At 50.7% G+C, this 57,671-nt stretch carries 59 protein-coding genes and 2 riboswitches (1 of these 61 running past the window's edge); of the genes, 9 read left to right on the top strand and 50 right to left on the bottom strand.

What is annotated here, in order from left to right:
* The first annotated feature begins 87 nt into the window (after positions 1–87).
* The gene (locus F4Y39_15800) at positions 88–351 is read left to right on the top strand and encodes a hypothetical protein (protein ID MYC15186.1); all 264 of its coding nucleotides are present in this window, start codon (positions 88–90) and stop codon (positions 349–351) included.
* Positions 352–359: 8 nt separating this feature from the next.
* Here the strand turns inward: F4Y39_15800 and thiE are convergent, their stop codons facing one another.
* From thiE to thiO, 6 genes are read right to left on the bottom strand one after another with little or no spacing between them, the layout of a single operon-like run.
* Entirely contained in the window at positions 360–977 is a 618-nt protein-coding gene (gene thiE, locus F4Y39_15805) for a thiamine phosphate synthase (protein ID MYC15187.1), read from the bottom strand.
* Between the two features lies 1 nt (position 978).
* Positions 979–1,773: a bifunctional hydroxymethylpyrimidine kinase/phosphomethylpyrimidine kinase gene (gene thiD, locus F4Y39_15810; protein ID MYC15188.1), complete on the bottom strand. Its 795-nt coding sequence runs from the start codon at positions 1,771–1,773 to the stop codon at positions 979–981.
* A complete protein-coding gene (locus F4Y39_15815; protein MYC15189.1) occupies positions 1,770–2,384 on the bottom strand; it encodes a thiamine phosphate synthase in 615 nt (204 codons plus the stop codon). The genes thiD and F4Y39_15815 overlap by 4 nt, the downstream gene beginning before the upstream one ends.
* Entirely contained in the window at positions 2,381–3,157 is a 777-nt protein-coding gene (locus F4Y39_15820) for a thiazole synthase (GenBank protein MYC15190.1), read from the bottom strand. The genes F4Y39_15815 and F4Y39_15820 overlap by 4 nt, the downstream gene beginning before the upstream one ends.
* 22 nt (positions 3,158–3,179) lie before the next feature.
* On the bottom strand, positions 3,180–3,386 hold the full coding sequence (thiS, locus tag F4Y39_15825; protein MYC15191.1) for a sulfur carrier protein ThiS: 207 nt from the start codon (positions 3,384–3,386) through the stop codon (positions 3,180–3,182).
* A 4-nt stretch (positions 3,387–3,390) separates the two neighbouring features.
* Positions 3,391–4,527, bottom strand: a complete 1,137-nt coding sequence (thiO, locus tag F4Y39_15830) for a glycine oxidase ThiO (protein MYC15192.1) — start codon at positions 4,525–4,527, stop codon at positions 3,391–3,393.
* A gap of 55 nt (positions 4,528–4,582) precedes the next feature.
* Positions 4,583–4,678: riboswitch (TPP riboswitch) on the bottom strand.
* Between the two features lie 97 nt (positions 4,679–4,775).
* Positions 4,776–4,865: riboswitch (TPP riboswitch) on the top strand.
* A 60-nt stretch (positions 4,866–4,925) separates the two neighbouring features.
* Here thiO and thiC point away from each other — a divergent pair.
* Positions 4,926–6,608 (top strand): phosphomethylpyrimidine synthase ThiC, encoded by a 1,683-nt coding sequence (gene thiC / locus F4Y39_15835; protein ID MYC15193.1) that lies wholly within the window; start codon positions 4,926–4,928, stop codon positions 6,606–6,608.
* Between the two features lie 82 nt (positions 6,609–6,690).
* Here the strand turns inward: thiC and mltF are convergent, their stop codons facing one another.
* From mltF to F4Y39_15950, 23 genes are all read right to left on the bottom strand, one after another.
* Complete coding sequence (mltF, locus tag F4Y39_15840; GenBank protein MYC15194.1) at positions 6,691–8,814, bottom strand: membrane-bound lytic murein transglycosylase MltF; 2,124 nt, start codon at positions 8,812–8,814, stop codon at positions 6,691–6,693.
* Positions 8,815–8,963: 149 nt separating this feature from the next.
* Entirely contained in the window at positions 8,964–9,404 is a 441-nt protein-coding gene (locus F4Y39_15845) for an STAS domain-containing protein (GenBank protein MYC15195.1), read from the bottom strand.
* Positions 9,397–9,747, bottom strand: a complete 351-nt coding sequence (locus tag F4Y39_15850; protein MYC15196.1) for an STAS domain-containing protein — start codon at positions 9,745–9,747, stop codon at positions 9,397–9,399. Before F4Y39_15850 ends, F4Y39_15845 begins: the two co-directional genes overlap by 8 nt.
* A gap of 187 nt (positions 9,748–9,934) precedes the next feature.
* Positions 9,935–10,423, bottom strand: coding sequence for a CinA family protein (locus F4Y39_15855; GenBank protein ID MYC15197.1), 489 nt, complete (start codon positions 10,421–10,423; stop codon positions 9,935–9,937).
* A 15-nt stretch (positions 10,424–10,438) separates the two neighbouring features.
* Positions 10,439–11,545, bottom strand: coding sequence for a Gfo/Idh/MocA family oxidoreductase (locus F4Y39_15860; GenBank protein ID MYC15198.1), 1,107 nt, complete (start codon positions 11,543–11,545; stop codon positions 10,439–10,441).
* A complete protein-coding gene (locus F4Y39_15865; protein MYC15199.1) occupies positions 11,439–14,135 on the bottom strand; it encodes a valine--tRNA ligase in 2,697 nt (898 codons plus the stop codon). The genes F4Y39_15860 and F4Y39_15865 overlap by 107 nt, the downstream gene beginning before the upstream one ends.
* A gap of 39 nt (positions 14,136–14,174) precedes the next feature.
* On the bottom strand, positions 14,175–15,713 hold the full coding sequence (locus F4Y39_15870) for an AI-2E family transporter (GenBank protein ID MYC15200.1): 1,539 nt from the start codon (positions 15,711–15,713) through the stop codon (positions 14,175–14,177).
* On the bottom strand, positions 15,710–16,240 hold the full coding sequence (locus F4Y39_15875) for a cyclic nucleotide-binding domain-containing protein (GenBank protein MYC15201.1): 531 nt from the start codon (positions 16,238–16,240) through the stop codon (positions 15,710–15,712). Before F4Y39_15875 ends, F4Y39_15870 begins: the two co-directional genes overlap by 4 nt.
* A gap of 8 nt (positions 16,241–16,248) precedes the next feature.
* A complete protein-coding gene (recO, locus tag F4Y39_15880; GenBank protein ID MYC15202.1) occupies positions 16,249–17,034 on the bottom strand; it encodes a DNA repair protein RecO in 786 nt (261 codons plus the stop codon).
* Positions 17,031–17,399: a septum formation initiator family protein gene (locus F4Y39_15885; GenBank protein MYC15203.1), complete on the bottom strand. Its 369-nt coding sequence runs from the start codon at positions 17,397–17,399 to the stop codon at positions 17,031–17,033. Before F4Y39_15885 ends, recO begins: the two co-directional genes overlap by 4 nt.
* A 32-nt stretch (positions 17,400–17,431) precedes the next feature.
* Positions 17,432–18,589, bottom strand: coding sequence for a glutamate 5-kinase (gene proB, locus F4Y39_15890; GenBank protein ID MYC15204.1), 1,158 nt, complete (start codon positions 18,587–18,589; stop codon positions 17,432–17,434).
* A complete protein-coding gene (gene hisF, locus F4Y39_15895) occupies positions 18,586–19,383 on the bottom strand; it encodes an imidazole glycerol phosphate synthase subunit HisF (protein MYC15205.1) in 798 nt (265 codons plus the stop codon). Before hisF ends, proB begins: the two co-directional genes overlap by 4 nt.
* 1 nt (position 19,384) lies before the next feature.
* A complete protein-coding gene (hisH, locus tag F4Y39_15900) occupies positions 19,385–19,987 on the bottom strand; it encodes an imidazole glycerol phosphate synthase subunit HisH (protein ID MYC15206.1) in 603 nt (200 codons plus the stop codon).
* Position 19,988: 1 nt separating this feature from the next.
* The gene (gene proC / locus F4Y39_15905; protein MYC15207.1) at positions 19,989–20,795 is read right to left on the bottom strand and encodes a pyrroline-5-carboxylate reductase; all 807 of its coding nucleotides are present in this window, start codon (positions 20,793–20,795) and stop codon (positions 19,989–19,991) included.
* 25 nt (positions 20,796–20,820) lie between these two features.
* Positions 20,821–21,741, bottom strand: coding sequence for a branched-chain amino acid transaminase (locus tag F4Y39_15910; GenBank protein ID MYC15208.1), 921 nt, complete (start codon positions 21,739–21,741; stop codon positions 20,821–20,823).
* A 154-nt stretch (positions 21,742–21,895) separates the two neighbouring features.
* On the bottom strand, positions 21,896–22,735 hold the full coding sequence (gene rsmA, locus F4Y39_15915) for a ribosomal RNA small subunit methyltransferase A (protein MYC15209.1): 840 nt from the start codon (positions 22,733–22,735) through the stop codon (positions 21,896–21,898).
* Positions 22,681–23,451, bottom strand: coding sequence for a TatD family deoxyribonuclease (locus F4Y39_15920; protein ID MYC15210.1), 771 nt, complete (start codon positions 23,449–23,451; stop codon positions 22,681–22,683). The genes rsmA and F4Y39_15920 overlap by 55 nt, the downstream gene beginning before the upstream one ends.
* A 35-nt stretch (positions 23,452–23,486) precedes the next feature.
* A complete protein-coding gene (locus F4Y39_15925; protein ID MYC15211.1) occupies positions 23,487–23,723 on the bottom strand; it encodes a hypothetical protein in 237 nt (78 codons plus the stop codon).
* 127 nt (positions 23,724–23,850) lie between these two features.
* A complete protein-coding gene (locus F4Y39_15930) occupies positions 23,851–24,042 on the bottom strand; it encodes an addiction module toxin, HicA family (protein ID MYC15212.1) in 192 nt (63 codons plus the stop codon).
* A complete protein-coding gene (locus F4Y39_15935) occupies positions 24,039–24,251 on the bottom strand; it encodes a type II toxin-antitoxin system HicB family antitoxin (protein MYC15213.1) in 213 nt (70 codons plus the stop codon). Before F4Y39_15935 ends, F4Y39_15930 begins: the two co-directional genes overlap by 4 nt.
* A gap of 47 nt (positions 24,252–24,298) precedes the next feature.
* Positions 24,299–24,871, bottom strand: a complete 573-nt coding sequence (locus F4Y39_15940) for a GNAT family N-acetyltransferase (GenBank protein MYC15214.1) — start codon at positions 24,869–24,871, stop codon at positions 24,299–24,301.
* Complete coding sequence (gene metG, locus F4Y39_15945; protein ID MYC15215.1) at positions 24,837–26,723, bottom strand: methionine--tRNA ligase; 1,887 nt, start codon at positions 26,721–26,723, stop codon at positions 24,837–24,839. The genes F4Y39_15940 and metG overlap by 35 nt, the downstream gene beginning before the upstream one ends.
* A 14-nt stretch (positions 26,724–26,737) precedes the next feature.
* Positions 26,738–27,826 carry a hypothetical protein gene (locus tag F4Y39_15950; protein MYC15216.1) on the bottom strand — a complete coding sequence of 363 codons (1,089 nt, stop codon included), beginning with the start codon at positions 27,824–27,826 and terminating at the stop codon, positions 26,738–26,740.
* Positions 27,827–28,142: 316 nt separating this feature from the next.
* On the opposite strand from F4Y39_15950, the gene F4Y39_15955 reads away from it, so the two are divergent.
* Positions 28,143–28,562: a co-chaperone GroES gene (locus F4Y39_15955; GenBank protein MYC15217.1), complete on the top strand. Its 420-nt coding sequence runs from the start codon at positions 28,143–28,145 to the stop codon at positions 28,560–28,562.
* 56 nt (positions 28,563–28,618) lie between these two features.
* Here F4Y39_15955 and F4Y39_15960 read toward each other — a convergent pair whose 3' ends face one another.
* The 5 genes from F4Y39_15960 to F4Y39_15980 form a co-directional block, all read right to left on the bottom strand.
* Complete coding sequence (locus F4Y39_15960; GenBank protein ID MYC15218.1) at positions 28,619–29,557, bottom strand: formylglycine-generating enzyme family protein; 939 nt, start codon at positions 29,555–29,557, stop codon at positions 28,619–28,621.
* A gap of 165 nt (positions 29,558–29,722) precedes the next feature.
* On the bottom strand, positions 29,723–30,040 hold the full coding sequence (locus F4Y39_15965; GenBank protein ID MYC15219.1) for a DNA-binding protein: 318 nt from the start codon (positions 30,038–30,040) through the stop codon (positions 29,723–29,725).
* A 152-nt stretch (positions 30,041–30,192) separates the two neighbouring features.
* The gene (locus F4Y39_15970; protein ID MYC15220.1) at positions 30,193–31,176 is read right to left on the bottom strand and encodes an aldo/keto reductase; all 984 of its coding nucleotides are present in this window, start codon (positions 31,174–31,176) and stop codon (positions 30,193–30,195) included.
* 28 nt (positions 31,177–31,204) lie between these two features.
* Entirely contained in the window at positions 31,205–31,966 is a 762-nt protein-coding gene (locus F4Y39_15975; GenBank protein ID MYC15221.1) for an SDR family oxidoreductase, read from the bottom strand.
* 119 nt (positions 31,967–32,085) lie between these two features.
* Positions 32,086–33,102 carry an alcohol dehydrogenase catalytic domain-containing protein gene (locus F4Y39_15980; GenBank protein MYC15222.1) on the bottom strand — a complete coding sequence of 339 codons (1,017 nt, stop codon included), beginning with the start codon at positions 33,100–33,102 and terminating at the stop codon, positions 32,086–32,088.
* Between the two features lie 161 nt (positions 33,103–33,263).
* On the opposite strand from F4Y39_15980, the gene F4Y39_15985 reads away from it, so the two are divergent.
* The 6 genes from F4Y39_15985 to F4Y39_16010 all read left to right on the top strand — a co-directional run bounded on the left by F4Y39_15985 (position 33,264) and on the right by F4Y39_16010 (position 43,210).
* Complete coding sequence (locus tag F4Y39_15985; protein MYC15223.1) at positions 33,264–36,113, top strand: hypothetical protein; 2,850 nt, start codon at positions 33,264–33,266, stop codon at positions 36,111–36,113.
* Positions 36,110–37,531 (top strand): bifunctional (p)ppGpp synthetase/guanosine-3',5'-bis(diphosphate) 3'-pyrophosphohydrolase, encoded by a 1,422-nt coding sequence (locus tag F4Y39_15990; GenBank protein ID MYC15224.1) that lies wholly within the window; start codon positions 36,110–36,112, stop codon positions 37,529–37,531. The genes F4Y39_15985 and F4Y39_15990 overlap by 4 nt, the downstream gene beginning before the upstream one ends.
* A 71-nt stretch (positions 37,532–37,602) precedes the next feature.
* Entirely contained in the window at positions 37,603–37,920 is a 318-nt protein-coding gene (locus F4Y39_15995) for a hypothetical protein (GenBank protein ID MYC15225.1), read from the top strand.
* Positions 37,921–38,046: 126 nt separating this feature from the next.
* Positions 38,047–39,519 (top strand): DUF1800 domain-containing protein, encoded by a 1,473-nt coding sequence (locus F4Y39_16000; protein ID MYC15226.1) that lies wholly within the window; start codon positions 38,047–38,049, stop codon positions 39,517–39,519.
* A gap of 39 nt (positions 39,520–39,558) precedes the next feature.
* Positions 39,559–40,983 carry a DUF1501 domain-containing protein gene (locus F4Y39_16005; GenBank protein ID MYC15227.1) on the top strand — a complete coding sequence of 475 codons (1,425 nt, stop codon included), beginning with the start codon at positions 39,559–39,561 and terminating at the stop codon, positions 40,981–40,983.
* An 82-nt stretch (positions 40,984–41,065) separates the two neighbouring features.
* Positions 41,066–43,210, top strand: coding sequence for an RNB domain-containing ribonuclease (locus tag F4Y39_16010; GenBank protein MYC15228.1), 2,145 nt, complete (start codon positions 41,066–41,068; stop codon positions 43,208–43,210).
* On the opposite strand, the gene F4Y39_16015 is transcribed toward F4Y39_16010, so the two are convergent.
* The 16 genes from F4Y39_16015 to F4Y39_16090 form a co-directional block, all read right to left on the bottom strand.
* Positions 43,207–43,803, bottom strand: coding sequence for a UbiX family flavin prenyltransferase (locus F4Y39_16015; protein MYC15229.1), 597 nt, complete (start codon positions 43,801–43,803; stop codon positions 43,207–43,209). The two genes, F4Y39_16010 and F4Y39_16015, sit on opposite strands and share 4 nt — an antisense overlap.
* Positions 43,804–43,834: 31 nt before the next feature.
* On the bottom strand, positions 43,835–44,689 hold the full coding sequence (locus F4Y39_16020) for a 4-hydroxybenzoate octaprenyltransferase (GenBank protein MYC15230.1): 855 nt from the start codon (positions 44,687–44,689) through the stop codon (positions 43,835–43,837).
* A gap of 7 nt (positions 44,690–44,696) precedes the next feature.
* Positions 44,697–45,554, bottom strand: coding sequence for a hypothetical protein (locus F4Y39_16025; protein ID MYC15231.1), 858 nt, complete (start codon positions 45,552–45,554; stop codon positions 44,697–44,699).
* 122 nt (positions 45,555–45,676) lie between these two features.
* The gene (locus tag F4Y39_16030) at positions 45,677–48,289 is read right to left on the bottom strand and encodes a beta-propeller fold lactonase family protein (GenBank protein ID MYC15232.1); all 2,613 of its coding nucleotides are present in this window, start codon (positions 48,287–48,289) and stop codon (positions 45,677–45,679) included.
* Entirely contained in the window at positions 48,183–48,572 is a 390-nt protein-coding gene (locus F4Y39_16035; protein MYC15233.1) for a hypothetical protein, read from the bottom strand. Before F4Y39_16035 ends, F4Y39_16030 begins: the two co-directional genes overlap by 107 nt.
* Positions 48,572–50,311: a hypothetical protein gene (locus tag F4Y39_16040; GenBank protein ID MYC15234.1), complete on the bottom strand. Its 1,740-nt coding sequence runs from the start codon at positions 50,309–50,311 to the stop codon at positions 48,572–48,574. Before F4Y39_16040 ends, F4Y39_16035 begins: the two co-directional genes overlap by 1 nt.
* Entirely contained in the window at positions 50,280–50,528 is a 249-nt protein-coding gene (locus F4Y39_16045; GenBank protein MYC15235.1) for a hypothetical protein, read from the bottom strand. The genes F4Y39_16040 and F4Y39_16045 overlap by 32 nt, the downstream gene beginning before the upstream one ends.
* 70 nt (positions 50,529–50,598) lie before the next feature.
* On the bottom strand, positions 50,599–51,486 hold the full coding sequence (locus F4Y39_16050; protein MYC15236.1) for a tyrosine recombinase XerC: 888 nt from the start codon (positions 51,484–51,486) through the stop codon (positions 50,599–50,601).
* A gap of 176 nt (positions 51,487–51,662) precedes the next feature.
* Positions 51,663–51,911 (bottom strand): HigA family addiction module antidote protein, encoded by a 249-nt coding sequence (locus F4Y39_16055; protein MYC15237.1) that lies wholly within the window; start codon positions 51,909–51,911, stop codon positions 51,663–51,665.
* A 42-nt stretch (positions 51,912–51,953) separates the two neighbouring features.
* Entirely contained in the window at positions 51,954–52,556 is a 603-nt protein-coding gene (locus F4Y39_16060) for a hypothetical protein (protein ID MYC15238.1), read from the bottom strand.
* A gap of 14 nt (positions 52,557–52,570) precedes the next feature.
* On the bottom strand, positions 52,571–52,951 hold the full coding sequence (locus tag F4Y39_16065) for a DUF2513 domain-containing protein (GenBank protein MYC15239.1): 381 nt from the start codon (positions 52,949–52,951) through the stop codon (positions 52,571–52,573).
* 36 nt (positions 52,952–52,987) lie between these two features.
* A complete protein-coding gene (locus F4Y39_16070) occupies positions 52,988–53,287 on the bottom strand; it encodes a type II toxin-antitoxin system Phd/YefM family antitoxin (protein ID MYC15240.1) in 300 nt (99 codons plus the stop codon).
* 27 nt (positions 53,288–53,314) lie between these two features.
* Positions 53,315–53,971, bottom strand: a complete 657-nt coding sequence (locus tag F4Y39_16075) for a DUF2290 domain-containing protein (GenBank protein ID MYC15241.1) — start codon at positions 53,969–53,971, stop codon at positions 53,315–53,317.
* Positions 53,972–53,976: 5 nt separating this feature from the next.
* Positions 53,977–56,118, bottom strand: a complete 2,142-nt coding sequence (locus tag F4Y39_16080; protein MYC15242.1) for a helicase — start codon at positions 56,116–56,118, stop codon at positions 53,977–53,979.
* A gap of 67 nt (positions 56,119–56,185) precedes the next feature.
* Entirely contained in the window at positions 56,186–56,893 is a 708-nt protein-coding gene (locus F4Y39_16085; GenBank protein ID MYC15243.1) for a hypothetical protein, read from the bottom strand.
* A 32-nt stretch (positions 56,894–56,925) separates the two neighbouring features.
* Positions 56,926–57,671: the 3' portion of a transcriptional regulator gene (locus F4Y39_16090; GenBank protein MYC15244.1), read on the bottom strand. 439 nt of this gene lie beyond the right edge of the window; only the last 746 of its 1,185 coding nucleotides appear in the window; its start codon lies beyond the right edge, outside the window; the stop codon is at positions 56,926–56,928.

Genomic DNA, 57,671 nt, shown 5'->3' on the forward strand with positions numbered 1-57,671 from the left:
TTCCACGGCCATCCGCGTTTCACCAAAGATATTGACATCTTCTATGCGCGAACGCAAGAAAATATCGACAAATTGCGAAAATCATTATTGGCGTTTGGATTTTCTGAACCTGAAATACCCCTAAGCCTCTTTGAAAAAACAGGCAACATCATTCAATTTGGTGTTGCTCCTGTACAAATTGATCTCCTGAATGAAATTGATGGCGTGACTTTTGAAGAAGCTGAAAACTATCAGATACGCGGTCGCTATGGAGCGCATGAGGTAAATTTTATTGGCAGAGAGGATCTGATTCGCAACAAAAAAGCATCTGGTCGCACGCAAGATAAAGCAGATGTTGAACACCTGGAATAAATTTTATTTTATTTTTGAATTTGATCCATCAGCCTTTGGGTCGCCTCAGTGGGATCGGGTTGACAACACACGGCTGAAATCACCGCAATGCCATGCGCTCCTGCGCGCATCACCTCGTCGGCATTCTCTATTCCAATACCCCCAATGGCAACAATTGGAACACTGACCACATTGACCATCTCGCGTAAGCCCTCCAGACCTTTCACCAGGCCCGCATCGGCCTTTGAACCCGTTGCATAAATCGGTCCAAAACCGATGTAATCCGCACCTTCGGCAATGCACTGCTGCGCCTGTAAAAGCGTCTTTGCCGTACCGCCAATCACAGCATCTTCCCCAAGCAAATCGCGTGCCTTTTCAATGGGAAAATCATCTTGTCCCAAATGCACTCCATCTGCCTCTGCAGCAATCGCCACATCAACCCGGTCATTCACAATCAAAGGCACATCACCACACGCATTCTTCACGGCAATAGCCGTCTCAATCAACGCACGCGTCGAACCCTCTTTCTGTCGAAACTGAATGGTATCCGCTCCACCGTCAACAGCCATTTGTGTCAGCGCACTGTGTGAAAAGCGGTCTTGCAAAACAACATCGGTTATGACGTGCAGCTTGCCAATTTTTTTCATGTTAGCGTTTAGCACAGTCTAAAAAATAAAAATGATTCGTAGGACCGTTACCTTTGCCAATATTTAAGCCATGCCGGATAGCTTCTGTAACATACTTTTTTGCCCGATCTATCGCATCGCACAACCCGTATCCCAGCGCAAAATTGGCCGCTATCGCCGATGCCAGTGTACAACCCGTCCCATGTGTATTCCCGGTATCTATGCGTTCACTTTCAAAAATCGTTTCACACGCCCCATCCCACAACACATCCACCGCAGCGCCCTCCAAATGCCCCCCCTTCACCAGCACAGCGCACGCGCCCAAATCGGCAATTTTTCGCGCAGCAAACCCGGCATCTTCTCGCGTCTTTATCTTTTTTTTACTCAACAATTCTGCTTCAGAGGAATTCGGCGTCGCCAATGTAGCCAGCGGCAACAAACGATCTTTGATGCATTGTATCGCATCGCCCTTAAGCAACGGAAATCCACTCGTCGAAATCATCACCGGATCAACCACGAGCGGTTGCCCATTGCGAGTTGTCAGTTCATCGGCCACAGCCTCTAAAATCTCACGCGAAGACAACATCCCCGTCTTCACCGCAGCAATTTCAAAATCGTCAAACACGGCACTTATCTGAGCGCGGACAATCTCTTCGGGCAAATCACAAGCTGCACGCACCTCTTGCGTATTTTGAGCAGTAACCGATGTAATCACAGACAGGCCAAACACGCCATGGGCGTGAAATGTTTTCAAATCCGCCTGAATGCCCGCGCCACCACCGGAATCCGAACCCGCAATTGTCAGGGTTTGTTTCATTCCCATCCCTTCAAAAATTCACATACCGCCCTGGCCGGATCTCTCGCTGCCAAAATACCCGACATCACCGCAACGCCCGCACATCCCGTCGTGCGACATTTGGCCGCACGAGAAGGTGTAATTCCACCCAGAGCGTAAACGGGTAAGCGAGAATGCGCCACCGCATTTGCCAACCCCGCCAACCCTGCTTCCACACCATCATACCCGGGTTTGGAGCCCGGTGTAAAAATGGGGCTATAAGTCACAAAATCTGCCCCATCAGCGCAATCTAATTCCGCACAGGTATGTGTGGAATAGCCGATTAAAAATGACGGTCCGATCCGATCTCGGACCGCCCGCGGCAATGCACCACCTGGCAAATGCACACCCTGAGCGCCGATCTGCACGGCAATATCTGCTGCTGAGTTAATCAACAGCATCGCATCATAACGCGCTGTCAACGACAACACCTGCTCAGCCAGAGCCTCTAATACATCTCTATCCAGGTTTTTTTCCCGCAACTGCACCAGCCGCACCCCCGCATCCAGCGCACGCGCGAGCACATCCAGCATTGGTCGATCACCGCACGTTGCCCGATCGGCAATCAGATAGAGAGGCGGCAATGAATTCACACTTCCACCCGTCCTTCCATCGCCGTCGAAGCCGTCGCGTACAGCTTTCTGGGAATCCGCCCTGCTTCAAAAGCATACCGCCCTGCTTCAACCCCCTTTTTCATAGCCATCGCCATCTTCACCGGATGCCGAGCACCTGCTACTGCCGTATTCAACAACACGCCATCGCAACCCAATTCCATCGCCAGAGCAGCATCCGATGCAGTTCCCACCCCCGCATCGACAATAACCGGCACATTGACCGAATCCAGAATAATCTGAATATTGTACGGATTGCGAATCCCCATTCCCGAACCAATGGGCGCACCCAGAGGCATCACAGCGGCGCACCCCAAATCTTCCAACTTCTTACAGGTAATTGGATCATCATTGCAATAGGGCAACACAGTAAACCTATCATTCACCAGGGTCTCTGCTGCTTGTAGCAACCCCACCACATCCGGAAACAACGTGCGTTCATCCCCAATCACCTCTAACTTAATCAGATCGGTTTCCAGCGCTTCGCGGGCCAATCGCGCAGTAAGCACCGCATCTTGAGCAGTAAAACATCCGGCAGTATTTGGCAAAATGGTATATCGCGATCGATTGAGCAAATCGAGAACACCCTCGCCAGATTCGTCATTCATATTGAGCCGTCGAATGCCCACCGTTACAATCTCTGCGCCACTGGCTTCCACGGACTTCAGCATCACCTGCATATTGGGATAATGCGCAGTGCCTATCAACAGCCGTGAACGATATGTTACGCCTGCCATCTTAAAATCGCCTGTCATAATATCCTCACTGTTATTCCCACTACCCCCCCTGAACCGCGTGAATAATATCCACCCGATCACCATTGCGCAACCGCATATCTGCCCAAATCGCCCGCGCTATGACCTCGGCATTTACAGCCACGGCAATACCTTTTTGTTCGGCTTTAAAATTCATCTCAATCAGCAAATCGAGTAGCGTTGACGCATCATCCACTGATTGCTCTTGACCATTCACTATAAGTTGCATGAGTTTATAATCCAAATCGGTCAATCCCAAAAGGCCTGATAAGTGCCGGGGTACGCCGCTCCAAAATCAATTCGGCAATAGATAGCGCAGTCAACGGCGCCAGCAAAATACCTTTCCGATAATGACCAGTTGCCATAATTAAACCCTCAATAGGCGTCTTGCCCAAAATAGGTGCGTCATCCCGGCTACCTGGACGCAATCCCGCTGCGGACTCGACCAGAGGCAAATCGTAAACCCCCGGCACCACCTCCCACGCGGCGCGCAACAACTCAAACATCCCTCCCGCGGTCACATCTTCATCAAACCCCATCTCTTCTGACGTAGCCCCCAAAACGAGATGCCCATTATCCTTGGGCACGAGATACGCCACCGTAGAAGTCGCCACCCGCGAATACCAGACCATTGTACTGAGCGCGAAGTCCTCCATCATAGCCAGGCGCATAATCTGCCCGCGCACGGGACGCACCGGAGGCCTGGCACAATCGGGCAAACCCGGTATCAGACGCGACCAGCATCCCGAAGCCAACACCACTGTATCGCCCTCAAAAACTTCTTCGCCAACCCGCACCCCGCGCACCCGCGCCCCATCTATCAAAAGCTCATCTACCCCCATCTCTTCAAACACGTCACCACCCGCCGCTACAAGCCCCTGCATCAGTGCCACCACCAGACGCCGATTATCCACTTGATGATCGCCCGGACACCACACAGCAGCACTCACCTGAGCCGACAAATGCGGCTCCCTTTCCCTCGCCTCATCACCTGAGAGGTAGGTAACAGACAACCCCAAATCGCGCTGATAGCGATACCGAAATTTTAAGTACTCCAGATCGTCTTGCGTAATACCCACCAGCAGCACGCCATCGCGGCGATAGCCCACACAACATCCTGTCTCAGCCTCCAACTCACCGACAAATTCGGGATAAACCGCCAGCCCCTTCAGGCCGAGATGCAACAGGTCTTCCTCTTCGAATTGCACCTCTGACAGCGGCGACAACATACCCGCTGAAGCCCAGCTCGCCGAGTGCCCAACGCGACCTCGATCAAACAGAGCCGTAGCACACCCCGCACGCGCCAACCGCCAGCCAATCGCCAGACCAATCGCCCCGCCACCCACAATGAGCACGCGCTTTTGTGCCATCACAACCTCAAGGTAAAAAAAACCACCCTTCGCATAGAGTCGAAAAGTGGTCTCACCATCAGTTCAACAAACTCCCTACGCCGGCACGATCCGGATCAGGTACAAAGGGTATAATCTCAGCTCACAGCAGCAAGCACCCCTGTCTTTTTTTAGTTTTGCAAAGATACCATTTTAACATCTTCAGGTCAAGACGTTCCCCTTATCACTTGACAGACACCAATATATTCCTTACGTTGTTCAAAACAACGCTGACCGTACAGGGGTGCCGAAAGGCTGAGAACACACCCTACGAACCTGCTCTGGGTAATGCCAGCGAAGGGAACACGGCGCATTATGGAAATACAAACCGCCGATGCCTTCGCACACATCGTCGGTTATTTTTTTCTAAGGAGAAAGCCATGAGTAACCAGAATGGCAACAATGCTACAAAAATTTATCTCAAAGGCAAACACGGAATTCGCGTTCCTGCCCGCAAAATATCTCTGACAAATGGTGAAGATCCTGTTTACGTCTATGACACCAGCGGACCACAAGGTGGGGATGTGCGAAATGGTCTGCCCCCTTTGCGCGAACCGTGGATACGGGCGCGGGGCGATGTCGAGGATGTCGCACCAACTTATGTCCCGCAGTCAGATGCGCCGGAAATTCCGGAAAATCTTCGCCGCAAAACCGTTCTTCGCGGCACGGGCAACGTCACGCAGATGCACTATGCCAAACGCGGTGAAATCACGCCCGAAATGGAATTCATCGCCATCAGGGAAAATGTCGATCCCGAATTTGTGCGCTCAGAAGTTGCGCGAGGCCGCGCCATCATCCCGGCAAATATCAACCACCCCGAAAGCGAACCCATGATCATTGGGCGCAATTTCCTTGTCAAAGTCAATTCCAATATTGGCAACTCGGTGGTCACTTCCTCTATAGAAGAAGAAGTCGAAAAGATGCAGTGGTCCACCCAATGGGGTGCCGACACGGTGATGGACCTATCTACGGGCAAAGACATCCACGAAACCCGCGAGTGGATCATCCGCAACTCTCCCGTACCCATTGGCACAGTGCCGATCTATCAGGCTTTGGAAAAAGTGGGTGGCATTGCCGAAGACCTCACCTTTGACATCTTTATAGACACCATCATCGAACAGGCCGAACAAGGTGTCGATTACTTCACCGTGCATGCCGGCGTACTGCTCCGTTATGTCCCCCTCACCGCCAAACGGGTCACGGGCATCGTATCTCGCGGCGGCTCCATCATGGCCAAATGGTGTCTCGCCCATCACCAGGAGAGTTTTCTCTACACCCGTTTCCGCGACATATGCGAAGTAATGAAACAATACGATATTTCATTCTCTCTCGGCGACGGGTTGCGCCCAGGATCCATTGCCGATGCCAATGATGCGGCGCAGTTTGCCGAATTGCAAACGCAGGGCGAACTCACCAAAATCGCATGGGAATACGATATTCAAGTCATGAACGAAGGCCCCGGGCACATCCCGATGCACCTCATCAAAGAGAATGTCGATAAACAAATGGAGTGGTGTCACGAAGCCCCCTTCTATACCCTGGGACCGCTCACCACAGACATTGCGCCAGGCTATGATCACATCACCTCGGCCATTGGTGCAGCTATGATCGGATGGTATGGCACGGCTATGCTTTGCTATGTCACCCCCAAAGAACACCTCGGCTTGCCGAACAAGCAAGATGTAAAAGACGGCCTGATCGCGTACAAAATTGCCGCTCACGCCGCCGACCTCGCCAAAGGGCACAAAGGCGCGCAAGACTGGGACGATGCCCTGTCAAAAGCGCGCTTTGAATTCCGATGGGAAGATCAATTCAACCTCTCGCTCGATCCCGATACAGCCCGTTCTTATCACGACGAAACACTACCTGCTCAGGGCGCCAAAATCGCACACTTCTGCAGCATGTGCGGTCCCAATTTCTGCAGCATGAAAATCACGCAAGACGTGCGTGCCTATGCCGAAGAAAAAGGCATAGAATCAGCCGAAGCCCTCGAAATTGGCATGGCTGAAAAAGCGCGAGAATTCAAAGAAAAAGGGTCTGAGATTTATCAGATCGCGGATTGAGGCAGAAATATAAAACCGAGGAAGGGAATCAGGTATTGCTCTATTTTTTTAGAGCAATACCTGATTAAAAAAGGATGGAGACTCAGCGACGGTCTTCTGTAGCGGGCGGAGGTCCGACGAAGCCCGAGCTAAGTGGTTGTGTCACCTTCGCAGGTATTGTCGTATTCAGTATTTCGACATAAGCATCGTAGAAATTCTGAATATTTTCGACATAGTGTACGGGTTGACCGCCGCGACAAAAACCGTATCGCGCCCGCTCGTAATAGTCAGGTTGGGACAGCAAGCGCATCGCCTTTTCCACATTGCCAAACCAGCGGTTGGAATCCCATCCCATTTCCCGCGCCAGACGGCGGGCGTCGAGCACATGGCCGTATCCGGCATTATAAGAAGCCAGAGCAAAGCGAATCCGCTCTTCCATCGGGAGATTGTGATCAAACCGGTTGATAAGCTGACGCATATACTTGACCCCTGCGTGAATGCTCTCCTGGGGGTCATGAAGATCGGTAAATCCCAACTGCTCTCCCGTGCTCGGCATCACCTGCATCAGCCCCTGCGCGCCGACCCAGCTAACAGCCTCTGGATCGAATCTGGATTCCTGGTACATCTGTGCGGTAATCAGACGCCAATCCTGCCCGTATAGAGAGGCGTATTTTTTTGTCAGGGCATCATAAGGCGACAACTGACCGCTCAAACCGACCCGCATTGAATCTTTGGCTCTGGCAACAGCGCGCGTACTCTTAAAATACCTCTTTTTCATCATATTAAAAAACAAGCCGCCTTTTTCTTCTTTTATGTATTGGTTGAGTGTTGTCAGCAACTCTGAATTGTCCTTGCGAACCGCCCAGCCCAGTGCCGTGGGCTTAATACTCAAGGCGGCTTTGAGACGGCGGCCATATGCGCGTTCTATATCGAACAAATGGGAATCGCACATCGTAAGATCATAAATACCCTCTTCAACTCCAGCTAAAATATCTTCGGTTTCTACGTCATCGGGCACTATGGCAATCTCGAGACCTTTGACGGAATCCTGCAACGCCATCAGCGTCGTATAAAACGAAGAACTCCCGCGCACATGTATCGTCCGTCCAGCCAGATCCTGAAGGCTGGCAATCGAATCGTCATCCGCATGCACCACCACCAGTTCACTCACTTCCTTATAGGGTTGCGTAAACGCGGCCTGCTCTTGCCGTTCCTCAGTAATAGTCATTGCCGAAGCCACGACATCGCCCTTGCCTTCGTTCAAATACGACAACAGTTCGGCGTGACTATTCGGAATGACAATTTCGAGACGCAGGTCGTGCTGCGAGGCAAATCGCTTTATAAGCTCGTATTCGAACCCTATCTGCTGCCCCCGGTAAATAAAATAAGTCATCGCATTATTGCGCGTGATCATGCGCAACCGGCGGCGTTCTTTCAGGCCAGGTAAATCATCTGTAAATATCTGCTGGCGCTGCCGCGTAAATTGATGCGCCAGCAAATACTCATCCACCACGAACTTGAGCTTTGTATCATTTGGTCGCATCATCAAGGCGAGCGGACGCTCTTCGGCCACAACGAGCGGCGCGACGAGGTTATCGTAATAATTGGCAATAGCATGCCATAAATGCGCGTCGCACAAGGTCGCTTTGTATTCGCCTTGAGCAATGCCTTTGACCAGCCCCTCGGTGCTGAGCGTATCTGACACAGTGTGGATGCGTAAAGACGGCACCTCCTTCTGAACATCAATCAAGGTCTGATAATACGAACTGGACTGCCGCACGCTGATCTCCATACCGGCGAGATCAGCCACTGTCTGGGGCAGGCTATCTGCACGCGCTGTAATCAAATATTCATCGACGTATAAATACGGAACTGAAAACGCTGCTATCTTTTCTCGATCTGGCGTAACCGTCAAGCTGGAGGCGATAATATCGCCCTCGCCTTCGAGTAGTTTTTCCAACATCTGAACATAATTATCGGCCTTTACAAGCTCCAACTTCAGCTTGAGTGCATCGGCCAGACTACGGGCGATATCGTAGTCCAGGGTCACCGGCTCCGCCTGCCGGGGTATATAGGTGATCGGCTCCTCGCTAACTATCACCCGCAATACGCCGCGATCCTGCAATTGCGGAAGATCGCCGATGTATTTTGGCACGGGTTGTTTTTCGCTGCACTGTACAAAAGCACATAGAAGAATCAGTGCTGAGGGAATCATACGATGCAACACAGATATATCTCCTTTCAATGATATAGCCTCAACGCCGGGCCGATGGGGCTAAAATACTTTGAGGTATTTTCTTCCCAAAAGAAGAAGGGATTGCGATATAATCGCACCCCTTTTTTATGAACGAAATACAGATGATAGTTTGGGGCGATTTATGTTTCCCGTCTCCCCGGCGGGTCGGATACAAAGCTTTCGATAGCCGCGTCAACGGATTCTAACGTTCGAAAATGCGACGACAACTTTCCGACCATCATCAAACTCTCCATCCGGTTTGCAATGCCGGCCAACCTGAGATCACCTCCAGCATTTCTCAACATCTCCAGGCTGACCGCCAATACTCCTAACATCGTACTGCCAAACCACTTCACCTTGGAAAAATCGACCACGACATTTGTAATGCCATCGGCCATGACCTCTTCGACATAGTGCTGAAAAGGAACAACCGTAGGACCACTCATAAGGGTACCCGACACAGTCAGAACCGCAACGTGATCGCGAATGTCAACTTTGACTCTCATCAATTTGGCGAACAGCTCTTCAAAAATTGGACGATTTGCGCCATCCATTGTCAGCTTACAAAAATCTCTATGCATCCTGATCTGCAAAACTTTCCACCGCCCGATCTACAGTATCCAGGGTCGTAAAAATATTTGCCAACTGCGTAACCATTAAAATACTTTCAATCTTTCTGGTAACGCCCGTCAATCTCAAATCCCCGCCTTCACCGCGCAACGTCGTCAAACTCGCCGTTAGCACGCCTAACATAGCACTGCCAAACCATCTCACCCTGGAAAAATCAACCACTACCTTTTTTATATCCTCACTTGCAAGTTTTTTAATATGATCTTGGAATGGGGCAACCTCGGGGCCGCTCATCAATTCACCCGACAGAGTTAAGACAGCGACATCGCCGCGGATCTTTTCCGAAATTTTCATACAAACCTCCAGGACCAGAACTTACTGAACATCGCGCAGGGCACTGAAAATACGGCTGAACAAGAAAAAAATCAAGCTTATCAGTTGATATTATGCAGCGACTCTATATCTTGTGATTTACTTGAAATGAGATATACAAGATATTGTGGCAAAATAAAGCTTTTTTCGATAAACTGCGTGACATCCGTTATCGGTTATCAATTGTTTTTTTTGCCTCAATCACCATTTTCAAGGCAGCATCTGCTATCGCATCGCGAATCGCATCGCGATCCCCATCAAACTGAAAGACCTCACAAATTACACCTTCTGCACCGGCAACTGCGATATACGTCGTTCCTATGGGCTTGGGCGACCGTCCGCGAATGGGACCAGCGATCCCGGTCTCGGCCAGGCCCAAATCTGCACCACTCACTTTTCGCACGCCTTTGGCCATCTCGCACGCGGCTTCTGCGCTCACTGCACCATACGTATCCATCACCTGCACATCTATCCCCAGCATCTCGCGTTTAGACAGCGCGCTATACGCAATAACCCCCCGCTCGTAATAAGCCGAACTGCCCGGAACCGAAACAATGCGGGCGCTGATCAATCCCCCTGTTGTGGTTTCTGCAACTGCAATGGTCCAGTCTCGTTCTCGAAGCAATTTGCCGAGCTTTACTTCCAACTGTTCAGACATATTTGAAACCGCATATTACCGCTGATCAATAACCACAGGAGAACCCGATTTTGAAGACGCATAAGCTGCGCAAAAGAGCTCAACAGACTTTCGGCCCTCTTCACCCGACACCACAGGTATCGTGCCTTTGGTGATAGCAGAAACCATATCCTCTGCAATATCGGCAGGCGCATCGGGCACTTCAAAACGGCTCAAATCTACCAATTCCTCATCCTTTGTCATCACTTCTATACCGCCGCGTTGATCCCACCGCACAGTGCCTTCCGTGCCACTGATCTCCACTTGTGTCCCCAAATTTGGATAACTTGATGTCGTGGTCGTAATCAGCCCCCACGCGCCGCTTTGAAATGTCAACTGTGCAATTGTAATATCTTCCGTTTCAATATCGTGTGTCATGGTTGCACTGCGCCCATAAACTTCCTTTACCGGGCCGAGCAACCAGCAAATGAGATCGACAAAATGCACACCCTGATTGGCTATCGAGCCGCCCTCTGTCTCTTTGCGGCTACGCCACCCCATGGGAAAGCCCCCATTGTAATAGCTCTGCTCACGCCACCACTTCATCTTCACATCACCCAAAAAAATCTGTCCAATGATCCCCTGATCAATGGCGGCCTTCAATTGCTGGTTTGCTTTAGAATAGCGATTCCCAAAATCCACTGCCAGAACCTTCCCCGCATCTTTTGCCGCCTGAATCGCCGCATCGCACTTTTCTACGAGAATATCCATCGGCTTGGTGACAAATGCATGTTTGCCTGCTTCTATCGCTTCAATGGCGTAATCGCAATGCGTACCACTGGACGTATAGATACCGATCGCATCGATATCATCACGCGCAAACATCGCCTTGTAATTCGTCGTCCAGTCACATCCATACATTTCGGCCTGCTCCACGGCCTTGTCTTCCTGTAAATCGCACACGCAAACCAACGCACTGCCCTCTGCTGCTGCCATCTGTTTTGCTGCTCCGCGGCCACGCCCCAATCCCATAATACCAAATCTAACGCTCGACATTTTAATCTCCCTCTGAAAGCACCGCAAAATTTTCCCGCAACTTCGACAGTGTATCCCGATACTCGCGCTCGCGCTCGCGCTCTTTTGCCACGACCTCTGCGGGGGCATTATTCAAAAAACCCGCATTGCTCAACTTCTTCTCCAATCCGCTCAACGCCTTTTCCAATCCGCCAATCTCCTTCTCCAACCTCTGACGTTCCACAGTGAGATCAATCACGCCGGCCAAAGGCACAAAAATTTCCACATCACCAACCACAGCACTCGCAGACGCTGCCGGGCGTTCTAAAGCCGCGCCAAGGGTCAAATTTTCAACGCGCCCCAACGCCTTCATATAGCCCTTAACAGACGTCAAAATCGCACGTGCCTCCTCTGAATCCGTCTTACACACCACATCCACGAGCTTGCCCGGCGGAATACGCATTGTACCTCGAATATGGCGCACAGCACCCACCACATCCCGCATCAAAGCCATTTCTCGCTCCGCCGCTTTATCAAATTGCGTTTTGTCGCATTTGGGCCAGGGCGCGGCAATAAGAGCCTCGCCTTCTCGTGGAAAGGTCTGCCACAACGCCTCTGAAATAAAAGGCGCAACGGGATGCAACAGGCGCAGCGTGCCTTCAAACACGACACACAAAACCGACTGCGCGGTTTGACGGGCGCTTTGATCATCGCCATACAGGCGCACTTTCGCCATCTCCACATACCAATCGCAATACGCGCTCCACACAAAATCGTACAACGCGCGCGCCGCCTCGTCAAAGCGATACGCCTCCAAAGCCTCTGTAACCTGTAACACCGTGCGATTGTACAAACTCAAAATCCACCGATCAGAAAGGTCCGTAATCGGCTCGGGGACCGTCTGCAATGCCACATCGCGTATGTCGCGATCGTCCAGATTCATTTGTACAAACCGCGCGGCATTCCAAATTTTGTTGCAAAAATTGCGGCACATTTCCGCAATGGGCGAATCTTGCAACTTATTGTCCTTCACATCGGCATCAAACCGAATATCCTGCGAACTGCCGCATTGGTACAAAAGCGATAGGCGCGTGGCATCTGCGCCATAGCGGTCAATCAATTCGCGCGGATCAATCCCCGTACCCAACGACTTGCTCATGCGCTTGCCATCGCGCGTTTGCACCGTGGGATGAACCAGCACCGTCCGAAACGGAATCTCGCCCACAAATTCAACAGCTGTCATAATCATCCGAATCACCCACAGATACAAAATATCCCGTCCCGTAATCATCAAATCCGTCGGATGAAACAGCTTCAAATCCTCCGTATCTTCGGGCCAACCCAGCGTTGCAAAAGGCCACAGCGCCGAGGAAAACCACGTATCGAGCACATCTGGGTCTTGCGTCAACTGCTGACTACCACACTTTGTACACAATTCGGGCGGCTCTGCATTCACAATCACCGCACTACAATTTTCACACGTCCACACCGGAATGCGGTGTCCCCACCACAATTGCCTCGAAATACACCAGTCGCGGATATTCTCCAGCCATTCAATCGAATATTCTCGAAACCGATCCGGCACATAATCGATCTTTTTTTCTCGCATCAGGGGCAAAATTAAATCGGCCAAATCGCGCATCGCCACAAACCACTGCTCCATAGGCATCGGCTCAATCACCGTGCCACAGCGGTCGTGATGGGGCACCGCGTGGGTATAATCCTCAATTTTTTCCATCAACCCCAGCTCGTCGAGTGCCTCAACCACCGCCTTGCGACACGCATACCGGTCCTGCCCAACATAAGCACCCGCATTCTCCGTCATCTCGCCATTCAGACCAATAACCGCAATTTCGGGCAAATCGTGACGCTGCCCTATCTCATAATCATTGGGATCGTGTCCCGGCGTCACCTTCACCGCACCACTCCCCATTTCCGGATCGGCATAGTCATCTGCCACAATGGAAATGGGGCGGTCCATAAGCGGCAACATCACCATTTTACCCACGGCATTGCGCCATCGCGCATCGGATGGATGTACCGCCACCCCGGTATCACCCAGCATGGTTTCTGGACGCGTTGTCGCCACAACCACATCGGGCGCGTCATCTATTCCTTTGTACCGAATATGCCACAGGTGGCTATGGACCTCTCTTTCTTCCACCTCGAGATCGGAAATCACAGTGCCACACTGCGGGCACCAGTTCACCATGCGTTTGCCCCGATAAATCCAGCCCTTCTCGTAAAAACGCACAAATGTTTCCAACACTGCCCGCACGTACTCCTCATCCATTGTAAATCGCTCGCGCGACCAGTCATAACTACAGCCCAACTCGCGCAATTGTCGCAAAATTGTGCTGCCGTATTTTTCCCGCCAGGCCCATATCCGTCTCAACAAGTCTCTGCGCCCAATTTCGCGGCGCGTCTTTTTTTCGTTCTCCCAGATCTCTTGCTCCACCTTCATCTGCGTGCCAATACCCGCGTGATCTGTACCGGGCAAACACAGCGTGCGAAATCCCCGCATCCGCTTATACCGAATCACCGCGTCGTGAATCGCGTGCTGTAGCGCGTGTCCCATGTGCAACTCCCCCGTCACATTGGGCGGAGGAATCGTCACCGTATAGGCAGGACCTGTCGCGCGAAACTCCGGGCGAAAATATCCCTTCCTGTGCCAAAAATCATACCACGTCTTTTCAATATCTTTTGGATCGTAGGCACGCTCCAAAGCTTTATTCTTCATCGTCTCCATTCTCCTTAAATAGCGGTCACCGCCCCTTTTTTACACCGAATAACTCCGCCACCCCTCATAAATCGTCCGCACAGATACTTTAATCACCGCTGTTGTGGGCACGGCCAATAACATGCCAACTGCGCCAAACAACTCGCTGCCAACGAACACCGCAAAAATGACGAGCAGAGGATGCAAATTAACACTGCGCCCAACCACCATAGGAGCGACAAAAACATTATCTACGAGCTGAACGATCGCAAACACTATAATCACTGGAATAACCACACCAAAACTCAGCGCAGAATATTGCAATACAGCGGCAACAACACCGGCAATAATCCCAATCGCAGGTCCCATATAGGGAATTACATTGGCCAAACCAGCGAGAAGACCAATCACCAAAAAATGTTCCAGACCAATGATATAAAGTCCGGTGCTTGACAGAATCGAAACAATTATTACAGATAACACCATACCGCGCATATAGCTCCCCAATTGCCTGTCAATGCGATGCAACAGATTTAATATCAGTTCAAAATATCGATTTGGCACCTGCTCGATAATCGCACGCTTGATCGTTCTGCCCTCTGCTAAAAAAAAGAATAAAGCAAAAGGCACAATGATGAACAAGGTAAGCCCCGATAGCAATTGCCCGACCAATCCGGGAGTTTCCTTAAGCAAAATTGTCACGACGTTTTGCAGGTACTGATTCGCGGCCTGTATCCAATCGCGGCCCTTGAGCATTGGTAAAATTTCTTCCTCCCAATCGCGGCCCTTGAGCATTGGCAAAATTTCTTCGAGATAGGTCTGAGCTGATTTCAGCCACGGCAGGAATGAAGTTTCATAAACTGACTTGAATGCCATCAAAGAACTGGGCTTGTATTTGCCAAACGCATGTTTTGTCGCCGAGATTAAAATTTTAGATGTGCCAAATTGAACCGAAGCCATTGTATCCGAAACCGATGACACATCCTCCATATTCCCTCTAAGCGTCAACACAATAGAATCTTCCCGGCTGCCAGACGAACCGTACAACCTCAAAGACGCCTGGCGCAGTTCATCCGCTTGTGGAGAAAATACCACGCGCAGTGTGTCTCGCCCACCGACCACTTTTGGGTTGGCCTGTGGGACAGCGGATTCTGCGTCTCCCCCACCGGGTGTCAATTCCAGGGGCAAGCCATCGACCTTAAAATCTTCTAGTTCGCTCTCAAACCGATCAATCTTCACCACATCATCGCCCGTATTTTCCACCACACAGTACCATGTGCCCTGCTCACCAATAATGCTCTTGACCATATCCTCTGTACCGCGCACAATCATAGGCGCGACCACAATAAGCGGAATGACCACAATTGCAAAAACAGCCAGCAAGACGACAACCACGGCGATAAGACGATTTAAGCGGTGCGATTCGAGAAAATCAACCACGGGCATGAGAAAATACGACAGCACAAATGCAATAAAAAAAGGGACCAGCGTACTTCGAATAGTATATAGCAACCAGACCATCACAACGATGAGGCCCAAAAAAATCACAATACGCAAAATCTGAGCAGTGCCCAGGCCGCCAGAAGAGGGTTCATTCATGACTCGTCTTCTCCGTCCTCTTTTTGTTTTGCCGCCAGTTCATCTCGGGCCACCTGCAAACTGTGATTGGTTTGCCGCAATCGCTCCGCGACAATCCGCGAAAGTTGAATGGCAATTTTTACCCCCAGATGCGGTCGCTGTTCCGCCAACTGGTGCAGTGCGTCTCGTGAGAAAAGTGCCAATTTGGTATCTTCTGTCGCCACTGCTGTCGCTGTTCTCGGCACACCTTTCAAAAGTGCTGTTTCACCAAAAAAGGAACCGGATTCAGATTGGGCAAGCAGCACTTTCTTGTCCTCTTCGCCATCCTTCTGAACTACCTCTACATACCCTTTTAACACCACGTAAACGCCGTCTCCCGGTGCACCCTGTTCAAAAACAACATCGCCTGTTGAATATTTGCGAATTTCTATAAGTTGCACCACTGCCTCCATCTCTCGGCGGTTCAGTTCCCGAAACAGTGGAATGGCGCGCAATTTGGGAAATAATGGCTTTTCGCGCTCCAACCAGCGCTGTAGAAGTCGATTCATCACAAATCCTATATCTCTGCGCGATAAGGCACCGCAGGCTCTGCTGCCCTTAAGCGTTCAAAAAAATCCAGCGCCTTTGGACGATAGCGCGATTCGATGTGTTGATCAAAAAACGCGCGCAATATTCGCGTCACCTCTGCGCGGTTTACACCCCGCAAGAGGGAAAGATCAATGCGGTCGGGACGCCCCACTTGTAGATGCGCCATAAAATTTATCGTCTCGAACCGCACGCGCATGCCCGCCCCTGCATGATTGTCACACAGAGTGCCGCCCAGGCCGGGGCTGAACCCCAGACGGTGTCCCTGGAGACGAGCACCACATTGAACACACCCACTCATATGGGGGCGATACCCCACCGCACTCGCAGCGCGAATTTGGAAATACCACACCGGTACATCCAGCGCTATTTCAGCAATGCTCCCCACCCATTGCATCGCTTCAAGTACAATACTAAACAAAAGTGGATTGCGGTCTTCATCCTCTGTAATATAATCCAGAAATTCGCATATCGCGCTTCCGGCTGCCATCCGACCATAGTGTTGTTTTACCGGTTCAAAAGCGTGTGCAATATCGCCTTCGCTCAATATTTGCAACTCTCGATTATCCTGTCGATAAAAAACATAATGCCCCCACGTCATCGGTTCAAGACTCGCGCCAAATTTGCTTTTGGGTCGTCGCGCGCCTTTGGCTACCAGACGCAACTTCCCGTAATCGCGAGAAAACAGCACCACAACCTTGCTGCTTTCACTCATGCGAAAACCGCGCAACACCAACCCATCGGTCTGACAAATCACGGCGACTCCAATGCTGTTGGTGGATTGGGATAGACCATGTAAATCGATTCATTGGGATACACCATGCCATAGCGCTCTCGAGCAATGCGTTCAATTTCACCCAAATTGTTTTCCAGCAATTTCACCTCGCGTTCCAGCATCGCATTCTGCTGGCGAATAGTTTCAATTTCCTGTTTTAATACGGCAATTTGCTGCTTGCGCATTATGAGCTGGAAAATCCCACTATCTCCCACAAAAAACAAATAAAGGGAAAGCACCACGGGTGCAAATATCAAAAATCTATTCAGGCGTCGCCTTGCACTTCCCGGTAACATCGGACTGTTTTCCGGCAACACCGTACTTTGTCCTCGATAAAATGAGCGCATAACACAATCTCCAAAGTCAGTTGTCGGTTTTTCTACCTCCGATTTAACACCACCATATCATCCCGATGGATAACCACTGCGCCATTGTTGATCCCGAGAATTTCTGCAACTTCTGGCGTTTTTTTTCCGCGAATACGCCGCACATCATCGGCGTCAAATCTCGTTAATCCGCGCGCGACCTCGACGCGTTGTTTTGATTCAACACCGATGAGTTCACCAACTTCAAAATCGCCAATAACGCGGATAATACCCGAAGGCAACAAACTTTTGCCGCCATCGCTCAAAGCTACCACTGCGCCATCATCTACGACCACACCCCCTCGCTTTCGGGAATGCGCCAACCACAAATCTCTGCTGTTCAAACTGCGATTATCCGCCACAAATAACGTGCCGCAATCTGCCCCATCCAGAATTTCGAGCAAACCGTTTATACATCCATTTGCAATTACTGCCATCTGCCCACCTTGCATCACGGCCTCGGCTGCCCTGAGTTTTGTGCGCATTCCCCCACGTCCCAGCGCACTCCCCGAAGACCCCACAGTTGCGTAGAGTTCTTCGGGCATCCCATGCACAGACCGAACCAGTTGCGCGTTTGGGTCTTTTGAGGGATCACTTGAAAACAACCCATCGACATCGGTCAACAACACCAGCATGTCCGCATCCACCAGATGCGACACCATTGCGGACAGGCGGTCATTTTCGCCCACAGACAATTGCAATTCTTCCACCGCCACGCTGTCGTTCTCATTGACAACAGGCACAACACCATACCGAAACAATTGGTCCAATGTATTGCGCGCATTCACATATCGCGTGCGATTGTCCAGATCATCCGATGTCAACAGCACCTGCCCCACCAAAATACCGTGTGCTTCAAATGCCCTTTTGTAAGCATCCATCACCAATCCCTGCCCCACCGCAGCCGTAGCTTGCAAATCAGCCAAGCGCCTCGGCCGATTATTCAACTCCAATTGCCCCATGCCAGCACCAACGGCTCCGGATGTCACAATTGCCACCTGTAAACCGCGATCTCTCAAACGCGCCGCATCGGCAGCCAGACGGTCAATCACCGCGAGATTCAGTGTGTTGCCATGTGCCGTCACCACCCGCGTACCCAATTTTACCACTACCCGCTGTATATCGGCGAATAAGGCTTTGCGATCAATTTCGTGTTCTTTTGTCCCACTCATGTCAAATCAATTTCGATTTTGTGGCGCACTGGTACCCCGCGTTCTGCGAGATAGGTTTTGACTTCCCCAATACTGTATTGATTGTAGTGAAAAATCGACGCAGCCAGTGCCGCGCTTGCCTTGCCTTCGGACAACACCGCGTACATATCCTCTGGCCCACCAGCGCCACCAGACGCTACAATCGGTACATCCACACGCTCGGCAACCCTGCGGTTCAATTCAATATCGTATCCATCTTTTGTACCGTCTGCATCAATACTGTTCAAAACCAGTTCACCCGCGCCGAGATCTACCAGTTCCTCAGCCCATTCGAGGGCATCTCGCCCAGTATATGTGCGCCCGCCATTGATAACCACTTCCCAACGCCCATCCTCTATTTGATCGAGATTCGGTTGTCGAATTGCGTCAATTGACCCCACAATTGCCTGCGACCCAAAACTCTCAGCCCCCTGCGTAATAATTTCAGGCGTGTGTATGGCAGCCGAATTGATCGACGCTTTTTCTGCGCCCCCTTCGATAATAGTGCGAATATCATAATACGTGCGAACGCCCCCGCCAACCGTAAAGGGAATAAACACCTCTTCGGACACGCGCCGCACGAGTTTGCCGACAATATCGCGCTTCTCCGCCGATGCCGTAATATCGTAAAACACCAGTTCATCGGCACCTTCTGCATCATAGCGTTTCGCGAGTTCAATGGGGTCGCCAGCGTCTTTATCGGCTGAAAACTTGACTCCGCGCACATTGCGACCGTTTTTCACATCCAAACACGGAATAATTCGCCTGGCCAGCATTCTACACCTTCTCCGCAAAATTCTTCAAAATTTTCAAACCCGCATCCTGACTTTTCTCGGGGTGAAACTGCACGCCAAAAGCCCGATCATTTCCGGCAATTGACGCATAATCAATCCCGTAATCCGTCACCCCGACCACATCTTCATCGCGCTCAGACGCCACAAAAAAAGAATGGACAAAATAAAAATAAGACCTGTCGGGCACGCCATCTAAAAGCGCTGTCTCGCGCTGAATTTGCACCTCATTCCACCCAATCTGCGGAACGCGCTGCCCTTCGGGAAAACGCTTCACTTTTCCCGGCAAAATATCCAATCCCTTATGCCGCCCCATTTCTTCACTCTCGGCAAACATCAATTGCAATCCCAAACAAATGCCCAAAAAGGGTCGGCCTTCTGAAATAGCCCTTATAATGGGTGCGATCAATCCCGCTGTTCTCAAATTGTTCATCGCATCGCCAAATGCACCCACGCCGGGAAGCACAACGCGCTCGGCCGCGTCGATATCCTCGGGTCTATCGACAATAACAGCCTTTGCCTCAACGTGTTCAAACGCCTTTTGAACACTTCGCAAATTCCCCATCCCGTAATCGATAACCGCAATCATCTCATTCTCCCAACACACTTGATCGTTCTGTCGCAGCCAAAACAGCATCCATCAAAGCAGCGCGCAAACCGCCCTGTTCCAGCGCGTGCAAACCCGCAATCGTCGTTCCGCCCGCCGACGTCACCTGATCTTTCAAAATTGCCGGATGATCGCCGCTCTCGGCAACCATACGCGCAGCTCCCAGCACAGTCTGTGTCGCCAGTGTCAACGCCATATCTTTTGACAAACCAGACCGCACCCCGCCATCTGCCAGCGCGTCAATTACCGCGTACACATAGGCAGGTCCACTGCCCGCGAGTCCAGTCACCGCATCCATCTGTGATTCTGAAACAACGACCGCTGCACCAACCGCATTGAACAGAGACAGCGCCAGACTCAGATGATCCTCACCCACATGTGCGCCAGCACATATTCCCGAACCCGCCGCACCGACCTGCGCCAGCACATTGGGCATCGCGCGAATAACGGGCAGAGAACCCAATTCCGCTTCCAATGCCGCAATACGCACACCCGCCATGAAGGAAATAATCACCTGATCACCGTGCAACAAATCCCGAAAGCCCACAACGGTTTGCTTCCAAAACTGAGGCTTCACACCCAACACCACAATATCCTGATGGCCCACCACTTCGCGCGCATCTCCTGCAACCTGGACACCCAACTCGCGCCTTCTCTGATCCAACACCTCAGCAATCAGATCCACCGCCGTGATATCTTCAGGCGCGATCTCTCCCGACCGAATCCAACCGGCCATCAGCGCGCCTCCCATATTGCCTGCACCAATAACAGCGATTTTTTTATTTTTCATAGCAATCAGCTTTTTTTTTACCTCATCAAACATACGTCAACCAGCCGCGCTTATCTTCCGCACGACCTTCCACAACAGCAAAAAAGGCGTCCTGCAACTTCTTTGTGATCTCACCTCGAGAACCACAGCCGATATTGATATGATCAATAGCCGTAATCGGCGTGATCTCTGCCGCGCTACCCGTAAAAAATACCTCATCGGCAATATACAGGGACTCTCTTGGAATCGGTCGCGCCGTTACCGTATGTCCCAAATCTCGGGCAAGTGTAATAACCGAATGTCGCGTAATACCGGGCAAAATAGACGACCCGGTAGAGGGCGTGTAAATCTGCCCATTCTTCGCCATAAAAATATTCTCGCCGCTACCTTCGCTCACATAACCCTGTGTATCCAGGGCAATGCCCTCGGCATATCCATCGGCCATCGCCTCCATCTTGATCAATTGTGCGTTCATATAATTTGCCGCCACCTTGGCCAGCGAAGGCATGGTATTGGGTGCCAGGCGATTCCACGAAGCAAACCGAACCGACACGCCTTTTTCCAGAGCTTCTGGACCCAGGTACTTACCCCATTCCCACACCGCGATCACCACCTCAACCGGACAGGGCATTGGATTGACAGCCAATTCGCCAAAACCCCGAAAAACCACGGGCCTGACATAACACGCTTGCAAGTTATTAATGCGAATCGTCTCCAAAATGGCCGCTTCCAGTTCATCTTGCGTATAGGGAATTTCCATGCGATAAATTTTGGCAGAATCGTAAAGCCTTTTCACATGATCTCGAAGCCTGAAACAGGCCGGTCCTCTTTCGGTATGATAACACCGTATCCCCTCAAAAACACTCGAACCGTAATGCACCACATGGGACAGCACGTGAATTTTGGCATCGTCCCAACCCACAAAATTCCCATTAAACCAGATCTTATCTGACTTTGGAATGGGCATAACAAATCCCTTTCTGTTAAACGAATCAACGAATCAACGAATCAACGAATCGAAACTCGCACTGACTTTGGGTGGCGGGATTCGTCTATTCGTCTATTCGCGCTTTGTATGCTGTGGAATATTTCTATTTTTGTCCTATGCTGCCCTGTTCAAATTAGTCACGACGACCTCGCACAGCCAATGCGCGGCAAATCCGTTCAAATCCATCTATCGATATGGTTTCGGGACGCGCGCGACCATCGATATTCGCCTCTATCAAAATCTCATCATCTACCACACCAGATAGCGCGTTGCGCACCATTTTCCTCCGCTGCTGAAATGCGGCGCGCACCACGCCAAACAAACGCCTTTCATCTGCAATATCATAAGCAGAATTTGCTTCAAAATCCAGCATCAACACAGAAGAATGCACTTTGGGTCGCGGATAAAAATGCGCGGGAGGCAGATCAAACAACCGTTTTGCGACACACCGCACCTGTGTAACAACCGACAACACGCCATATATTTTGCTGCCCGGCGGCGCGATCATGCGTTGTCCCACCTCGCGCTGCACTGTAATCACAGCGCGTTTCCAAACCCTTCGAGCATCTGTAATTTGCCTGATAAGCGCGCCCGTAATATGATAGGGCAAATTGCCCACCAGAATCGCTTTTTCTCGTTTTTCATTTTCGACAAGCGCGGGCAAATTGACCTGCCGCACATCGTCTGATACAATTTTTAACCGCGAACCAAACCGATCCGAAAGCAGATCACACAACGCCCCATCAATCTCAATAGCGACCACCTGACCTGCCCGCTCAACCAAAAGGTCCGTCAACGCACCTCGTCCAGGACCAATTTCTACGACCAGATCTTCTTTCTCAACCTGTGCGGCCTCTACGATTCGCTCGATAGATGCGCCATCTGTGAGAAAATGTTGGCCCAGCCGCGTCTTCGTTTTCACGTTGATCCCAATCCAAACAAAGCCTGAGCATTTTGCGTCGTCTGCCGACAAACATCTTCAGTATCCCCGCATCCTGCATCGGCCAGATACTCGGCGACATAGCGCACATAAGCTGGCTCATTGCGCTTGCCGCGTTTTGGCGCCGGTGCCAGAAACGGACAATCCGTCTCCAAAAGCAACCGCTCAGCGGGCACATCCAATGCAACCTTCAACGCACCCGAATTTTTAAAAGTGACAATACCGCCAAAACCCAGATAAAAATTGAGATCCACCGCGCGCTTGGCTCCTTCGATATCCCCGCCAAAACAATGCATCACACCGCCCACATCGGATCCACCCTCATCCTCCAACACATCTAACACCCGCGTTTCAGCACCCCGACTGTGAATAATCAGCGGCAGGCCCATCTCTCTCGCCAGACGAATATGTGCCCGAAACGCCCGTTCCTGAACCTCGCGCGGCGCGTAATCGCGATAAAAATCCAGCCCTGTCTCGCCAACCGCAACAATTCTCGGATGCTTCAAAAGCGCGGGCAATTTTTTCAAAGCCGCCTCATCTGCCTTCGCAGAATCCGACGGATGAAACCCCGCCGAAGCAAACACATCGTCCCGTACCTCAGCAAGCGCAATAGCCGCACGACTCGTATCCAAATTTGTACCCACATTCACAATCTGCCCCACCCCCGCGGCTCGCGCCCGGGCAAGCAAATCGTCCAGATCCTTTCTAAACTGTGGAAACATCAAATGCGCGTGTGAATCGACAAGCATGTAGAAATCCTAAAAAACGAAACCGTCGGCTATATTTAGGTTAATGCAGCGTAATCATACACAGGTGTTTCAATAGTGCGAACGGGTTGACATCGTTCCCAAACCGCCTGTTGCAAACATTCGACAGTCTCTGGAGAAAAGAACCTTTCTCCCGTCTCAACATTAACCCGAGCGGGAACATCTTCAATAATAACAAACCGCCCATTGACTTCAATGCTATATGTAACGCTCATCTCAACCAATGTTTCACGCACCCCTTTATGATCAGACATTGTGTTTTCTCCGTGGAGCATGAGGCAAGAATCATCTGCCCCGATTACTCTTTGGTAATCAGTACAATTTTATATTGCGTCTGTTTCCAGTTTCACAGTAGCTAAAACTAAGTACAAGCGTAGCTTATTAGGATCCTTGGTTTGGTATTCCCAGATCCTTACAGATTTTTTTGGCAAGCCGATCATCAATTTCTGTATGCCTGGGCACTGCACTTCTGGTATTTAGCACAACATTACCCCACCAAGAATGTTTACGACCTTCACGGATTAAATTACAACCGTGTCTTCTGAGATGTCTGAGCAATTCTCTTCGTTTCATATTTGGATTGCAACTTCTTGGTATCCGCTTTCAGCTATATTTATTGATTCCTTGCGATTAAATTCCAGGGCTTCCCGAAGTGTAATTCTCAGAGAATCGAGCAATTCTTCTCTGGTTCGCTCTTGACAGTTTACACCGGGAATTTCTTCAATCCACCCAATCCACCAATCTTCTCGTTGCTGGATAAGCGCAGTATAGGTTTGATTCATCTTCCAATCCTCCTAAGTTTTTACATCGTAGCAGTAGGGAAATCGCGTTAGCTGGACTCTTCAGCCTGCGCCGCCATCCACGCTTGCCGGGTCAGTTGAAACCGCCGTGCGGGTTCATTCTCGAACTTGGAACTATTATAGATAAACCCTTCCGTCTCCTGAAACCCATTCTTTTCCAGAACACGAGCGGAGGCCGGATTGCGCTTCAGGCAAGCCGAATGAACGATATCCATGCCGAGTTCACAGAACGCGTAGTTTAGCGCGAGAGCAACAGCCCTGGTCGTGATTCCCCTGCCCCAGTGCGACGATGCGATTCCGTAATCACATCGGGCGCTGCGTTTTTCGTAATTAAACGCCCCGAGTTCTACCACTCCAACCATATCGCCATCTGCAACAATAGCAAAAAAGAACGCCTCTCTATTTTCGTGTGCTCTAATACCTGTCCTGACGAAAGTTTCTCCACCATTCTCCGGATATGGTCGGGGTATGGTAGTAGTACGCGCAACGCGCTCATCAGAGGCATAGCGCTGTACTGCTGCTGCATCGCTGAACCGCAATGGGCGAATTGTAATCTCTATTTGCTTTTCAATTAACCTCTGCCCCATCACTAATCTCACCATCTGGCGTTATAAGCGCAAGGCCGTGATCATCGGCAGCAGCCAGCAGCATACCCTGGGATTCGACACCGCGAATAGTCGCTGGCTCCAGATTGGCAACCACCACAATCTGCTGCCCAACGAGTGCCTCCGGCTCGTAAAACTCGGCAATCCCGGCGACGATCTGGCGCTGCTCATCGCCCAAACTGATCTGCAACTGCAACAGGCGATCCGCCCCCTTCACGCGCTCGGCCGCGTCAATTTTTGCCACGCGCAATTTGAGCTTCTGAAAATCTGAAAAAGAAATCAACTCTTCTTCTGGTCTTTCCTCTGCCACATTGACCTCCTCAATACGCGGGAACACTGGATCGCCAGGTGCAACCTTCAAATTGGCGTCCAGACCTCCCCATGTTTTTAAATCATCCAAATGAACATCCTCTGGCGAACCCTTTGCACCGAGTTGTCGCCAAATCTCACAGGCCTTTGAGGGAATCACTGGAAACAGCAATACAGATAGTTGCCGCATAGTCTCCAGCAACGCGTAAATCGTCACCTCAAGCTCGGCCCTCTTGCTCACATCCTTCACCAAATTCCAGGGTGCCTGCACCTCGACAAACCGATTGGCCTCCCGCACCAATCGCCAAACCGCATCCAGCACCGCATTGGGATTCATCTCATCAATAGCTTTGCCCACCGCATTGAGCGTCTCCTCCGTCAGCGCTTTCAAAGCGTCGAGCGCCACGTGGTCGCCATCCACAGCGGGCACAACCCCATCCAAATATCGCGTAGCCATCACCACCGAGCGATTCAGCAAATTGCCCAACTCATTGGCCAACTCGGTATTATAACGCTGAACAAAAGCCTCTTCGCTAAAATCGCTATCTTGCCCCAGCGTCATATCGCGCACCAGAAAATACCGAAACGCATCCACCCCGTATTTATCCGCCAGATCCAGAGGCCGAATCGCATTGCCCAGCGACTTCCCCATCTTTGTCTCATCCACGAGCCAAAAACCATGCCCCATAATCGTTTTGGGCAATGGCACACCTATCGCCTTGAGCATCGTGGGCCAATACACGCAATGCGTGGTCAAAATATCCTTGCCAATCAAATGACAAGACGCCTGCCACCAGTGCTCAAAACGCGCATCATCGGCGATATAACCCGGTGCCGTGATATAATTGATCAGCGCATCGAACCAAACATAACAAACATAATCGTCATCAAAAGGAAGCGGAATCCCCCATTCCAAACGCGACCTGGGACGAGAAATACACAGATCGCCCAACGGTTGGCGCAAAAATCCGAGGATCTCGTTGCGCCGTTTTTCCGGCCGAATAAAATTGGGATGTGTTTGAATATACTCAATGAGCCAGTCCTGATATTTACTCATTCTAAAAAAGTAATTCTTCTCCGAAATTTTCACCGTAGGCCGACCGCAATCCGGACAATTACCATCAACCAGATCCTTTTCCGTCCAGAACCGCTCGTCCGGGATACAATACCAGCCCTCGTAATTATCGGAATAAATCTCGCCCGCATCGTAAATGCGTTGCAAAATCTCGGAGACAACGCGCTTGTGCCGCGCTTCGGTTGTGCGAATAAAATCATCGTTAGAAATATTTAAGACCTCCCACAACGCCTGAAATCGCACCACCATCTCATCTGCCTGTGCCTGCGGCGACAAATCGCGTTTTTTCGCCGCCTCATCCACTTTCTGCCCGTGCTCATCCGTACCCGTCAAAAACAACACATCATCGCCAGCCAGACGATGAAAACGCGACAGCACATCAGCCATAATCGTCGTGTACGCATGCCCGATATGGGGTTCATCGTTGACGTAATAAATCGGTGTTGTAATATAAAATGTGCCCATTTTTCTACACCCACTCAAAAGGACCTGATCTGTCGCCAGAGCGAAATCAAGCCCAGATTCATATTTACATTGCGGTGATTCATCTCCCGCAGAGACTCAATCTTTTTTACTGTTGCGGCGAGTTGGTCCAGATCAAAAACCTCTGCCAAACGCCCGACATTGTCCTCCTGCGCGGCATTGGCTATATGATCATCCCGACCACATTGCAGCAACAGCGCGTCCCTGAGCCAGATTTCTGCACCTGCCAAAATATCCAACGCCTCTTGTCGGTCGAGTTTTGCCAGGGCCTCAAACGTGCGCTCCTCCTGCTCCCACAACAACGCTTCCAAAAACTTGAAAGATCGATCTTGCCTATCTGCGATATGGCCATCGGTCATATCCAATGCCCTGCGCAAGTCGCCGCCACACGTGCGTGCAATAAAATCTGCCGTTGTCTCATCAACGCCCCTCGCCGTCAACCCAACACTGATATCCTGAGCCGAAAGCGCGGGAAATTTCACAAACTGACACCGCGACACAATGGTGGGCAACAACGCATCGCCATGGGACGCAATCAAAATCATCAGCGACCGAACAGGCGGTTCCTCCAGAGTTTTCAACATAGCGTTGGCCGCCTCTGCGCGCATTTGATCCGCGTGTAAAATAAGAGTCGTGCGCCAGCCCCCCGCAAAAGCACTGTGCGTAAACTGCCGCTGCATCTCCCGAACGCGATCAATAGCAATCGCTGCATTGTCATCGGGCAATGAATAGTGATAAGGCGATTGCCATACCTGAAACAGTGCAGCTTGCCTATCTTCCTCTTTCACGCGAGAGGAAAAAGGAAAGAGCAACGCACTATCCGGATGATTGAGATTTGTCACCTTGTGGCAGGCAGCGCAACGTCCACAGGCCACAGCAGCATCTCCCTGACAATGCAATGCCTGCACAAAATCCAATGCCGCAGCCACTGCACCCGTGCCAGAAGTGCCCAAAAACAACAACGCGTGCGGGACTCGATCTCTTTCAATCAATTCGGTCAAAAATCGAACCGCTCGCTCCTGTCCGATCACCCGTTCCAAGTATCGCCTCTCAATATGAAAAGCCGCTGGAACGGAACATTCCAACGGCTTTTTTTATGCAAACGACTAAAATGATCCGCTATCCATGCTCCTGCTCACAATGGGAATGTACAACACGAGTAGCCCGTACAACGACGGGCATCGGCATTTGCATTGTTGGCACAAAAAACAACATGGAACGGCTCCATAATCAAAAGTATATTACAACGCGGTGAAAATAATATACCTTATCCATCCATTTGTCAAGATTTTATTATTCAAATAGTTTTACCCCTAAACTGTTGACACTTGCGATACAATTTTTTAAGTTTCACAAATAATTGTTCAGATGTGTGACGGACTCATTGAGCGAGAAAATGCAATGCAAATAGGAAACAAAGAACTCGTCGTTATTGGCGACCGCGTTTTGGTCAAGCGAGAAGATTTGGAAGAGCGAACCAAAGTGGGGCTTTATTTGCCTCAAACCGTAGTCGAAAAAGAGGAAGTACAGAGCGGTCGCATTATGGCCACAGGCCCTGGTCTGCCGCTGCCAGAAACGCCTGAAGACGATGAACCCTGGCGCAATTCTCCAAAAGAACCGCGGTATTTGCCCCTGCAAGTTGAGGAAGGCGATTTTGCCTTATTTTTGCAAAAAGCCGCGATGGAGATCTCTTTTGAAGGGGAGAAATATCTCATTGTGCCCCAGGCGTCCATTCTGGTAGTAATTCGAGAGTCGGATACCATAGTAGGCGAAGACGAGGTATTGGATGAACTGGAGGGTTTGGACGACCTCGACCTGTAATGGTTTTGTGAAAGTTCACAAAAAAAGCCGCTGATTTGGCGGCTTTTTATTTTAACTCACTGTTTCGCCTGTGCCTCAGTATCCGATCTGGCACATCGAAAACCCAGAGAAGGATAGGTTTTATCGGGCTTTTCACCTCGCCGTCGGGCCATATGAATATGGGGAGCACTCCAGCCCCCGCCCCTTATGACGCGCTTTTTTCCCGCCTCTGGGCCCGTGGGATTGTGGAGCGGAGAGACGCGGTAATATCCTTCGTCAAACCAATCCCAGCACCATTCCCACACATTGCCCGACATATCGAGTAAGCCTTCACTGGTAGCACCTTCGGGGAAGGCCCCCACAGGCAATGGGCGCCGGTTCCGAGTCTCTCGGGTATTTGCTCGCGTGACGTCAAAACGGTCGCCCCAGGGATAAAGACGGCTTTGTGCCCCTCGTGCTGCGCGTTCCCACTCTGCTTCGGTGGGCAGTCGTTTGCCCTTCCATGAACAATAGGCATTGGCGTCATCCCACGAAACACCCACAACGGGTTGGTTGGGATCGTTGTATTTGGCCTCGCCCCAATACCGGGGAGCCGCATGCCCTGTGCTCGTCACAAATTCGCGGTACTGAGTATTGGTTACTTCGCGTGTGTCAACCCAGTACGCATCGAGATAAACCTTGTGTACAGGGGCATTTTTATCTCGAGTATCTCCCATGAGAAAATCGCCTGCGGGAATTTGCACTTCCATTTTACCTGTACTATCGGAAGACACAGCCGTGCGGGATCTTGGCTGTTCAAAAGGAGAACGTCCATCAATCGTCTTGATACTCAACTTGGAAATTTCAATCCGACTGGAAGAAAGCTGAAGCGTAATAGAAGTCGCGGTCTCCCGAACCAGTTCGCCTCGCACAACGCGACCCGATTTGAGAACGACTTCAACGGCCTCAGTTGTATCGACCAGGCCAGATAACACCCCAAATACGATCAAAAATACTCCCATAATATACCGCCGCATTTTGCCTCCTTGGCGATTGGATTATCGCTTTCTGGTTGCGACTTTGAAAGTAATCATTTCGCGATATTTTGTCCAGTCCCGCAAAACATACCCACAATAAGAAAAAAATAAAAGCCCAACCTTAAAAGGCTGGGCTTTGCGACGGTTCCCTAAATGCGACAATTACTAAACCATGTCTTTCAGTTTTTTGAGAGCTGAAATTCTTACACCCTGCGAAGCGGGCTTAGCTGCAATGGTTATTTTTTCGCCAGTGAAGGGATTGACGCCCTCTCGTTCTGCGCGGGCCGGTTTTTCGACCCTTTTGATTTTGAGCAGACCAGGCAACACAAATTCACCGACAGAACCTGCTGTGATATGGCTTTCAATGGCACCGTCCAACCCATCGAGAACGCTACCTACATCTTTTTTGCTCAGACCGGTACTTTCTGCGATCGCGCTTACAATCTGGGCTTTGCTCCATCGTTTTGTTACAGCTTGCGACATAATTCTCTCCCTTTGTGAAAATGGTTATAATCTCAAACCTAATGCCTCCACGAAGGCAGATAGGTCGAAGGCTATGTCTTAATTATAGTCCAGCATGCTTTAATTTGTCAAGTATAGATTGCCCATTCCCTATTTTTTATATCTTTTTTAGCCTACTCCACCCAAATATCCGGGCGCGTATCCACCCCGTAATTCTCAAATATCGCATCAATAGCACACTTATCGTCTTCGGATAACGCCACCTCCAATGCCCCCATATTCGACACCACCTCCTCGGGTTTACGCACGCCAACCAGTGCGGTGCTGATCACGGGGTTGGACAACACCCACGCCAGCGCGAGGTGATATATAGCTGTACCGCGATCCGCTGCCATCTGTTTTAACGCTTCCACCACCTTCAGATTGCGCGGGAAATTCTCCTCGGTAAACAAAGGCATATTAAACAACCCACCCTTAGACCGCCAATCTTCTGTCTCAAATGTCGTATTCTCATCAAATGCTCCGGCGAGCAGCCCATGCGCCAGAGAGCCATATCCCATCATCCCAATACCGTGCGTTTCGCAATAGGGAAAAACATCCCTCTCCATGCGCCGATCAAACATGTGATAGCCGTATTGTCCCACATCTACCCGCCGCGTCTTCATGCACGTATCGATCTCTTCCGCCTTGAAATTCGATACACCTCCAAAACGCACCTTACCCTGCTGAATCAAATCTTCCAGCACCTGCATAGGCTCTTCAAAAGGCGTGTGCCGATCGGGCCAATGAATCAAATAAACATCGATATAATCCGTATTCAAAAACTGCAAACTATTCTCTACCGACGCCATAATCCGCTCCCTGCGACTGTCGCGCCCCTTTTCCCGTCCCGAATCCGTATATCCAATACCAACCTTTGTCACCACAATCACATCCTTGCGTCGATTCCCCAGCCCGCGCGCGAGCAGGGCCTCTGATTTTCCCTTTCCATAGCCCTCGGCCGTATCAAAGCAATTAATCCCCAGATCCAGTGCCTTGTGAATACCCGCAATCACTTCGCCTTCATCAAAATAACCATAATTCCCACCGAGTTCCCAGCACCCAAATCCAATCGCCGAAACATCCAAACCGGTCTTCCCAAACGGCCTGTATTCCATATCAAATCTCCAAAAAAATGTTGTTTAATCACCGCCCCATCCATCCACCATCCACCGTCAAAATCGCACCATTGACATAATTGGCCGCATCCGAACACAAAAACACACACGCGCCTTTCAAATCATCCGGCTGTCCCCATCTTCCCTGGGGAATCCGCGTCAAAATTTGCTCGGAACGGACAGAATCATTGCGCAGGGCTTCGGTATTATCCGTTGCAATATACCCCGGCGCAATAGCATTGACATTCACCCCCTTGCTCGCCCACTCATTTGACAGTGCCATCGTCAAAGTCGCAATACCCCCTTTGGCAGCGGCGTAACCCGGAACTGTAATACCCCCCTGAAAACTCAGCAACGACGCTGTAAAAACAATTTTGCCACCTCCGCGCGCGACCATCTCTTTGCCAAACTCGCGTGCGAGAACAAATTGGGCATTCAAATTTACCTCAATGACCTCGTCCCAGTATTCATCGGGATGATCCACCGCGGGTTCCCGCAAAATCGTACCCGCGTTATTCACCAATATATCGACCTGAGCGACATCTGCTTTCACCTGTGCTATAAAAGCCCGCAAAGCATCTCGATCGGAAAAATCACACGCATAAGGGAGAAAACTACGGCCCAATGCCGCGACATCCCTTTCTACTTCACTACCCGACGCCAGCGATGCACTCACCCCCACAATATCGGCACCTGCCTCTGCCAGCCCCTGGGCAAAAGCGCGGCCAATACCGCGCCGACACCCCGTCACCAGTGCAGTCTTACCGCTCAAATCAAACTTATCCAAAATTCCCATAATAACCCCTGTTACGAATCTGCGAATCAACGAATCAACGAACCCCGCCCATCCCCCCAAAACCAGTATGTATTGCCATTCGTCTATTCGTCTATTCGTCTATTCGCGCTTTATCACGCCTGACAATCTAAAAGCACCTTCATCACTTCGCCACCCGCCACCATCTGTTCAAACCCTTTTGCCGCATCATCCAGTGGCAGCGTATCCGTAATCAGTGCTTTTACATCAACCGCGCCAGATGCCGCCAATCGAATTGCCCGCTCAAAATCTATGGGTTCGTACACGCGACACCCCACCAGATGCAATTCCCGCCAAAAAAATCGCTGCAAATCCACAGGCGGCGGTTCAGCGTGTACTCCAACCAGCACAATGGTTCCGCGAACCCGGGCCAACTCGGTCATAATCTTTGCGCCGGGCGCACTGCCGCTAACTTCAAACACGAGATCTGCCCCCGCGCCCCCGGTCCAATCTTCTGTATATGCGAGAAGATCTATTTCCAATGGATTCACAACCTCAAAGCCCAATGCCCTCGCCTTTGCCAAACGAAAGGGATTCACTTCGGAAATCACCACCTCGGCCCCATCCAATCGCGCCGCCATTGCAATTAGTATCCCAATCGGACCGCCGCCAATCACAACCGCGCGATCACCCAATTCCACTTTTGCACGCCGAACATCGTGGACAGCGACCGCAAGCGGTTCAATAAGTGCGCCAGCATCGTCGTCCAGTGCATCGGGTACGCGGTGCAGGCGATCGAGAGGTGCATTCCAAAAAGCCTGAAATGCCCCCGCAGAGTCAATACCCAAAAAATCCAGATTCTGACAAATATGTCGATGACCCCGTCGGCAAGCCGCACACGCGCCACATGCCACTGTGGGTTCAACCACCACGCGATCCCCTACTTTGAACTCGGCATCTTTCGGAACACCTACAATTTCGCCGCACATTTCGTGTCCCATCACCAGAGGAATTTGCACCCGCTGATCCATGTGCCCCTGATAAACATGCAAATCCGTGCCGCACAAACCCGCCCGTGCCACCTTGATGAGCACCTCATCATCACCCGGTTTGGGTTCCGCAATATCGCGCAATTCAACCCGCTCGGGTCCCAGATAAACAGACGCCTTCATCTCACCTCCGCAATAACCCTTGAAATTCAGGGCTTTGTAATGTATAATTCATAAATCGCCACCTGCAAGAGCCGATCGGAAAATCAAAACCGGTCGGCATTTATGATACTGCACAGAACCCAAAGAGTCAACTTAAAGCATCCAGGATTTTTTCATTCTACATGTCTATCCTCCACACCTACATAACCCTCGACCTCGAAACCACGGGTCTGAACCCGAAAGAAGCCGAAATAATCGAAATCGGTGCTTTCAAAGTCAAAGATGGCGAAATAGTCGATCGCTTTCAAACTTATGTGCGCCCCCAAATGGGTGTACCCGAAGAAACAACGCGCCTGACGGGCATAGCATTCAAAGACGTGAGAAACGCACCCCGCATCAACGCGGCAATCGAAAACTTTATGACCTTTGCCGGCGACCAGCCCCTCATCGTACACCAGGGTCGATTTGAAACCCGCTTTTTATCTGACGCCTCTGGCCTGCCCTTTGGCAACAACATACACAGCGTGCGCGACCTCGCGCGGATTGCCCTGCCCAATTTATCCGACCATCGGGCGAATACGCTCGCGGACTATTTTGAAGTCAAATCCCGCTCAGCACACAAAGCACTTTGCGACGCCGAGCAACTCGCAGGCATATACCCGGGTGTCGTCGGGGTCTTGCGCGAAACCTCATTGGAAAACAAACGAAACATCCTGCGGCTATTGCAAGGCACAAATAGCCCCTTGCTCAACATCTTTGTCGATCTGGGCAACGAAGCGATCAAAAACGAATTTATGAACCGCATTCGCGGTGGCGGGGCAGATGGCCTCCCACTATCCAACGTGGGCGGCGAAGAACCCCGAACTGAAACAGAGGACCACGCGCCTCTCGACACCGACATGCTCTGCACCCTGTTTGAATCCGGCGGCACATTTGACCAACAAACCGAAGGATATGAAGTTCGCACCGAACAAATTGAGATGGTACGCGCCATTGCCGATGCCTTCAACAACAACCATCTCCTCGTCGCCGAAGCGGGCACAGGCGTGGGCAAATCCATGGCCTATCTCACCCCGGCCATTCACCACGCCGCACAAAATGGCCGCCGCGTCATTGTTTCCACCAATACCAAAAATCTTCAGGAACAATTATTCTTCAAAGACCTGCCCCACCTCGAACGCACCCTGAATGTACCCTTCAGCTATGTCCTGCTCAAAGGTCGCAGCAACTATATATGCCGCAATCGGTGGCATGCCGCACTCGCCAATACCGAAACCTTCTTTACCGAAGACGAGCGCGAAGGCGCTTTATCCCTCGTTATATGGGCAGAACAAACGCAAACCGGTGACATTTCGGAAAACAACGGCTTTGATATGCGTCGCTATGCCAGTCTGTGGTCAAAAGTGTGTTCCGACTCGGGGTATTGCCGCTCGCAAAAGTGCCGCACCAACGGGCAGTGCTTTGCCAATGCCGTGCGCCGCTCTGCCCAAAAAGCACATATCGTAGTTATCAATCACTCCCTGCTCTTTTCCGACATCGTCTCGGAAAATGCCGTGCTGGGCGAATACGAAGACCTCATCCTGGACGAAGCCCACAACATCGAAAAAATTGCCGCACAATATTTGGGGTGCGAACTCAATATATGGCAAATCAAAAATTTTTCCGATCAACTGCGCAGTCCGGGTTTTCAGAGCACCGGCACCCTGCCCGCATTGCGCCACTGGATCGGTGTAGCCGATCTCAAAGACAATATCTTCGCCACCTTTGACAAAGGCATTGGGCGGGCCGTAAACGCCGCCGAAGACATCTATCTCAAAGCGCAGACCTTTTTTCAAGACCTCACGGAATTTTTGTACGGAAAACAGAGCAGCCGCAAATTTTACTACACGCCAAAAGTGCGCTATCGCCCGGGTGAAAATACATTTGAGGCGGTTGGTGAAAGTCTTGGGGACTTCGCAAAAGCGGGTGCAGAACTCAATAACAGCTTAAAAAATCTGTGTGATTGGCTCAAAGACTTGCCCGACGACACCTTTCCCAATCAAGACGAACTCGTCAACGAACTCGACGGACGCGCACAGGAATGCAGCGACCTCCTCGCAGCCCTCAACCACTTGACCCATCCCGAAGATGAACAATGCGTTTACTGGGTTGAATTGCCAACCCGAGAAAACAGCAGTGACACGCGCCTGTTCTCCGCGCCCCTGCACGTCGCCGAAGTATTGCGCGACGCGCTCTACGACAAAATGCGCACCATCGTCTTCACATCGGCCACTCTGGGCATTCGCGGCAAACTCATCTACTTTCTTCAACGCATGGGGCTCGACACCATGCCCGATGAGCGCGTACAAACGCGTTGTCTGGGGTCGCCCTTTGACTACAATTTACAAGCCCTCGTCTGCGTACCGCAATTTATGCCATCACCCAAATCCCCTCATTTTCAACAGGCTGTTGACGATTTGCTGCGCCATCTGGCACGCAAAATCGGACGGGGCACGCTGGCATTATTTACGTCCTACAGCATGCTCAACCAGTCTTATGATGCACTCAAAAACGATCTATCGTCCGATGGTATCTTACTCCTGGGACAGGGAATAGACGGTGCGCGCGGCAGCATTACCGACCGCTTTAAGACCCACCGCCGCGCAATGCTGCTTGGAACCGACAGTTTCTGGGAAGGGGTAGATATCCCCGGCGAAGCCCTCGAAATCCTGGGCATTATTCGCCTGCCTTTTGCCGTCCCATCTGAACCCCTCGTTGCGGCGCACATGGAAGAACTCGAAAAACAGGGCAAAAATCCATTTTTACACTATTCGGTCCCCGAAGCCATTCTCAAATTTCGCCAGGGTTTTGGCCGCCTGATACGCAACAAATCCGACAAAGGTATTGTCATCGTCTTTGACAGTCGGGTTTTATCCACCTTTTATGGGCGAGCTTTTCTCGAAGCATTGCCAGTTCAACATCGGGCGTTTCGAGCACCAGACCATTTATTACAAGCCATCAAAAGCTGGTTCGACAAAGCGAGCGCGTCGTGAATACCAAACACCTGATTTCCATACGCGAGCCTCTGCGGAAATTGCTGGTACAAATTCCCCAGCGCAATCATCCGCTCGTCGGGCATGCCTACCACTTTGCCAATGCCAGCCACGAAGGCCAGGACCGCGATGCCGGGCAACCGTATATCACCCATCCCATTGGCGTGGCACTCATCCTGGCTTCTGAATTGGGCTTTGCGAGCGACGCGGAAATGATGGCAGCGGCACTATTGCACGACGCCGTTGAAGACTCTGCCCTGACCCTTAACGACATTGAACCCACCTTTGGCAAAAACATTGCCACCCTCGTCAGCGGCGTTACAAAAGTAGAAGGATCAAAAGCCGGTCGCACGGCGCGGCGCATTGCCACCTTGCAACATCTGTTCACCCATGCCAGAAGAGACCCGCGCGTACTCATTCTCAAATTAGCTGACCGCATGTACAACATGCGTAGCCTCGACGGTATTTCAGAAATCGACAGGCGACAACGCATTGCGCGAGAAACCATTGATATATATGCGCCCCTATCGCACCTATTGGGCATGGCCCGCATTCGTCGCGAACTCGAAGACCGCAGTCTTTGCTGCCTTGAACCGCGAATCGCGAATCAGATACAGACTACATTTAGAACAGAACAGACCGGGCACCTCGCAAAATTCCAGGACATAATTCGCAACTTGCTCAACGCCAACGGCGTGCGGACAAGTGTGCGCGTACAACAGAAAAGTTTGGGTAGCATCTACCGCAAAATGCAACATCGTCCCCTCAATCAAATTCAGGATCGCTACGCAGTCGAAGTCATTGTCTCGCGTCGTCGTCTGTGTTATTTGGCTTTGGGCATTTTGCACGAGCACTTCCTGCCCGTTATGGAGCGTTTCAAAGACTTTATAGCCCTGCCCAAACGCAATGGTTATCAAGCCCTGCATACCTGTGTCCACCACAGGGATCAACGCTACGAACTCCACATTCAAACCCCTGCAATGCATCGTCTGGGCGAATTTGGAATAGCCGCATTGCGCGGAGACGCGCAGCATGAAGAACGGCGCACGCGCTGGTTGCACGATTTTGTCGATTGGTACGACCGCGCCGATGCCTCCCATCACCTGATGACGGAACTCAAACGCATTCTCTTTACCCGAGAAATTGTCGCCCTCACACCCAGAGGTGATCCCTTTATATTGCCCGAAGATGCAACCGTCGTCGATTTTGCCTTTGCCGTGCATACCGACCTCGGCTTACAATGCAAAGGAGGCCGTATCAACGGCGCGCGGGCTTATCCGTTCTCCAAACTCGCCTGGGGCGACACCGTTGAAATTGACACCGATCCAAACCAACATCCCAAAAAGAGCTGGATCAGTCGCGTAAAAACCTACCGCGCCCGCCGTCACATCCAGCACTATCTCAATAGTCAAACATAAGCCAGCAGTCGGCTTTAATTGGACTATGATAGATGAACCTCACACTTCATACTTCACACTTCATACTTCTCATGCCTCGCTTTCTCTTATTTTTTGCCATTATCCTGATTTTTGCGTGTTCGGGAACCAATCCCGTTCTCGAAAGTCAAAAGACAAAGGTCTCACAAGCCCAAAAGACGCTGCGTGAAGAACGCATCCGCCTGCAAACCCTGCGCGACAGCCTGAAAAGCGAAATTCATCGCAATATCGCCCTGGGCATTCCAGAAGAACAGGCAGAAAAAATAGAACACGCCCGTATCAAAATTCAGGAAACCATTGTCGTGGTATCGGAAAAAAATCTGGCAGCGCAACGCGCTCTACTCGACTCGCTCACAAAATATTCTCCCTGAAGCTTTAGTATTTACAAATTGTTTACAAATATTAACTTGCCCTAATAGCGCAAATTTATCATATTGACCATATATATCTGCGCTTAATCAGCATCCCGAAAATTTCCATCAAGAGGAGGAGCATCCGTGTCCAATCGCGAACATTTTCCCGTTGCGCCCAAACTTGCGTATGCATCCACGGGACTCGAACCGTATATCCCCTCGGCAGAACAGCCCTGGGATGAGCACCGGGCGGCACACCTCTTGCGGCGCACCCTAATTGGCCCAACGCCAAAAGAAATTGCAGAAGCCGTGCAAAGCACGCCAGAAGCCATTGTAGATCGCCTTCTGGAAATGCCTTTTTTGCCACCAAATCCACCCGCTCAGTGGGTTTATCAGGATCCATTTCAAAAACCCAACCAAGATCAGCGCAAAATCGAGCGCGCGCGCGTTGACGAGACCCGCGTCTGGTGGATGGAACTCATCGTCAACCAGGAGTTCTCAATTCAAGAGCGCATGGTGCTCTTCTGGCACGATCACTTTGCCACCCAGGCCAAAGATGTCAGACGCCCGCAGTGGATGTATCTCCAGAATTTCCTGTTCCGCAAACACGCCGTCGGCAACTTCAAAACAATCGTCGAGGGCGTCACGCGCGATCCGGCCATGATCTACTACCTCGACAGCAACTCCAACAGAGTGGGTAGGCCGAATGAAAATTACGCCCGAGAACTCATGGAATTGTTCACCATGGGCGAGGGCAGCACCTACACTGAACAAGACATCGGAGAAGCGGCTCGCGCGCTCACAGGTTGGATAGTCGTGGGCAGGCAACCCACTTTTAGAGAGAACCGATTCGACAAAGGCCAGAAGACATTCCTGGGGCAAACCGGTAACTTCAATGAGCAAGACATTATCGACATCATCTTCCAGCAAGAAATCACAGCTGAATTTATATGCGGCAAACTCTATCGCGAATTTGTCTATGAACATCCAGACAAAAACGTCGTGTCGGAACTCGCGCAAATCATGCGCGACAACAACTACGAAATCAAACCGGTTTTGAAGACATTGCTCTTAAGCCAGCACTTCTTCGATCCAGCCATCATCGGCTCCAAAATCAAAAGCCCCGTCGAACTCGTCGCCGGCACAGCGCGCAGTCTCGGTTTCAAAGCTGGCAAAGGCAGGAGCATCAGTTCCGAGTACCTCGTTTACCTCGCTCAGGTACTCGGTCAAAAACTGCTCGATCCCCCCAATGTGGCCGGATGGCCGGGATATCGGTTATGGATCAGCACGTCAACACTGCCCGAACGCCACAAAATGACCGACGAAATGGTCGATGCCAAACCGCGCAATCCCAACCGTTACACCATCATCAACCCGGATACTGTGGGATTCGTCAAGGCATTTCCCGAACCCTACGACGCGGAAAAACTCGTTCGCGACATGGGAGAATGTCTGACTGCCTTTCCAGTTGACGAATATCGCCACGGAATGTTTTTGGAAACGCTGCTCGAAGGCGCTGATGTCTATGACTGGAATCCCGACGCGATTGCAGCCCCCCGACGCATCAAGAATATTCTCAAACTCATCTTTGAATTGCCCGACTATCAACTGAATTAGACTTGAGGCCTGCCTGTTAGCCTCCAGAAGGAGCTCGTTATGAACAGACGCGACTTTATGAAAAATGCGACCCGAGGTGGTGCCGGGTTTGCACTCGGCGGTTTTATGACGCGGGCTTATGGGCGCGCCGAAGCTGTTGGTCCACTGGCCGCATCAGCCCTCAGCGAGACCGACCGCGTGCTCGTCATCATTCGCCTCAATGGCGGTAACGACGGCCTCAACACCCTGGTCAATTTTGAAAACGATGCCTATTATCAGGCGCGTCCCAAAATCCACATCACAAAACAAGAAGCCCTCAGACTCACCCCAACACAGGGTCTGCATCCCCAACTCACCGGATTCAAAGAACTCTATGACGAAGGTCAAATGATGATCATGCAGGGGGTGGGCTATCCCAATCCCAACCGGTCGCACTTCCGCTCAACCGACATCTGGTTGACCGCATCGAATTCCAATGAATTTTTGAACAACGGTTGGCTGGGGCGCTATTTTGAATCCCAGACTCCGGGCTTCCCAGACACCCTGCCAGAACATCCTCTTGCCGTTGACATCGGTCCCGTGCTTTCCCTCGCCTTATTGGGCAAAAACGGTGCCATGGGCATTGCCCTGCGCAACCCCAGGCAATTTGTCAATCTCGTGGAACGGGGCAACAAAATTATCGAAGACGGTAAAATCCCCACACCGGCAGGATATGAACTCGACTTTATCCGCCGCATCAACTTTGAATCCCTGCAATATTCCTCACAAGTCAGAGATGCTGCAGATAAAGGCGCAAACAGGGTTGAATATCCCACCGGGAATTCGCTCGCCACCCAGCTCAGTCTGGTCGCGCGGTTGATCGCAGGCGGCTTGAAATCCAAAGTGTATCTGGTCTCACAGGGCGGATACGACACACACTCCAATCAGCTCAACCGCCACAACACCCTGATGAGATATCTCAACGAAGCAGTCACGTCTTTTGTTCAGGACCTGCGGCAACACCAGTTACAAGACCGCGTGCTCGGCATGAGCATTTCGGAATTTGGTCGTCGAACAAAAGAAAACGGCAGCGCAGGCACCGATCACGGCACATCAGCGCCCATGTTCTTCTTTGGCCCATCGGTTCAGGCGGGCATTGCAGGTCCGCAACCCAACTTTGGGCAGGTTGACAGGCGCGGTGACTTTTACTACGATCACGATTTCCGCCATGTCTATGCCTCGGTGCTCAACCAGTGGTTTGACGTATCACAAGATGTTGTCTCAAGCATATTTTCATCCAATACGTCTCACATCCCCATTCTCAGACCGCCACCCCTCGATCTCGCCAAAGTTGACTTTAATGCCGACGGCAAACTCGACTTTAACGACTTTCTCGAATTTACCCAGGCTTTCGGCACCAACGAAGCCAAATACGACTTAGACGGCGATGGCAACGTTGGATTTGGCGATTTCCTGAAATTTGTCAATGCCTACCGAAACCGTTAAGCACTCAGCATCGTCTGAAACATAAAAAGCCCCGGTCACACACCGGGGCTTTACTCATGGGCAATAGAGACGAGGCAAACCCATGCAAAAACCCAAACCCGAAATCACAATTTCCAATCGCTATCTCTACTTCTACGCCAGTCTGGTCAAACGCATCTACGGTCTGATCATCCGAAATGAACACAAAAACCAACCCAACGAGCGCTACACGGGCCGTCTGGATGAAGATGGAATACCGATTTCCCAGGATGCGTCCCATACAAAAGGTAGGTTACCCGGCATACCTGTCCAGGATGAAATTATCCTGTTTCGCTTTCGAAAACGCCTGCTCATAGGAACATGCCAGGCTGTTTTGCCCCGCAAAATTTCCGAAATCACAGTTTTATCAGAAGATGGTCGGCGCCTCCGCTTTCGCCACACCAACCTCGTTTATCTCACCGGCACCTCATCGTGCGATGTACCACTCAAAACTTATGCAACGGCCGTCCGCGCTTTGAGCCGGGAAATAGACCTTGAAGCCGTCTGGGAAATCGCCGTTGAATCTGCAACCCCGCTTCCGCTTTCAGAAATCGCCGACCTCTTCTACAACACAGAAATCGATGCGACACAATGGATTGCCCTCTATCTTCACCTGCACCATGCCTCTCCTTATTTTCAGCCTCAATCTTCCAACTCGTATTCGCCCTATACGGCTGGTCAAGTACATGTCCTCCACCAACGCGACAAACTTAGAAAAGATCGGGATGAAGAACGCGAAGAATTTATCCACGCCATGGCGAATCCCGACGAATCCATTGCAGAACACACGCTGACTCCACGCCAGCAAACCTATCTGGAACAGATTCGACAATACGCATTGTGGGGCAGCGAATCCCAACACGCAACTCACGCTCAGGCATTGATCTCCGAAATTTGCAAAATCAAAAAAAACCGCCAAAAATCCGCAGTCGAATTACTCATCAAAAAAAAGGTCTGGAAACGCGATCAAAACCTCGACTTGCTCCGCGCCGAAGTTCCAACTGCATTTTCAGACCTCGCCATCCGCCAGGCAGAAACACTCGCGCCCACTTGTGGCACCCGAAAAAAACAACCCGTCTTTGTAATACACCCGCCCGATCACCCAAACATTGCCCTCTCATACCGCCGCAGGCTCTTTGGAGGCGCAGAGTTTGGCGTACACATTCCAGATATCGGCGCACTCATCCCCAAAAATTCGCACATCGACCGCGACGCTGCCGAGCGCATGGCGCACATACCCTTTCCCGATCAACCCGTTCCCATGCTACCCACGCGCTTTTCACACGACCTGGGCCAATTTCAGAGCGACAAAGCGCATCCAGCACTCAGCATCTTCTGGCGCGTGAATCGCAATAACCGCATCAAAGATTTTTGCATCGCGCAAACGGCCGCAATCAACAAAGCGGACCTTTCACCTGAAAACATCGACCATGCACTGAACGACCCTGCTCACCCGCAGCATCGCGCCATACGGTTCTTCTCGCAATTATCCGCACGCCTCCTCAAAAAAAGGCAAACAGACATTCACGACCTCGAAGAACAATCACCTCCCAACCACGCGCGTCACATTGCCGATGAATTATCTCTGCTCGCTGGCATAGCCGTTGGTCGGTGGTGCGAAAATAAAGGGATCCCCGCAATTTACGAAACACGCGATCCCATTGAAAATACCGAGTCCATCGTACAAATCTCTCACCCTATCGTGCGCCACCACGAACTTCACCGCCAGACCCCGAACACCGGCCTCAGTACAACACCAGAAACACATCACGGCTATGGCATATCGCATTATTGTCCCATCACCCAACCCACCGCCCGATACACAGACCTGGTGATGCAACGCCAGATCAATCACTATCTTAAAACCGAGCAATCCCTCTACACGGTTGACGACCTCAACACCCTGCGCTACCGCATGTGGGAAACGCTGGCCCTCATCGACGACCTGGTTCACCGCCGTACCCGCGATTTGATATTACAAAAGTGGGAAAATCAAATTGGCCGGGAATTTCGCGCCGTAGTTCTCCACCTCAAAATGCGCGGCGTCCTCGTCGAACTCCTCGGCCACCCCTTCAAAACAGTCATCTATCCGGGTTATCCCGTAGAAGTCGGCGACGAAATTGACCTGCGCCTGACGGGTATTGATCGCTGGAAAGGCTGGGCACACTTCACGGAAAAAACCTACCAGCAATCAGCAGTAGGCTTTTAGCCCCCTTCCCATGCCGGATACAAATCGTGCTCAATGCCCAATAAACTCAAAATTCGGCCAACCACGAAATCCGCCAAATCATCAAACGTCTCCGGTTTTTGATAAAATGCTGGCATCGCCGGCACCACAACAGCACCCGCTTCGGCCACCGCCACCATATTGCGCAATTGAATCAAATTCATCGGCGTCTCCCGCGGCACAACGATGAGCGTCCGGCGCTCTTTCAACGCGACATCAGCGGCGCGCTCAATCAAATTACGCGATAACCCATGTGCTATACTCGCCAGTGTTTTCATCGAACACGGCACCACTACCATGCCATCTGATTGCGCCGAACCACTTGCCAGCGTTGCAGCGAGATTCTTAAGTGGATGCAGTGCCATATTATCCACCGAAACACCGTAAAGTTCCCGAATGAACCCGCCAAAATTTTGCTGTTTTCCCTCAAACCCCGCCTCGTCTCGCAGCAGCATCCAGCCAAATTCGGATATCACCACATCTACCGCAACCTCGCGCATCAGCAATGCGCGCAATGTGCGCAGCGCATATATGGCCCCACTTGCCCCGGTAATTGCAACCGTAATTCGTTTCATAGCAAACAGAATCCCAGATACAGCGGAATGATTACAACAACAAATCGACCAGCGTTCCCGCAAAATACACCACACTAACCACACCATTCATCGTCAAAGACGCCATGCCCGCTTTTGACAAATCCCGGTGTCTCACCAGATAATGCTCGTAAATCAGCAAACCGCCCACGCACGCCACGCCAACCACATAAAACATCCCCAGTTCAAACACCTGCCCCACGCACACCATCAAACCAAAAGCAATCACATGAAATATTCGCGCAATCCACAACGCGGGACCAATCCCAAATTTCTGCGGAATCGAATACACACCAAACCGTTGATCAAACTCGGCATCCTGACAGGCATAAATCACGTCAAACCCCGCGACCCACATCAACACCGCACCACCGAGCAGTAAAATCTTTGCATCCAATTGTCCCGTCACCGCAATCCACGCTCCCACTGGCGCAAGAGCCAACGCCAAACCGAGAAAAAGCTGCGTCGTCCACGTAAAACGCTTTGTATAAGAATAAAAAAACACAATGCCCAATGCCACGGGTGACAGCATCAAACACAGTGGATTTAACTTATAAGCCGCAAAAACGAGCAACGCAGAAAAAACGCACACAAACACCTTCACAGCACCCGCAGAAATAACCCCCCGCGGCAACTCGCGATTGGCCGTGCGCGGATTGGCCGCATCCATCTTCCGATCCACGAGCCGATTAAAACCCATGGCAGCACTTCTCGCACCCACCATCGCCACCACAATCCAGAACACCTGTTCGGACGAAATCCCGTATCCAGCCGCCGCCAATGCCGCGCCCGAAAGCGCGAATGGCAAGGCAAAAATACTGTGGCCGAATTTAATCATCCGACCATAAGTAACAATACCCTCAATCATTACCGTCTTACCTTTGCCGGATAAACTTTTGCAACCGGCCATCTGTCTGCACTTCCCCCACGTACAAATCGCCGTGTGAATCCAGCCAGATACCGTGTGGGCACTTCTTGAACTCACCCGGAATATCGCTTTCAACCCCGCGCCCCCACTCGGACAATTTCTCGCCATCAACCGTCCAGATACTCACCCGCTGATCCAACTCCGCGATATAAACAACCTCGTCATCAATATAAACCGTATCGGGCTGGTGCAAACCCGTCCACTCGCCCTGAAAATTGCCCTCAGTATCGAAAAATTGAATGCGATTATTGCTCCGATCTGCCACCCACAAACGGTCATCTTTATCGACCCGCACAGAATGCACCAGATCAAATTGCCCCGGACCAGTACCCGGTTCCCCCCAGGACTTGATCAACTCGCCATCGGGAGTAAACTTATGCATTCTCGCATTGCCATACCCATCGGACACGTACATAAACCCCTGAGAATCAAACGCCACATCGGTCGGCAACCGAAACGGCTCGCCCTCATCGCCTTCCCGATCCGGCGTCCCCACCGTCATCAACAACTCGCCATCACAACTAAACTTCCGCAAACAATGCGTGTTGCGCTCCACGCAATAGACGTGATCCTCCGCATCGATATAAATGCCATGCGCATCTTTTAACACATCTTCGCCCCACGAAGACAAAAAATTGCCCTCGCGATCAAAAACCACCATCGGGTGCTCGCTGCGACTGTACACATAAACGCGATCCTGCGAATCGACGGCCACCGCCGGTACCCATCCAAACGACCAGCCTTCGGGTAGTGACCACCAATTTTCCTGCACCTTATAGACATAATCACCTTGTCCGAATGTCATCCTATCCTCCTTGTAAAAAAGCTAAAAAAATCTCACGCCATTGCAATATACACCACAATTTAAGAGTACAAAGAAAAAAAGCTCTGGAAATCCAGAGCTTTTTTTCGGGAAATTATCGCATATCACGCTGTTCTTCCGAAAACACTGGTAAACAAAATAAAATCGCCGAAATTGACCTGACCATCCCCATTTAAATCAAAACGCGCATCGGGACTCTCAGCACTAAAAGCGGCGACAAACAGGAGAAAATCGCCAAAGTCGATCTTGCCACTGCCATCGAAATCCGCTTTACCGGCTATCTCCTTCAAAGGCAGAAACACAGCTGGCTGAGAACGCAACGCCATACCGCGCGGCATATTCTCAAAACTCAGCGTTCTCAAAATCTGAAACGACTCCGCATCAAAAATAACCAACTCATTCGAATTCTGGTTCGCCACATACACCTGCGACCCATCGCGCGACACAAACAAAGAGCGCGTCTCTTCACCTTCGGGCAAAACCTTTACAGTATTCACAATGCGATTTTGCGCCACATCGACGACGATTAATTGGGCATTCAAGCGGTCTGTCGCATACAACCGGGAACCATCTGGCGATAAAGCGAGGCGAAATATCCCACCATCCATACGAATCGTTGTCACCACAGACTCCGCATCGGTATCAATCACTGCAACACCACCACCGCCATCGTCACCAAAGTCCCCACCCGACACATACAACCGCTTCCCATCCGCAGATATAACCAGTGATCGGGGTTCCTCAATCACATCAATGCGACCAATAGTCGCCCTGCGTGCGGTATCGATAACCAATACCTGATTGCCATTGATATCTGTAACATAAAGCCGCTTCCCATCCGGGTGAATCGCCACGCCATAAGGACCGCGATCTCCGCCAATCGGCACCCGAATGCGAGAACGCACAGTCAAACTCGCCACATCTATAACCGAAATACTCCTGGACTCTGAATTGGTGACATAGAGCAACTGCCCATCCGCGCTCAAAGCGAGATCCAAAGGCGCAGTATCAACCTCAATATTCGCCGCCACCTGATGCGTAGCGGTCTCGATAACCGTGACCCGATTCTCAGATGTACCGACAGATCCCCCCGTATTGGCGACAAACAAATAGCGCTGATCCGGCGTCATCAAAACGCTCAAAGGCACCACGCCAGTGGGAATGTGCGCCACCTCTTCACCCGTACCCATATCGATAACAGCCACCACATCGGCATCTCGCAATGCAACAAAAAGTACAGGCGATCCAGACAATGATATCACATCGAATTGCAGCCTGGGCAAATCAGATGCTGGCGAAGGCGTCTCATTGCCATCGTCATCGCGCGCAATCACCCGATATTCAACCCTCGACCCCACACTTTGTCCGTCGAGTTCAGCGGCAAAAATATCATTACCCGTAGGGATCATTGGCAGCACCTGCTCGCCCCCACCATTGATCCGATAACGCAGCTCCACAGTCGCCACCCCTGTATTATCGGTCACCCTTGCCGAAAAGCGATAAGGACCATTGGGATCGGGCGTATTGGCTGGAAAAATAGTCTCCCGAATAAAGGGTGCGCCCGGCGCAGAAGGCCCAATCGCAAAATCGACATTTTCTATAACGCGGTCAATCTCAACGCGTATGATCTGGGCATTATCCTGCACAAACGCATTCTTGTAATACTCTCTGTCTAATCTTTCCTCATATAACGTCTGAAAAATACCGCCAAAATTATCAGCAGAAATTGCGCCATGGTGTTGCTCAATCGCAATGTGATAATCGCCCGGGGGCAACCCGAGAATTTCATAACGACCATCGCCATTGGGCCCCTTTTGCTCACCGGCCGTCCCCGACAGAACACTCGCGACAAACACATCTGTTCCCGCCTGATAAGCCACCACATGCACGCCAAATGCGGGCCCATCTGCACTCAAGACCTGCCCACGCACACCACCGGTTAGTCCTTCCACAGGGTATATCGCCGTTATCCCGGCGCGGTCATCGACTTCCAGAGAACGCTCCGCGCGCGGTGCCGAACCCGAAGTATAGGGAAACATTGTCGCGCGCAATTCGGGTTCACCCACCCAGGGGCTGTGATCCAGCCCCAACAAATGACCGATTTCATGCGTCATCACAGCTTGAAGATCTGTCATATTCTCAGGCGTAGTATTCTCCTCAATCGAAAACTGATGATCCCGCCCATTAAAAATAATATCCGTATCCGTAATAAGACCGTCGTCGTTATTGATAACCCGTGCAACTGCAATGACCCCCGTACCCTCGGGTGCGCCTATAATCTCTCCCGTCGCATCGTAAATGATCACATTGCGATTGTCATTACCCGACGCTTCAAGCTGTGCTGTCCCTTCATATTCAAACGTAATAAATGCCGATGGCACCGCACCCCAGTCGTTAAACCCCTGCTGTGCGATCCGCACCACCTCAGTCTCGGGAAAGGGAAAACTCCCGGCATTGACCACAAAGGGAATACCAGCCCCGGCCCGAGAAGGCGACCAGCGAAGCGTCACAATACGCCCACGCGAATTTTGTTCTGTTAAAATCACATACCCTTCCGCACCAACCCACAGAGCGAGCAGAAGGCCGACAACACATATTTTTTTCACAATATCAATCCTCATGTTTAAGTACCGGTTCCGATCCCGTCGCATCCACCATCCACACCTCAGCGTTGCCATCTCGATCAAAATCCGCTTCTGCATACGCCTTGAAACCATCCTCCGAAACAATCACCCGATAGCGAAACCGTCCGGGCGCATTATTGAGTTGTAAAACACCACCGTTATTTTTTTCATCAACAGGCAAATAAGTGCCATATTCGGCGAGATATGCGTGTTGTAGAGCCGCAATGCGTTGCAACATAATGCGAGCGCGTTCTCGTTCTGCGTCTTCGGGCGTGCGATATGTAAACTGATAAAACAACACCACGCACAGCATCACCAACAGCCCAATCACAATACCCACTTGATGCAACTGATCTCGAGATTTCGAAAAGAACATCACGGACTCTCCTCACTGGTCGGCAACATCCACCAGATTTTGGATTCCAACTTCTCGACCTCCGTCTCCCATCGCGCCCGTACCTCCACCGTATCAGCCCGCGCGATCAAAGGCTCTGCAGGCAAAAACGGATGAACCTGGCCAGACATCCACTGACCATTGCGATCGCGATCTAAAAATCCAGAAATACGATACGTCCCCGGAAGCAAATTCGTCAAACTAAACGTCGTATCCCGCAAAACCTGTTCCCGGAAAAAATCATGCGTCAACCCCTCCACCCATACCACAACATTAGAAGAAGACGTCGTCCCGGAAACGCGCCCCAGAGCCGCGGTGTCCATCACAGAAAAAACAAACGAAATCGGTTCAGAAAGAACATTGCCCCCAATATCCAATAGCCTCTCGCGATTTCCAATAAGTCGAAACGTCTCGCCACTCGTCCAAAGACTATCCGGTAAAAACACGAGATGATTGGACGCAACCCATTCAAAATGCCCCTGCGGAACAACCGTCGAATCCGACGCTATCCAGAAGTCGGACACACCATCTACACGCATCGCATCGGAAAATAACATGCGAATCACAGCCGTTGGCAAAACATTCTCGGCATTCTCCGATGGCGCGCGTGCCAGCACCTCTGGCGCGCGTCGATCGCGCGTACCATCGCCTCGCACCATTACATCTGTGGTATCGCGATTCCCCCACCGATCTACGACATCAACCCGAGCAGTGTATTCCACGCCCTGCGTTTGCAGTTCAGTAATCAACCCCACCCCGCTCGAGTCAACGGGATCTTGATATATCTCCAACACCGATAGCCCAGATATTTCAACGCCCAAAACGCGCACAGGTTCATCAAAACGCATCAAAACATGCTGTTGATCGGGAGTGCGGGCAGCAACGAGCGCGGGTGCTGACGTATCGCGCACCGCGAGTTTGAGATCACCCAGGCGAACGCGCCCCTCATCGAAAAGCGCCACATCGCCTGGCGGAAGTGCCAACAAATCGCCAGATGAATACGCGCGATCATTATTCTGATCGTCAAAAGCAAATATCCGATAATTCCCAGAACCCAAACGCGGCAATACAAAATGGCCCGTTTCATCGGGCTGCGTCACATAAGTGGGGCGATCGCTTCCCGGATCGGGTGCCGTCACCACAGACAGATCATAAGCCCAAACAAAAACCTGTCCCCTCTCCTCTTTAGACTTCAACACCCGTCCATTGAGTTCCCCGCGATTTAAGCGATCCCCCGTCGCAAATCCAAAACTATAAGAAGCCCGCATGCGGTTGCGCCACTCATCCGCGCTCTCCTGCCCCACCGTAACCAGATATGTTCGGTCGGCTTGCAATCCATCGGGCAATCGAACTTCCAGCACATCCCCACGCCACTTGAAATCGAATTCCTCAGCCCCCTGTGGCGAAATAAATAATGCCCGCTCGACCGACCTGCGATCCATCGCCTCAGAAAAGCGAATGCGAATCGGCGTATCCAACCCGACTCGCACAGAATCATCTGCGGGCACTGTATCGATCACCCTCGGCGGCGTTTTATCGAGCGGTCCTCCCGGCGGAGGCATCTGCCGCGCACAGGCAAAGAAAATTAAAAAGAAAAAAAGGTAAAACGTGAGATGCAACCACAGATAAACACCGATAAACACCGATAAAAAGTAAGATATAAGACGCGAGACGCGAGCACAGGCATGTCTAATTGGATTTGGCTGCGTCATAGTTGTCATAAATACTCATTTCCGGGCTTTCCCAGTCTTCGGCAAAAGTCGCCAGGCGTTCACGCAAATCTGCTGCCTGTGCTTTGTCAATACCTCGTTTTTGTAAATCAATAGAATGTGTTGGCAGAAACGTTACAATAACGGGTGTATCTTCACACACATCGCGGGGTGTTTCCGAGAGTTCAATTTTACCACCGCGATACATTCCTTCAATTGTTGTGAGCATGGGGATCACTCCTTCTGTAATCTATTGTCTGTCCTGTGTTCATTCCTAATTCCCAATTACCAGTATTTCTTCACGCCCGTGGATGCGCTTGTCTATAGGCTTTCTTTAATCTCTCAACACTCACATGCGTATAAACCTGCGTAGTAGAAAGACTCGCATGGCCGAGCAATTCTCTCACCGCATTGAGATCTGCACCCGCATCCAGAAGATGGGTTGCATAGGCGTGGCGCAATGCATGAGGAGACAAAGCCCGTCCAGTCGCTTTGCTGAGATACCGGGCAACGCGACCTTGAATACCACTCGGACTCAGCGGACGCCCAGACCGCGCCAAAAACAAATGCCGTTGATCAACCGTCTGCTCAGAAATCAGTTCCCCTCGCCGCATCAGATAAGCCACCAGCGCGACCCGAGCCGGTTCACCGAAAGGAACCAATCGCTCTTTATTCCCCTTGCCCACAACCCGCACCAGTTTATCTGCCAGATCCACAGCCTCAATTTTAAGCCCCGCAAGCTCGCGCAATCGAATCCCCGAGCTGTAAAACAACTCCAATATCGCCCGATCGCGTAATCCCAACACCGTATTGGGCGACGGCAGAGACATCGTGCGGGCAACCTCGTCAACATCCAGATAAACGGGCAATATCTTATCCTGCCTGGGCGGGCGCACATCGAGTGCTGGATTCCGATCCAAATCGCCCACATTGCACAAATAACTCAAAAACGTTCGCACCGCCGCCAGCTTTCGAGCAACAGACCGCCGACCAAATCCCCTACTATGCAAAAATCCCAAAAAATCCCGCACTGCGTTCCGATCAATCTGTTCCACGCGATCCACCTGACGCCCCTGCAAAAAAGCGGCGAATTGATCCAGATCCGTGTTATATGCCGCACACGTATGATCGGACAATCGCCTCTGTCGCGATAGATGAGTAAGAAATTGGGTAATGGCTGTTTTCATGGCAATGTGAATTAAAAAGTTAAAAGCTCTCCACCCTTCTTAGACACCCTTGCTTAAAACAGGCAGGGGCATGGATGAGTGCCAACAGTCATTACTGACATTGTTCTGTTGCCGTCATCGCGGCACGATGTTGAGCCGCGATCCAGAAGGTTTTGAGTCGCTGACTGCTTGTTTTGCTAACTACTGATCGCTAACCGCTGCACATCAAACTGCATCTGAAGATTCACCCAGAATAAAGGATCAACACCGAACCAGTGCCCGAATCGCAAAGCAATATCGCTATCTACAGAACACCTGCCCTCAATAATCTGACCAATGCGATCTGGCAGCACATCAATCTGGCGTGCAAACGTCAATGGGGACACCTCTAATTCCGCCAACTCGTCTCGCAGAATCTCTCCGGGATGAACAACGCGCTTCAACATAGCTCAGAATCTTTGTTGCGGCACACATTACGAATTTCTGTCTTAAAGGTCATTTTGGACATTATACGAAGCGTCACGCTCTTTATCCTTTTTCAATTGTTCTTTTTGTTTCGCGTATGCTTTGTCTTCGTATAAAATATAGACAAAGCCACTATAATGACACACCAGGCGCAAATTGGTTGATTTGTCGTGAATTATCCAATCTGAATAAATAATATCAGGATTTACGTCATAAATTCCAAGTCTTTGGAACCGCATCTGGTCTTTGTAAACATCTAACTCCGTCCTTGATTTGTGGGGACGACCATATTTTTTCACTAAAGCCTGATAAAAAAACTGATATAGGTCTTTACCACCACGCATTTCATAAGATAAAGATACAAGCAAATTATTGTGAAAATCGTACTGCAAACCAGTTTCAACACCTTCTTTCAATTCTCCCTTAAAGGAAAGGTAGTCGCCTTTTCCCCCGCGAGCTTCCCACTTCTCCACCTTCTTGACTTCATCAGGGGTCATTCCCCAATAAGTATTTCTCACTGTGTGTTTCTTCTCTACCTCTGCAAACACTCCTTGAGACGACAAAAAAAATACAACGAAAACCGCCCCTAAAGAAACAGACGTTACATGCCTTGTTTTGACAGCCACTTGACCCCCTTAACCTAATAACCGATATGTCCTTTAGCTGTTTCGATAGCAATTGTTTTTATTATTTCAAAGGTGGCACTGCCTATCGTGCTACTTGTTTTTTTTACTTTCTCCCACACACCCTGATCTCTGACAGCATCCAAAAAATCATGCCCCTCCCAAAGCAACTTGATAGGTCGCTCCTGAACCCATTTTCCTCCGGCAACACGTCGTGTGGAGAATTCAATAAGGTCGCTCTGTGCCATTATTTCGCAATGACCATACAATTTATCATCATCGCTGAACCCTTTTTTTTTGAAGTAAAATCGCAAGTCAGTATAGTTACACCCAACACCATCGTCTAATTCCTCTATCCCAAGAAGAATGTCCCTGACAAAATCCATATCACGCTTCATCTATACTCCCTTCGAGTAACCTATCTCAAAATCGTCTCAGCAAGATGCCATAACATCATAATATGTCGATTTTCGCACAGCCTGGATTTCGCGGTTTACCTCTTCTAAATCCATCTTATCAAGACCATTTTCAACCGATTGCTTTTGAAGCTCATCGACGGCTTGGGTTGCACGCACACGACGGAAAGCCGCCAGCGTTTCTTCCCAATCGGCATCGGAAACAGATGACAAAATGGCGATAGGTTTTCCCTGAGCCGTAAGCACCATTTCCCGCTCATCAGCCAATTGCTCCCAAATCTCGGATGATCGCAGATCTCTTATTTCAATGAAGCGCATTTGAAATTTCCTCTTGCCTCTCACTTCTCAGGACGGAATGACTACGTGAACCACACCCTGTTCAGAGGGAAGTATTGACTTGGCAAATGAGTCGCCGCGATTGGGAAGCCTTTCAGCCCATTCAGGATGATAGAAGTTACGGAGAATGAAGTCAATAAACCAGAATGGAGTCACAGGTGCCGTCACGGGGATTCGACAGTTTTTATATTGGCCAAGCGTCAGGTGAGACAGGGGATGTGCTAACGTCTCGCGGCTGTTTCGCGCATTATAGTCGAAACGCACAGGGAAGGGAACGATGTGCCTAGCGACCATATCGGCATAGATCGTATCTTCAAGGTATATGTCCGGGTTGTTCTGAAATTCTTCAAGGTGTGGTGCAGGAAAAAATGCAAGTCGATGGCGTTGAAGGCTTTCGCCAGCAAATTCGTACATCATCTGGATCAAGGCACCATCAAGCATTTTTACATTGTACGCACGCGCTTGCACGAGATGTTGATAACTCTCGCCATAAGCGCGGTTTCTCAATGCGATGGACACATGCTCAGAACCTTCAAATGTAACCTGTATACGGTTGTTCCTCATTGATCTTTGGAACGCGAAGGCTTGATCATCCGCAAGGCCGACCTCTACCAGATATCCTACAAGTTTATTGATTTGTTCTCTGATTTGGTGAGGAACCGGCATGGTGGTTATCCCAAAAGCTGTCTAAGCTCGGTTAGCATGCTCTCATCTAGATCCTCTCTGCGAACTCTGCCAGCTTTAAGGTCTTCAACCAAATCAAAAACGCTCTTGTCGCGGCTCTCCAGCCGTTTACGCTCTCTCGTTGTCATGTCTCGATGAACGATTCTCAACTGCTCACGCTGGTCTCTGGTCGGATAGATAAATTGCAACTCGAAGTTTTGTTCCTTAAGCTTCTCGTACTCTTTTATCAGTCCTTCCATCCGGCTACCGATCCCGAGCACACGAACCCACGCTTTACTTCTCGTGATGGCTGTAAAAAGCTGATTGCGGACACTCGCCAGATTCCATGCCGCCGCTTGACAATCTTGAGCATTGATAATATAGACCATTCCAGCCTCATTACCTTTGGCGCGATGTACGCCAGTGAATGTCACGGAATCTATATGCGGATGAAAAAAAATGTCAGGACCGGTATCGACTCCGGCAAGATGGCAACGAATTCCCATCTCCAGCAAGCGAGCGCGTATTGGACCGACTTTGTCGCGAGTTGTGATAGGATTGGGATTTATGACCATTAGGTCGCTGTGTCGCAGTTCATCTTTCTCCAGATTTTCCTTAATCGCCGTTGTCAGATAGTCGGCTTGTTCCCTCTCAGAATTAAAATGAATGAACTGCACCAAATCACCAATGGGCGAATGATCTTCCAGAAATTTCGGACTCTCATCCTGAGACCTGTAGAGCCTTGCAGAGACACCTTCTTTCAATACTCCACTTCTTAACCGATAGCCAATCTCCTCCCATAGCTGTGGATGATCAAACATCTGTACTAGGCCCATTTTACTTGGATGTTGTGGCTCTCGATATATTCCAAAACCGAGCGCGTGGGCTGTTAAGAGAACAGGTCGCGAATTGCGGTAGCATTTTTTTAAAATTAGATCGCGCCTACTTGCATCATCAAATCGTACTTTAGGAGAACCGTCGGCGCTCTCCCCGAAAATCTCCTCCGGTGAGGGTAGAGATTCTTCCGAAAGGTTTTGCAACTCGTCATAGGCGTAAACTAACCTTTTAGGGTCTTTCAGTAATCTATAGCACAGCTTGAGGAAAGCTGGCGGAAAATCCTGTGCCTCATCTACGAGAATCGCATCGTAAATTTGCTCGACATCCTTGGCTTGAATAAGTGCATGTTCGCAAACTCCGGAAAACTCTTTTCCACGCGTAAAACGTCTTCTCGCTGCTCCAAAGTCGAAATATTCCACATTATGCACACGACAAAATTCGTAGTAAATACCGTCCCGATCAACGCCTCCCGGAGCTCCCCACCCGTTCAAAATACGCATGTTTTCCCAGTCTGGCTCTTTTCTCGTCTGTTCAAGAGAAAAATTGTAGATTAGGCGGCGGAACTGCCCTTTGAGCGAGCGCGTGTTAAAAGTAATGGCGATACGCCAATCGGGATGCAGTGCATGAAGGTACGCCGCCTTCAATGCAAGGACGATGGTTTTTCCGGAGCCTGCCAAACCGCGAATGCGTTGTACTCCTTCAACTGTTTCAATAACTGCCCTGCTTTGCATATGGTCCAGCGTGGCGATTGAATCTTCCAGACGCTTCAGTTTAGCACCCCGGGAATTTTCTCTGTTAATCGTCCGGCTCGTTCTACTTTGGCGAATCGTGGAAATACTCTCCATTGCGGACAATGCTCTTTTATATACTTCCTCATTTCTCTCTCCCCAAGTGAACGCTTCCAATTTTTGCATGAGCGACTTGGTATTTACAAGTGGGTAACCAGGTTCAACATATGCCCCTAGATTATCTTCCCAAGGCACAAATGAGATTGGATGAATCGGTATGAGAAGTTCTCTACGTCTCATCAGTTCGCTATGAGTCCTGAGCCGAGCATCAAGCTTGTTGGCCGAGTCATCCTGCCGCATTCCGTAATTGCCTATATCAGTTCCTTCAATCAGATCGAAGACGACAATTCCCTTGTCGGCAGATATTAGGAGAGCATCTATCGGGTGTGTCCCTTCGGGCGTGTTGATAATCGGATATCCAATAAACAACTGCCCGAACAAACCGGTCTGAGAAGAGAAAATTTCAACCAACTTTTCGCTGGACACAGGTTTATCGTTACTGCCTCTAATAATGGAAAAACTCATGAATCAACCTCCACCCAATTCAAACTCCAAAAATTGGAATTTTATACTGGCCTTCAATCTCCAGCCTCTATATTGCCTTCTCACAAACGGCGTCCAGCGGACACTGTGTACAGTTCGGCCCATCTGAATAGCACCATTTCCGTCCAATATTCCACGCGGGCCAGTCGAGTGCGCCAGGAAATTCAGGGTGCAACTCTCGCGCCGCGTTCACGGCTGCTACATCCGACACAGTTTCCGTTAGACCCGCGCGTTTGAAAACGCGCATCAGATGCACATCGGACTTCACGTCTATCTCATGCTTCTGCTCAGAGAACATACCCAAATTGTCGCGCAGTATCCGAACGATCATCGACGCAATGTGTTTTCCTACACCGTATATGCATTGTAGTTTCCTTACGGTTTCCTGAGATGAGGAATTTCGCCAAATGGCGGATGCGTCTCCGCCATGCGCCATCACCAACATAGCGGCGTCTTTCAGCGTCTTGACTCCTCGCTCATAACCCCACCGTGGCTTTATAGAGAGGCTTTCGAGCAAGCGTTGCAATTCTTGCTCCTCCATTGCAGCCAGTTTCGCAGCGTCCAGCAAGCCTTCTCTTTTGATGCATAAGGGAATCTTCCAAGCCTGTTGATGGCACATTCCATTATTAAACGCTGCTCCAATCAGGAAGGCAAAAGGGTCAGAGAGGACTTCCTGTGGCACTCGCGCTGCGTCTGGCTGATAGTATTGTTTGCCATGCTCTATTAGTTTGGCGACTATTGCTGTTTTATTTTTCATTTTTGTGACTTCTCTTTTTTACCACTACAAACCTATGCTCCTGCCCCTTTACGAAACGTCACACGCACGAATTTCCCACCCTCATCTTGCACGATTTCTGGCTCAGTACCGTTAAATTCCCGCATCTCTCTCCGCATCACGGGCCATCCGCGTCCTCGTTGTTCCATCAAGCGTGCGACGAGCATGGCATTTGCCATCAACTCATTGCGGGACCGGGGATTGCCGCCCGAGCGAACATTCTCGACACTCATGTGATTTGGAAAAGTCCCTGGACTGGTCACATCAATACGGTCGCGGAATACTTCGAGCAACACCTTCGACCCTGTAATCGCGTACTCCCGGTGAACAACGGCATTGACGATTGCCTCGCGCAGTGCCTTCTCGGGAATTAGTGGCGTCTCCACCCGATCAAGACCGTGGTAGCTCTCCTTCCATCCCAAACCGCGAACCCATCCGACTGACCGACGTATTTGCTCTTCAAGACGCCCCTTCCCCTCGCCGGTAAGAATAACATCCGACGCCCGATCCTCGCCCAGATAGGCTACACACTCGACGAAAAAATTCGTTGTCTGCGGATGTGCCTGCGGCTCTTTGCCAAACGCCATCAGCCCGTAAAGCGTTGGACACAGGGCATTGTCGAACTCAGCCAAAATGCGTCTATTGCACAGATCGTCAGCAATTGCAGGCTGCGGTTCCTCCTCTGTATCGAGCCCTTGCGCACGCAGGAAAGCCCGAAACGCATCGAGATCAATATCCTCTATTCTCGCGGACGGAATGA

The sequence above is a fragment of the Gemmatimonadota bacterium genome, assembly GCA_009838845.1.
Classification (GTDB): Bacteria; Latescibacterota; UBA2968; order UBA2968; family UBA2968; genus VXRD01.

Excerpts from the sequence above, each read along its gene's own strand:
- F4Y39_15960 (MYC15218.1), bottom strand. The coding sequence starts at position 29,557 with ATGCGGCGGTATATTATGGGAGTATTTTTGATCGTATTTGGGGTGTTA.
- F4Y39_15995 (MYC15225.1), top strand. The coding sequence starts at position 37,603 with ATGCCTCGCTTTCTCTTATTTTTTGCCATTATCCTGATTTTTGCGTGT.
- thiS (MYC15191.1), bottom strand. The coding sequence starts at position 3,386 with ATGCAACTTATAGTGAATGGTCAAGAGCAATCAGTGGATGATGCGTCA.
- F4Y39_16070 (MYC15240.1), bottom strand. The coding sequence starts at position 53,287 with ATGCGCTTCATTGAAATAAGAGATCTGCGATCATCCGAGATTTGGGAG.
- F4Y39_15980 (MYC15222.1), bottom strand. The coding sequence starts at position 33,102 with ATGAAGGCGTCTGTTTATCTGGGACCCGAGCGGGTTGAATTGCGCGAT.
- F4Y39_16065 (MYC15239.1), bottom strand. The coding sequence starts at position 52,951 with ATGAAGCGTGATATGGATTTTGTCAGGGACATTCTTCTTGGGATAGAG.
- F4Y39_16050 (MYC15236.1), bottom strand. The coding sequence starts at position 51,486 with ATGAAAACAGCCATTACCCAATTTCTTACTCATCTATCGCGACAGAGG.
- F4Y39_15850 (MYC15196.1), bottom strand. The coding sequence starts at position 9,747 with ATGAAAATTTCGGAAAAGATCCGCGGCGATGTCGCTGTCTTAACTCTG.
- F4Y39_16015 (MYC15229.1), bottom strand. The coding sequence starts at position 43,803 with ATGAAACGAATTACGGTTGCAATTACCGGGGCAAGTGGGGCCATATAT.
- F4Y39_16055 (MYC15237.1), bottom strand. The coding sequence starts at position 51,911 with ATGTTGAAGCGCGTTGTTCATCCCGGAGAGATTCTGCGAGACGAGTTG.
- F4Y39_15875 (MYC15201.1), bottom strand. The coding sequence starts at position 16,240 with ATGAATCGACTTCTACAGCGCTGGTTGGAGCGCGAAAAGCCATTATTT.
- thiE (MYC15187.1), bottom strand. The coding sequence starts at position 977 with ATGAAAAAAATTGGCAAGCTGCACGTCATAACCGATGTTGTTTTGCAA.
- F4Y39_16020 (MYC15230.1), bottom strand. The coding sequence starts at position 44,689 with ATGATTGAGGGTATTGTTACTTATGGTCGGATGATTAAATTCGGCCAC.
- F4Y39_15965 (MYC15219.1), bottom strand. The coding sequence starts at position 30,040 with ATGTCGCAAGCTGTAACAAAACGATGGAGCAAAGCCCAGATTGTAAGC.
- F4Y39_16085 (MYC15243.1), bottom strand. The coding sequence starts at position 56,893 with ATGAAAAATAAAACAGCAATAGTCGCCAAACTAATAGAGCATGGCAAA.
- F4Y39_15930 (MYC15212.1), bottom strand. The coding sequence starts at position 24,042 with ATGAAACGAAGAGAATTGCTCAGACATCTCAGAAGACACGGTTGTAAT.
- F4Y39_15855 (MYC15197.1), bottom strand. The coding sequence starts at position 10,423 with ATGTCTGAACAGTTGGAAGTAAAGCTCGGCAAATTGCTTCGAGAACGA.
- proB (MYC15204.1), bottom strand. The coding sequence starts at position 18,589 with ATGAGTGGGACAAAAGAACACGAAATTGATCGCAAAGCCTTATTCGCC.
- metG (MYC15215.1), bottom strand. The coding sequence starts at position 26,723 with ATGGGCACATTTTATATTACAACACCGATTTATTACGTCAACGATGAA.
- F4Y39_15820 (MYC15190.1), bottom strand. The coding sequence starts at position 3,157 with ATGACAGGCGATTTTAAGATGGCAGGCGTAACATATCGTTCACGGCTG.
- hisF (MYC15205.1), bottom strand. The coding sequence starts at position 19,383 with ATGCTGGCCAGGCGAATTATTCCGTGTTTGGATGTGAAAAACGGTCGC.
- F4Y39_15970 (MYC15220.1), bottom strand. The coding sequence starts at position 31,176 with ATGGAATACAGGCCGTTTGGGAAGACCGGTTTGGATGTTTCGGCGATT.
- F4Y39_15985 (MYC15223.1), top strand. The coding sequence starts at position 33,264 with ATGTCTATCCTCCACACCTACATAACCCTCGACCTCGAAACCACGGGT.
- F4Y39_15940 (MYC15214.1), bottom strand. The coding sequence starts at position 24,871 with ATGGTGAGATTAGTGATGGGGCAGAGGTTAATTGAAAAGCAAATAGAG.
- F4Y39_15920 (MYC15210.1), bottom strand. The coding sequence starts at position 23,451 with ATGCTTGTCGATTCACACGCGCATTTGATGTTTCCACAGTTTAGAAAG.
- F4Y39_15885 (MYC15203.1), bottom strand. The coding sequence starts at position 17,399 with ATGCGCTCATTTTATCGAGGACAAAGTACGGTGTTGCCGGAAAACAGT.
- F4Y39_16080 (MYC15242.1), bottom strand. The coding sequence starts at position 56,118 with ATGAGTTTTTCCATTATTAGAGGCAGTAACGATAAACCTGTGTCCAGC.
- F4Y39_16030 (MYC15232.1), bottom strand. The coding sequence starts at position 48,289 with ATGGTTTCAAGGCGTATGCAGAAGCGGATTTTGATCGAGATGGCAACG.
- F4Y39_15910 (MYC15208.1), bottom strand. The coding sequence starts at position 21,741 with ATGCCCATTCCAAAGTCAGATAAGATCTGGTTTAATGGGAATTTTGTG.
- thiC (MYC15193.1), top strand. The coding sequence starts at position 4,926 with ATGAGTAACCAGAATGGCAACAATGCTACAAAAATTTATCTCAAAGGC.
- F4Y39_16045 (MYC15235.1), bottom strand. The coding sequence starts at position 50,528 with ATGCTCACAACAATTGAAGGAATGTATCGCGGTGGTAAAATTGAACTC.
- F4Y39_16005 (MYC15227.1), top strand. The coding sequence starts at position 39,559 with ATGAACAGACGCGACTTTATGAAAAATGCGACCCGAGGTGGTGCCGGG.
- proC (MYC15207.1), bottom strand. The coding sequence starts at position 20,795 with ATGAAAAATAAAAAAATCGCTGTTATTGGTGCAGGCAATATGGGAGGC.
- F4Y39_15925 (MYC15211.1), bottom strand. The coding sequence starts at position 23,723 with ATGTCTGATCATAAAGGGGTGCGTGAAACATTGGTTGAGATGAGCGTT.
- hisH (MYC15206.1), bottom strand. The coding sequence starts at position 19,987 with ATGATTGCGGTTATCGATTACGGGATGGGGAATTTGCGAAGTGTTCAA.
- F4Y39_16035 (MYC15233.1), bottom strand. The coding sequence starts at position 48,572 with ATGTTCTTTTCGAAATCTCGAGATCAGTTGCATCAAGTGGGTATTGTG.
- F4Y39_15860 (MYC15198.1), bottom strand. The coding sequence starts at position 11,545 with ATGCCCCCGCAGAGGTCGTGGCAAAAGAGCGCGAGCGCGAGCGCGAGT.
- thiD (MYC15188.1), bottom strand. The coding sequence starts at position 1,773 with ATGAAACAAACCCTGACAATTGCGGGTTCGGATTCCGGTGGTGGCGCG.
- F4Y39_16010 (MYC15228.1), top strand. The coding sequence starts at position 41,066 with ATGCAAAAACCCAAACCCGAAATCACAATTTCCAATCGCTATCTCTAC.
- F4Y39_15870 (MYC15200.1), bottom strand. The coding sequence starts at position 15,713 with ATGAATGAACCCTCTTCTGGCGGCCTGGGCACTGCTCAGATTTTGCGT.
- F4Y39_16040 (MYC15234.1), bottom strand. The coding sequence starts at position 50,311 with ATGACAACTATGACGCAGCCAAATCCAATTAGACATGCCTGTGCTCGC.
- F4Y39_16075 (MYC15241.1), bottom strand. The coding sequence starts at position 53,971 with ATGCCGGTTCCTCACCAAATCAGAGAACAAATCAATAAACTTGTAGGA.
- F4Y39_15955 (MYC15217.1), top strand. The coding sequence starts at position 28,143 with ATGCAAATAGGAAACAAAGAACTCGTCGTTATTGGCGACCGCGTTTTG.
- F4Y39_16025 (MYC15231.1), bottom strand. The coding sequence starts at position 45,554 with ATGACATTCGGACAAGGTGATTATGTCTATAAGGTGCAGGAAAATTGG.
- F4Y39_15865 (MYC15199.1), bottom strand. The coding sequence starts at position 14,135 with ATGAAGAATAAAGCTTTGGAGCGTGCCTACGATCCAAAAGATATTGAA.
- F4Y39_15845 (MYC15195.1), bottom strand. The coding sequence starts at position 9,404 with ATGCATAGAGATTTTTGTAAGCTGACAATGGATGGCGCAAATCGTCCA.
- F4Y39_15935 (MYC15213.1), bottom strand. The coding sequence starts at position 24,251 with ATGAATCAAACCTATACTGCGCTTATCCAGCAACGAGAAGATTGGTGG.
- thiO (MYC15192.1), bottom strand. The coding sequence starts at position 4,527 with ATGGCACAAAAGCGCGTGCTCATTGTGGGTGGCGGGGCGATTGGTCTG.